Raw genomic sequence first — 52,098 nt, forward strand, 5'->3', positions numbered from 1 at the left:
TGGACATAGAGCTTTACGAGTTCACAGGTCCCATCTGGAAGATTGGCCGTTGGGAAAATACCACAACCTCCTACAATACTATTATTTCGTAATGCGACGTAGTAGAATGACTTGGGTGTTCTGAAAAGTTCAAAAAGTGCGTCTGTAGTAGGATCAAAGAATACCGTACCCGGTTTATTTGCACCAAATTCAGTCAAAGTCGCTCGAATTATTTCAGCGAGTGATTGGTTGTCTTGTGGTTCAATGGGTCGTATTATGATGACGTCCTCCATTCGAAGATCGTTTATTTTGCTGCTTTTTTTGCTGCAGGTTTTTTCTCTGCTTTCGGCGCTTTTTCAGCTTTCGGTTCTTTCTCTACTTTAGCCGCTTTTTCGACTTTAGCAGGGAACAATTCGGGAACGTGTGTAAAAAGTATCAAATACCAACTTAAAATTTTCTTGATATCGGAAGCAAAAACGCGATCGGAATCATAGTTGGGAACTACCTCAGCAATGATGGCATAAAGTTCAGCATCAGCGGCTTTTTTAGGCTCTAATGGCAATGAGCCATTAAATTTTGCATGGATTTGTAAAAACAAATCAGCTAAGGGCAGGGTGCTATCTTGATGATCAGCTAGGTAAAGCGAGATGTCTTTAAGGACAGAAATTCTTGTTTGACCTCCTACGACTGATTTTTGTTTCGCTGCGTCAAGTGTTTCCACGATTACACCTGTACGGGTAGGTTTTAACACTTTAAATAATCCGGGTTTACCAGAAATATGCGCAACTTCGTTTAATAATTCCATGTGTTTATAGCTATTGATGGCAGCAAAAGTATTAAGATTTCCCTATTTTATAAGGGGATGTTTGAATTAATTCGGTAATGTTGGCTAAAATTTCTTCCCTCCCAACGTGTTTTTCTGCCGAGGTGATAAATATTTCGGGAAGCTCATCCCACATGTCAAGTAGGAAGTTTTTATAAACCTCGACACTTTCATTCACTTGCTTTTGAGAAAGCTTATCGGCTTTAGTAAATACCATATGAAACGGAATTTCATGCTCGACCATGCGGCTCATGAATTCAATATCGACGGCCTGCGGTTTAAGTCGGATGTCAATCAGTACAAAAAGGCAGGTTAGGTTTTCCCGATTTATCAAATAATCAAAGATCATTTTTTCAAAATCACGTCTTTTTTCCTTGCTTACTTTGGCAAATCCATATCCTGGCAAATCGACTAGGTACCATTTGTCGTCAATCATGAAGTGATTGATGAGTTGTGTTTTACCTGGAGTTTGCGAAGTTTTGGCTAAACCTTTGTGAAAAGTAAGCGAGTTGATCAACGAAGATTTACCCACATTTGATCGTCCAATGAACGCAAATTCGGGGAATCGTGCCGGCGGGCAAGATTTATATTCAGTATTGCTCGTAATAAAGCGCGCGGATAGTTGGGCCATGATGGAGACAAAGGTAAGGAAAAAAGGCTGAAGTCTGGAGGGAGTTAGTCCGGAGGAGATTAGTCCGGAGGGAAAGAGTCCGAAGGAATATCAGTTTGTAGATACAATTCAAAGCAGATATATCGTTTGAGAAATAAATGTATGCGTGTTTCTAAATTTGAAGATTTACTAGTTTGGCAAAAGTCTATTGATTTGGCAATTACAGTATACAAGCTGTATGCAAAGAATCAGGATTGGGGGTTTAAAAATCAAATTCAAAGGGCATCGGTTTCCATAGCTAATAATATTGCTGAGGGATTTGATCGAAGCTCAGATAAAGAGTTTAAGCGATTTTTGTTTATTGCATTGGGTTCCGCAAGTGAAGTGCGTTCTATGAATTATTTGTCATTTAAACTTAACTATGTCTCCGCTGAGGAATTTAATAAATGCAATAATAGCTTAATTGAAATCTCAAAAATGTTAAATGGTCTATCACGATCTCTTAACCGAAACGAAGTTAAATATCTATAAGCCTTCGGACTTCGGACTATTTTCCTTCGGACTATTTTTTTTACCTTTGCACTCGATATGGAAAAACTACAAAACGACCTCATTCTTCGTGCCGCGCAAGGCTTAGCCACAGAACGTGTACCTGTTTGGGTAATGCGTCAAGCAGGCCGGATTTTACCCGAGTACCGGGAAGTTCGCGCGAAAGCAGGGTCCTTTATTGGTCTTGCGACAAATCCAGAAATGGCTGCAGAGGTGACCATTCAGCCTGTAGACCGTTTTGGAGTAGATGCCGCGATTATTTTCTCGGATATTCTTGTCGTTCCTGAGGCGATGGGATTGCCCTATTTAATGGAAGAACAAAAAGGTCCTGTGTTCCCAGAAGTTATTAGGTCAAAAGCCGATTTAGCTAAAATCCGCGATGCAAATCCAGAAGAAGATTTGAAATACGTGTTAGACGCCATTAAAATCGTCAAAAAAGAATTAGCCGGACGGGTTCCGTTAATTGGATTTGCGGGTGCGCCCTTTACCATATTTTGTTACATGGTAGAAGGAAAGGGTTCCAAAACCTTCTCCCAAGCGAAAAAGATGTTATACGCTGAGCCAGAGTTGGCACACGCTTTACTACAAAAGATAACAGACTCAACAATCGCTTATTTAAAAGCTCAAGTTGTTGCCGGGGCAAATTTGTTACAAATATTTGATTCTTGGGCGGGCATTTTATCGCCCACGCAATACAGTGCTTTCTCCACACCCTATCTGAGACAGATTTGTGATGCGATTCAAGAAGTGCCTGTTACGCTTTTTGCCAAAGGAGCTTTCTTTGCCCGCGAAGAAATGGCCCAATTAAATTGTGCAACCATTGGCTTAGATTGGAATATGGACATTGCAGAATCACGTAGATTAGTTGGCCCAAATAAAACCTTACAGGGCAATTTAGACCCGTGTGCTCTCTATGGTGATTTCAAAACCGTGGAGGCTGAAACCAAGGCGATGTTGAAGGCTTTCGGGACGCAGCGGTATATTGCTAATTTAGGTCATGGGGTTTATCCCGATATTCACCCCGATAAAGTGCAGTGTTTCGTGGACACCATTCAAAATTATCAAGCATAAAAAAAGCCAACCGTTCAAGGTTGGCTTTTGGGCTTACATCGCTGTGCAATCGTTTGCTTTAGCTTTCAATTTTCGGAGCCTTTGCTTCTTTAATACCAGCTTCGAATTGAACATCTAGTCCATGAGACACGGTTTTTGTGTCCTCATATACATCAAATTTTACGGCTTTACCCCATTTGAGGGTGATAAAATGAGCGCCATAATTCGTGTAAGACTCACCATTTAGTAATACACATGTGGCTTTCCAGCGGACAATGACTAGGGTATTATTCGGCCCACCTTTCACTTGAATGTCTGAAATTTCTATTTTCAAGTCAGGTAATACCGTGCCTAAGCGTTCAAACCATTTTTTAAGATTCACTTTATCATGTCGAACACCCCCTAAGGAATGGTCTCCGGCAAATGAATGTTCCAACGTTTCGTCGGATACCCCTTTTAAAAGTTCATCGTATTGATGTTGATTGACATAGCCAAATTGTTGTCTGACCTTACTTTTAATGATGGCATGATATGGATTTAACCCATAAGCGTTAACGACTGTACCTAAAATGGTAACTAATGTGATGGAAAGGAATAATTTGTTCATGTTTTTTATTGTTCAGTTATAGGCAAAACTACCTATCGACTCAAACATAAACCATGAACCTAAGTTAAGAAATGCGTGCGCGTATTCGGCTGAGCGCTTGAGGGGTAATACCGATATAGGACGCGATGTATTTGAGAGGGATTTGTTGCAATAAGCGAGGTTCTTCTGTAAATAAATTCAAATACCGATCTTCTGCTGATTGGTTTAAAAGTGATAATTCGCGTTTGGTCTTTTTTATGTAAAGCCCTTCACTGGCATATCTACCTAAGGTATTTCCAATCGACGTGTGCGCATAAATTTCCTGCAAATCTGCGTGGGAAATGCTCCACAAAACCGTTTCTGTAATGGCCTCGATTTGATATTCACTTGGTTGTTGGGTCAAAAAAGAACTATAGGCGCTTGTGAAATTACCTTCAAATTCAAAGCTAAAGGTTAGGTCGTCTATTTCTTTTGGAATACACATGCGAGTCATCCCTTTTTCAATAAAGGAAAGGAAGTTTTCTATTGTTCCTTGCGGGAGGATAATTGATTTTTTGGGAAATGTCCGACGAGTCAGTTTGGAAGAAAAAAATGCCCAATCGTTATCTGACATAGGTACAATACGATCGAAGTACTTTCTTATTTCAATCATGGTACAAGACCAATTTTATTAATAGTTGTATAATGCTATTAATCAATTTGTTATAATCTAATTATAGCATTGTATTTTTTTTCGCTCCTGCGTATTACTTGACCGAATAATTCGGCGCTTCTTTCGAAATACTCACATCGTGCGGATGACTTTCTTTCACCCCAGCAGATGTGATTTTAACAAATTTGGCTTGTTGCATAGCCTCGATGGATGATGCACCACAATAACCCATGCCGGCTTTTAATCCGCCAACCATTTGGTATAAAATTTCCGTTACTGAGCCTTTGAACGGAACGCGACCTACGATTCCTTCTGGGACCAACTTCTTGATATCATCTTCTGCATCTTGGAAATAACGATCTTTCGATCCATCTTCCATGGCTTCCAAAGAACCCATGCCGCGATACGATTTGAATTTACGTCCTTCTAAAATGATCATTTCACCGGGTGCCTCATCCGTTCCAGCTAATAAGGATCCAATCATGACCGTACTTGCTCCTCCTGCGATGGCTTTTGCCACATCACCTGAATAACGAATTCCTCCGTCAGCAATTACGGGAACATCATATTTTGCTAATGCTTTCGCTGCTTCATAAACAGCTGTCAACTGCGGCATGCCCACGCCCGCAATGATACGAGTGGTACAAATACTACCTGGGCCTACACCCACTTTGACGGCATCTGCTCCCGCTTTAGCTAGGGCTAGCGCCGCTTCGCCGGTAGCAATGTTTCCTACGATAACGTCTAATGTTGGAAATGCTTTCTTTACAGATTTCAACGCATCAATAACGCCTTTTGAGTGTCCATGTGCGGTATCGATGCTGATGACATCTACTCCCACGTTCACTAATGCTTGCACGCGGTCAATCAAATCAGGGGTCACGCCTACAGCAGCACCTACGCGCAAACGGCCTAGGGAATCTTTAGACGCCAAAGGGTGTGACTTGCGCTTTAGTATATCTTTATAGGTAATTAAACCAATCAATTTTCCATTTTTGTCAATGATTGGAAGTTTTTCAATTTTATATTCTTGCAAAATGCTTTCGGCTTTCTCCATGCTGATACCCTCTTTGGCCGTAATCAAATTGTCTTTGGTCATGATCTCAGCCACTGGGCGTGCTGTTTGCTTTTGGAAACGTAAATCGCGGTTGGTTAAAATTCCCACCAAATGGCCATTATCGTCAATGACTGGAATACCACCAATCTTGAATTCCTTCATGATGCGTTGTGCATCGCCTAAGGTTTGATTGTCTTTTAAGGTAACAGGATCAATGATCATCCCCGACTCAGAACGCTTTACTTTGCGCACTTGAGCTGCCTGCTGATCAATCGTCATGTTTTTATGAATGATTCCAATTCCGCCTTCTTGTGCTAGGGCAATAGCAAGGTCCGCTTCGGTAACTGTATCCATTGCAGCGGAAACAATGGGAATGTTCAATGAGATGTTGCGTGTTAAGCGGGATTGCGTACTAACTTCACGAGGTAATACTTCTGAATAGGCAGGTAATAACAATACGTCATCGTATGTTAAAGCCTCAAAAAGAAATTTGTTGGAATCGAGCATGGCAAATAATTTGAAGGAGTGTAAGAACTACGCTTATTTGCCGGACAAAATTACAGGATTTTTTTGATTTTTTGGTACACTTTTCAAAAAATACGCGATTCAAAGCTAAGGCTGATTTTTAGCTACGATTTTTTCGCATAAATTCTAAAATTTTAGATTTTATGCAGTAAATTGCGGCTTCATTTATTTAGCCTTTGTAATGAACTATCAACCTCAAGATTTTCTGCCGATATTCGTTCAGCTATTGGCAGCATTAGCCTTTATTTTCGCAACCATGTTTGCGACACATGCTTTGGGTCCCAAACGCCATTCAGCCAAGAAAGACGACACTTTCGAGTGTGGGATTGAGTCTATTGGCGATGCGCGTACACCTATTTCGGTAAAGTATTTCTTGGTAGCGATTTTGTTCGTGCTGTTTGATATAGAAATCGTTTTCATGTATCCATGGGCGGTTAATTTTCGTGCGTTATCTTGGGATGGCTTTTATGACATGCTCGTATTTATGGGTTTGTTATTGGCCGGCTTCATTTATGTCATCAAAAAAGGAATTTTAAAGTGGGAAAAATAAACATATTGGGCTAGCCTAAAGTTTATATATTCAACAGACTAAAAAGATATGAGTAATTCAACGGTTCAAGTTGCAGAAGCGCCTCCAGGAGTGGAGGGAGCTGGTTTTTTTGCGACAAGTTTAGATAATTTGGTCGGTTTAGCTCGAGCTAATTCATTGTGGCCATTGCCATTTGCAACCTCATGTTGCGGGATTGAGTTCATGTCCACGATGGCATCCCATTACGATATTGGTCGATTCGGAGCTGAACGTTTGAGCTTTTCAGCACGTCAAGCGGATGTTTTGATGGTAATGGGAACCATTTCGAAGAAAATGGCGCCGGTTGTTAAACAAGTGTATTTGCAGATGGCTGAGCCTCGTTGGGTTCTTTCGGTAGGCGCATGTGCTTGTTCAGGTGGTATTTTTGATACCTATTCGGTATTGCAAGGCATTGACCGCATCATTCCGGTTGATGTGTATGTTCCAGGATGTCCACCCCGCCCTGAACAAATCTTGGATGGCTTTATGCAAATTCAAGAATTGGCTAAAAAGGAAACAACTCGCCGTAGAAACGAGCCTGAGTATAAGGCATTGTTGGCATCTTACGGTATAGAATAACGAGCATGGAGAATCAACAAATAACGGATGCTTTAGTTGCACAATTTGGAGCGGAATCTGTCTATGGCGTGACAGAATCTCATGGTATTTTACAGTTTACGACAGGGGTAGAAAACATTGTTCCGATGTTTCATTTCTTGTATGCCCACCCTGTATTTAAATTTCAATTTTTGACGGATTTAGCAGGAATACATTTTCCGGATGCTAAAGGACAAGAGCTGGGTGTAATTTATCATTTACACAGTTTAGAAAACAATGTGCGTTTAATGATTAAAGCCTATGCGCCAATCGAAGCCCCTAATTTTCCAACGATTACGGGTTTATTCGCAACAGCCAACTGGATGGAGCGTGAGGCTTTTGATTTTTATGGAATTTTATTTGATGGGCATCCGAACTTGACGCGTATTTTGAATATGGACGAGATGGATTACCATCCAATGCGCAAGGAATATCCGTTGGAAGACGCAACGCGTCATGATAAAATTGATGAATTATTTGGACGATAAAAGCGAACAAAGCATGTCAGAAGTAGCCTTAGTAAATAATCCTAATGTAGGTTTAGATAAGACGCAAAAGGGCGGTCCTTATGTAAATGACCTTTCAACGCTAAATTTAGGTCCCACGCACCCTGCCACACATGGTATTTTCCAGAACATTTTGACAATGGATGGGGAAACCATAGTAGATGCGGAGCAGACGGTAGGATATATTCACCGTGCGTTTGAGAAAATTGCTGAGCGTCGTCCTTTCTACCAAATCACCACCTTGACGGATCGGATGAACTATTGTTCAGCACCCATTAACAACATGGGCTGGCACATGACGGTTGAGAAGTTATTGGGTATTGAAGTTCCCAAGCGTGCGCAATACATGCGGGTAATCATGATGGAACTCGCGCGTTTAACGGATCACATTGTGTGTAATTCGATTCTTGCGGTAGATACGGGAGCTTTGACTGGCTTTTTGTATGTATATCAGTGGCGTGAATTCATTTATGAGATTTATGAGGAGATGTGCGGTGCCCGTCTGACCACCAATATGGGTCGTTTTGGGGGTATGGAGCGGGATTTTACGCCCGTTGCCTTGGAGAAAATCAATAAATTGTTAAAAGAATTACCGGCTGCTTTAAAGGAATTTGAAGGCCTTGTAATGCGTAACCGTATTTTTATGGACCGTACGCAAAATGTAGGTGGAATTTCTGCTGAGCGTGCCTTAAATTATGGCTTTACGGGGCCTAATTTACGGGCTACTGGTGTTGATTACGATGTTCGTGCGATGAATCCTTATTCATCTTACGAGGATTTTGAGTTTGATGTACCTGTGGGAACAAAGGGTGATACCTATGATCGTTTTTTAGTGCGCGAAGAGGAGATGTGGCAAAGTTTGCGCATTATTCAGCAAGCCATGGACAATCTACCTGAAGGACCTTACCACGCAGATGCGCCGCATTATTATTTGCCAGATAAGCAGGATGTATATCACAATATGGAGGCATTGATCTATCACTTTAAAATTGTGATGGGCGAAATCGATGCACCGGTTGGAGAAGTTTATCACGCAGTTGAAGGCGGTAATGGTGAATTAGGTTTCTATTTGGTTTCAGATGGAGGACGGACACCCTATCGTTTGAAATTCCGCCGACCAGGCTTTATTTATTACCAAGCTTTCCCTGAGATGATTAAGGGAACCACCCTTTCAGATGCAATCGTAACGATGTCATCCATGAATGTTATTGCAGGAGAGTTAGATACTTAAGACATGAGCAACATTATTTTCCCAGCAGAAACGCTGGAATTGGTTAAAAAGATTATTGCCCGTTATCCAGAAGGGAAACACAAATCGGCCATTTTACCTATTCTTCATTTAGCACAGGCTGAGTGGAAGTGGTGTTCACCGGAAGTTATGGATTATGTAGCTTCCTTGCTTTCCATTAGTTCAATTGAGGTATATGAGGTGGCAACATTCTATACCATGTTCCATTTGGAGCCTGTGGGCGAGCATGTAATTGAATATTGTCGTACCGGTCCTTGTTGTTTGATGGGAGGGGTTGAGGTGTATGATCACTTGAAGAAGCGTTTGGGTATTCAAACAGGAGAGACGACGAAGGATGGTAAGTTTACGATCAAAGAAGTGGAGTGTTTAGCTGCTTGCGGTTGGGGTCCCGTATTCCAAATCCGTGAAAAATATTACATGCATTTGACGAATGACAAGGTGGATGAAATTATAGATGAATTGAGTAAATAAGGCCTAGGATGAAGATATTAACCGAACATATAGACGTACCTAACATCGACACGATTGACGTGTACATGAAACATGGTGGGTATTCAGCGGTCAAAAAAGCGTTAAAGAAAATGACTCCAGACGAAGTTACCGAAGAGGTAAAGAAGTCTGGTCTTCGCGGTCGTGGGGGCGCAGGTTTCCCTATGGGCATGAAGTGGTCATTCTTAGCAAAGCCCGAGGGTGTACCTCGTTACCTTGTGTGTAACGCAGACGAATCAGAGCCTGGTACGTTTAAAGATCACTATTTGATGTGGAAGACACCACATACCCTCTTAGAAGGAATGATTGTTTCAAGCTTTGCTTTGGGAGCTAATACCTCTTATATCTACGTTCGTGGTGAGTTGATGTATGTCATCAATATCCTTGAAAAAGCGATTCAAGAAGCTTATGATAAGGGATTATTAGGTAAGAATATTTTAGGATCTGGCTACGATTTAGATCTTTTTGTCCAACCCGGTGGTGGCGCATACATCTGCGGTGAAGAAACAGCATTGCTGGAATCATTGGAAGGAAAACGTGGCAATCCACGTAATAAGCCGCCATTTCCCGCGGTAAAAGGTTTGTGGCAATGTCCCACGGTAGTCAATAACGTGGAGTCCATTGCGGCAACTTCTTGGATTGTCAATAACGGCGGCGATGCTTATGCCGCGATTGGGGTTGGAAGAAGTACAGGAACTAAATTGATTTCAGCTTCTGGTCATATTAAGAAGCCAGGTGTATATGAAATTCCGTTGGGAATTACGGTGGAAGAATTTATATACTCAGATGAATATTGCGGAGGTATACGTGACGGACATAAATTAAAGGCTGTTGTGGCTGGAGGGTCCTCTGTGCCCATTTTGTCAGCTGATAATATCCTTACCACTGATGCGGGTGAGAAGCGTTTAATGACCTATGAATCTCTTTCTGATGGTGGATTTGCAACCGGAACTATGCTAGGTTCAGGCGGTTTTATCGTAATGGATGAGACTACCTGTATTGTGCATAATACCTTAACTTTTGCGCGTTTTTACCACCATGAATCTTGTGGTCAATGTTCACCGTGTCGGGAAGGTACCGGCTGGATGGATAAGGTAATCAAACGTATTGAAACGGGTAAGGGTCGTTTGGAAGACATCGATTTATTAGTTGATGTAGCCAAGAAAATCGAGGGCAATACGATTTGTCCTTTGGGTGATGCAGCGGCTTGGCCTGTTGCGGCGGCAATTCGTCATTTTAGAGATGAGTTTGAGTGGCATGTTACACATCCGGAAGAGGCAACAAAACCAGGTGCCGTATACATGCGTCCAGGAGCTAGTTGGTCAAAATAAATGGTAGAAAGCAAGAAACTGTTTGTTGGCCATGACGCAAATCGTGCGGGTGCGCAGTTGGTTCTTTTACATTGGTTAAAAGAGCGCAAGGCGCAAGGCTACACGAATTATTTGTTGCTTGTGGATGGCGGAAGTTTATTGGAGGAATATAAAAAAGTGGCTAAGGTGTGGGTTTGGAAAACCGATCGTCCACTTTGGTTTAAGATTAAGCAACGTTTACCAGGGCTCCGACAAGCGGAAGAATGGGATAAGACGCCAAGTCAACGTAAAATGTCTCAAATATTGTCTTCGCTCAGCGAGGAGGCGTTTGATTGCATTATTGGAAATACGGTTTCGTCCCTTTCCTTGTTACGTGAATTAGTAACCTTGCATGTGCCTTTTGAGGTTTATGTGCATGAGTTGAGTTATTCGATTTCAAATTTTACTTCTGAAGAAGATCGGAAGTTTATGGCCAATCAAGTGAGTCGCGTGTATGCTGTTTCGGCTTTAGTTAAAACAGTACTCGAGAAAGAGGTAGGAGTTAAGGCTGAAATTATTGATTTATTGCCTCCAATTATTGAGTTACCGGAGGCGACTAAAAATACAAATGACCCGGTGCGAGCGGCGTTAAGAATACCGGCCAACTCGCCTATTGTGTTTAGTTGCGGATTAGCTGAATGGAGAAAGGGACCGGATGTGTTTTTGGAAGTTGCAAAAAAGTTGATTGATAAAATGCCAACGGTGCATTTTATCTGGTTAGGCTTATTGGATAATGATTATTCGAACGAATTGCTTGCAAGCAAGACGGTTTGGGATAAAAACCAGCAGGTACATTTGTTGCCGGTATGTTCAGATAGCCGACCATATTTTGAAGCGATGAATTTATTTTTTCTTTCATCACGGGAGGATCCGTTTCCTTTAGTGATGTTAGAAGCTGCTCACGTAGGAAAACCCATTGTAGGTGTGCGAGCTAGTGGAGGTGTAAATGATTTTCTGAAAGGATTGGATGAATTGTTGGTTGATAGCTGGGATGTCCATGTGTTTGTGGATAAAATAGCCTCCTTACTACAATTAAGTCCTACGGCGTTAGCGGCGTACCAGCAAGATTTAAAAAAGCGCGCTGTGCAGTATTCTGCGTCTTTATTTATGGACCGATGGTCCCAATTACATAGCAAATAACCGGGAATTACCCGCTAGATGATAGATTATGAAAGTTACGATTGACAACATCACCCTGGAAGTAGAACCGGGAACCACCATCATGCAGGCCGCTCGAATGATCGGTCCTGAGGTGGCACCTCCTGCGATGTGTTATTATGAGCCTTTGCAAGGATCTGGCGGAAAATGCCGGGCTTGCTTGGTGAAGGTTACGGCAGGTTCAGAAAAGGATCCACGTCCGATGCCTAAATTAGTTCCTGCCTGTATCACGGCTGTTCAAGACGGTATGATCGTTGAGAATACAGTCAATGAGCAGGTTTTGGAAACGCGCAAAGGTATTGTGGAGTTTTTGTTGTTGAATCATCCACTGGATTGTCCGGTTTGTGATCAGGCTGGCGAATGCCACCTACAAGATTTTTCTTTTGAGCATGGGGTTTCAAGTACGCGTACCGTGGAGGAACGTAATACATTTGAACCAGTTGATTTAGGGGAAAATATCAAGTTGAATATGAACCGTTGCATTTTGTGTTATCGTTGTGTTTACACTGCCGATCAAATCACAGATGGCCGTGTTCATGGTGTGATGCATCGCGGAGATCACGCTGAAATCAGTACCTATATAGAGAAAGCGATTGATAATGATTTCTCGGGAAATGTGATTGATGTTTGTCCTGTGGGCGCATTGACTGATAAAACCTATCGATTTAAGAGCCGTGTTTGGTTCTCAAAACCGATGGAAGCGCACTGCTCATGTGATAAATGTTCTGGAAATGTGACTTTGTGGTACCGCGGTGATGAGGTAATTCGTGTAACGGGTCGCAAGAATGAGTGGGGTGAATTGAAAGAATTTATTTGCAATACGTGTCGTTTCGATCGCAAGAAAACGAGCGATTGGGTGATAGAAGGACCTACCAATGTTTCGCGTCATTCAGTGATTTCAGCTAATAAATATGGCGCTGGATTAATCCGTCCTGCTTTTCCAATTGCCCAAGCAGCACGCGATTACAAACTAATCGATGACGATCGCGATCGTAGTTTTTTAACGAATCAAGCTAGTTTACCTGCAAAGAAATAGGATATGGAATTATTTAATGATGTTTTTACCGCCAAGGCCATTTTTATCGGAATCGTATTTGCGATTACGCTGGGTGTAGCGGCTTATTCAACGTATTTTGAGCGGAAGATTGCTGCCTTTATGCAAGATCGAATCGGTCCAGATCGTGCGGGTCCTTTTGGTATTTTACAACCATTAGCTGATGCGGTCAAAATGTTCATGAAGGAAGATTTCATTCCGGCAAATTCCAACAAATGGTTGTTTATCGCCGGTCCGTGTTTATCTATGTTAACTGCTCTGATGACTTCTGCGGTAGTTCCTTTTGGGGATACAGTAACCATCAGTGGAGTAACATTTGATTTACAAGGTATCGATGTAAACATCGGTATTTTATGGGTTTTTGGAATTGTTTCTTTAGGGGTATATGGGATTTTAGTGGGCGGATGGGCTTCCAATAACAAGTATTCGTTATTGGGTGCAATACGTGCCGCATCACAAAACATCTCCTATGAATTAGCGATGGGTATGTCCATCATTGCGATTTTGATGCTATCGGGCTCTTTGTCGACCAAGGCAATTGTAGAAGCCCAGCAAGCGGGTCATTGGAATATCTTGCAACAGCCGATTGGTTTTGTAATTTTCTTGATTTGTGCATTTGCGGAATGTAATCGTACGCCTTTCGACTTACCGGAGTGTGAAACTGAGTTGATCGGTGGATATCATACGGAATACTCTTCAATGAAGTTGGGCTTTTATTTATTCGCAGAATACATCAATATGTTTATTTCGGGCGCAGTAATGGCAACTTTGTTTTTTGGAGGCTACGATTATCCAGGGTATTCGTATATCGCAGCTCAGTTAGGCTCAAATGCCGCCGCCTTCATTGGTGTTGGGGCTTTGATTGGAAAAGCACTATTCTTTGTCTTTGTATTTATGTGGGTACGTTGGACGCTACCACGTTTTCGTTATGACCAACTGATGGGCTTAGGGTGGACCGGGTTGATTCCTTTGGCTATGTTCAATGTGGTGGTGACGGGATTTGGTATATTGATCGATCAGCCCATTCTTGCAGGAGTAGGCGGGATTGTTATTTTATTTGTGGGCTTATTTGTAAATGATGCCCTTTCAAGAAAGAAAAAAATAGCTTAGGCATATGAAATTAAGTAATAAAACAAAGGTGTTGGAACAAGGCGAAATGACTTTGGCTGAGCGCATGTACCTTCCTGCAATTGTAGGCGGTATGGCTACGACCCTGAAGCACTTTTTCTCTAAACCCGTAACGATACGTTATCCGGAGCAAAAACGTTACCTAGGACCTATTTACCGTGGACAGCATATCTTGAAGAAGGATGAGCAGGGCGCTGAGCGTTGTACTGCATGCGGACTTTGTGCCGTAGCGTGTCCGGCTGAAGCTATTTCGATGGTTGCAGAAGAGCGAAAGAAAGGAGAGGAAAAACTGTATCGTGAAGAGAAGTATGCCAAAGTTTATGAAATAAATATGTTGCGTTGCATTTTCTGTGGATTATGCGAGGAGGCTTGTCCAAAAGAAGCCATCTTCTTGCGTCATGATACCATGGTTCCCGTATTCAGTACGCGCGATGAAGTTATTTATGGGAAAGATAAGTTAGTAGAAAACATGGACCAGCGCTATTTACGCGACGGTTGGAAATAAGCATATTATGGAGATTACAAATATTTGGTATTTTCTGTCAGCCTTGACACTTTTAAGTGCACTGATGGTCGTTTTTGCAAAAAACCCGATTCACAGTGTTTTGTACTTGGTGTTTACATTCTTTTGTATTTCGGGACATTATGTGTTGTTAAATGCCCAGTTTTTGATGGCCGTTAATATCATTGTTTATGCGGGTGCCATCATGGTTTTGTTCCTCTTTGTTATCATGATGTTGGATTTACGTAAAAACATGCCTGAATCGAAATCCTCATTGGCTAAAATGGCTGGATCGGTGGTCGCTGGTACCTTATTGGTTATTCTTGTTGCAGCATTTCACAAGAATAATTTACCTGCTCCTACGGCAGAAAATACGGCTAATTTTACCTCCCAAACCGGTATGGTTGAAAATTTAGGTAAAGTTCTGTATTCGGAGTATTTATTGCCTTTTGAATTAGTCTCCATTCTTTTCTTTGTGGCGATGGTTGGTGCTGTATTGTTAGGAAAACGCGAAGCTGGAGAACGAAATTTTTAATTCAGATGATTGCATAGTAAATGAGGCTGCTCTATTTGGGCAGCCTTTTTTTGTTTGCTTTTTTATGAAATTCGATGCGTAAACTGATTGAGTTGACGATACCCTGGGGGATGAAAATCGGCGTAATTGGGGTGAAAGTCGACAAGATTGTTCGGCTTGTCCTTAGTATTTATTATTTCAGCCTGAATGCCTAGCTTTGTATTGCAAAAACAGTGATTATGTGGCGAGCTTGGAATCTTCCCAAAACCAAATTAACCTTCAAGGTATTATTTAATCTGATTCTTTGGGGATTGTGGATTGGTCTACCTTTGCTTAGTCCTGTACATCAAACGCATGAAAATGAACACCCACATGCGCACGTCAATCCGGAATTTTCTGAACATATATGGCTGGAGCTTTTAACCGTAGTTCCGCTATTTTATATCATCACGCTAATTCTAGTTCCACATGTTTTCAAACGCTTTGGTGTTTTTGTATTTTTCGTAAGTCTATTTGGCGTTATAGCGCTGTTTTTTGGGATTCAGGCTTTCTACCATCTGTATTTTTTACCATTTGATGATCATAAAGGCTTTTTTGACCCACAAGGCATCTTTCCTTTAATCATGATTTCAGGCATAGCATCAACCTATGGTTTATTACTTGAATTTATCAATTTTGAGGCAGAAAAAGAGGAGCGCAGTAATGAACAATTGAAGTCAGAACTATCATTTTTACGATCGCAAATTAGTCCCCATTTTATATTCAATATCTTAAATAGCATTGTCTATTTGATTCGAACAAAGGCCGACAAACAGGCTGAGGATGTTACGATTCGTTTATCTTCCTTAATGCGGTATATGTTATATGACTCTGATCAAAGCATGGTTCCATTGGATCGTGAATTGGAATACCTCCGAAATTATGTAGACCTTCAACGCATGCGGTTTGAAGGGGATGTCGCCATTGAATTTGAAATGATGGGTACGGTTCGCGGTTGTAAGATTGAGCCTATGTTATTGATTCCTTTTGTAGAGAATGCGGTTAAACATGGTGTCTCATTTGTGAAAGATCCTTTCATTGCAATTAAATTCTCGATAGATCAAGGCCAACTGATTTTTCATGTCAAAAATAAAAAAGGGAAAATCAAGGATGATTTTAAAGATGATAGTTCGGGTATTGGATTGAAAAATGTCTTACGCAGATTAGAACTTTTGTATCCCGATCAGCATAAAATTACAATTCGTGATACCGATGATGAATTTGAGGTTGATTTACAAATGACCCTACACCAAAATTAGATTTATGGAAAAGATGAACTGCATTGTCGTGGACGATGAAAATATGGGTCGGAAGTTGTTGGAAGAAAATGTCCGTCAGATTCCATTTTTAAATTTAGTTGCGTCGTGTAAAAACGCTTTTGACGCGATGGAGCAAATTCAATCAAATAAGATTGATTTGATTTTTCTGGATATACAAATGCCCGGCATGTTAGGTACTCAATTCGTACAGACTATGACCCATAAACCCTTGATTATTTTTGTGACAGCCTATGATAATTACGCCGTAGAGAGTTACCAATTGGACGCGGTTGATTACCTGATGAAGCCGGTCAGTTTGGAACGATTTTCATTAGCAGCCAATAAAGCATTTCAGGTTTTCAACCAACAAAGCCCAGTATCAAATTTGAAGCAGGTGGCGGGGGAGCCATTGGAGGATTTCTTTTTTGTGAATGTAGAATATTCACTCGTGCGAATTTCAATTCCTCAAATTTCGCATATCGAAGGATTAAAGGATTATGTGAAAATATTTTTGGATGGGGAGCGTAGACCTGTCCTAACAAAATCTACCATGAAATCATTGGAATCGAAGGTCCTTCCGCACGGTTTCATGCGCGTTCACAAATCTTTTATTGTGAACTTGCGCAAAATTGAATCCATTAAGCAGCAACGAATTAAGATAGCGACCTTTGATATTCCAGTGAGTGATTCACATGCGGCTGAACTTATGGAAAAATTGAATTTTACCCGACCTAATTCAGTTTAATTTTCAGCCCTGTCTGGAAGTATCTACCGGGAGCGGCATTGAAATATCGACTTCCTATGGCATTCAAGTCGGGCCCTGAAACGTATATTTCATTGAACAAGTTCTCTGCAGCCAAGTAAATTTCCCAGTACTTCCGTTGATATTGAATTCTCGAATTCCAAACTCGCGAGGAAGGTAGCACATCGGTATTGGCATCATTTAAATACATGTAATCTGTAAATAAAAATTGGCCAGTCCATGTTAATGTAGGAAGCAATTCCCATTGAATAAGACTGGCATGCTGAAACGGACTCGTTCCCGTAATTCGATTCCCTGAGTAGTCTTTTGTCCCCGATTTATACTGATTAAATCGGAAATTTTGAAAGCTTTCGGAATTGCGTAACGTGAGTTTTTTGCCCAAGTTGATTTGATAACCTATTTCGATACCTTGTTGGGTTGTACTGCCTGTATTGTCAAAATAGTCGGAGCCATCTGCCGCCCTACGAATTACGATGGTTTCGTCTAAGTCAAATTGATAGGCGTTTATGTCCCATTCAATGTTGGCATAGTGTCCTCGCCAACTGATTTCTTTATTCCAGCCTTTTTCAGCTCGTAGCTTTGTATTGATGATGCCTGTAGAGGGACGCATTTCAGCGATACTCGGAGGAGAATATCCGGATGCAATTTTGAAAACAAGCCGCTGGCGATTCCCTAATTTTCGCACGATGGCAAGCCTGGGAGTTACAATTTGTTCATTGCCTATGTATTGAGTCCAATACCCATTGGCACTGAGCGAAACCGTTGAATTCCAATTTGGATTGATTTGGTAATCCCATTGAACAAAAAGATTCCCACTTTGAATGTTGGTATTTTGTGAAGTCTGCAAGGTATCCTTGATTCCTTTTCGATTACCGAAAGTTTGGCTATCAAATTGGCCTATTTGGAATTCATAACCAAAGTCGATGGACGATTTATTTTTCTGATAATGGATAACACCCCTGCTGCTGACATTGGGCTCATGCCGTATTTCGTAGTTTCGGATGGTCGGGTTTTCAACCTTATTTACTTGTATGGAATTGGCAAGGCTGTATCCCCAATTGCCATTCCACGAATTCGTAAGGTGGATGCCCGTACCAAATGATTTTAATTTGAAAGTGGCTTGTTGAGCTGCTGCGCTTAAAAAAATACCTGCAGCTGGTCGCGCTTGAAAGGGGTTTGCCGTAAATTGTGTTCGGGTTAATCCACCGGGAGTTTGATAGGCGAGGTCTGCGTAGTATGATGTGATTTGTAGTGAACCATTAATTCCAAAATTCTTTTGATATTCATGGGTTATGACTTGTTTTTTCATGGCCGACCAATCCCTTGCACCGGGTTGTTGCCAAAACGATGCATAAACGCGATGTCCTGAATGCTGAATATCCCAAGTCTGCCTATAACCACCCAATGAGTTGACGATTTCTTGATGTTCCAGTTTTTTTTGTCCCAAATTGGGTCCCTGAAAAAGCATACTGCCCCCAGTTCCGGCTCCATATAGTCCGCCTGATGGTCCTTTTAAGATGATCAATTGATCCATCATATCAGGCTCTAAAATAGCAAGGTACGAATTGTTTCCTGCGTCTGTAAATGGGATTTGATTCCAATAGATTTTCACATTTCGTACGCCAAATGGTGCTCGAAGCGAACTTCCTCGAATGGCTACGCGATAACTTCCCGGGCTTCTTTCTTCGAGCCGAACCCCAGCTTGTGCATTTAAAGCTGTCGCAAAACTATTGCTGTGAATCGGCTGAATGTCTTTCGATTTCAATAAGTTAAATGCGTCTGGACTAGAAAGTCGTGTGCGATTTTGTTCAAGTACACGAACTTCTACGTTGGCTAATTCGCGGGTACTATCTGGTGCAACAAAAAGCCAAGTTGAAAAAAGTAAACTAAGTAGCATGGCTTAAAAATAAAATGTGAGTAAAGAAGATAGTATATCGGCGTGCGAAGATTTGATTGAATTCAAACTTTGACCTTGGGGGCTACCGAAATTTACAATTTCATAGGACAGCGTGAGTCCCACTCGCTTGTATCGAAGGTGCAAAGCTGTTTGATAGCTTGGGGAATTGCTTGCGGTCATGATTGATTTAGGTATACCAACCAATTCTCCATACAAGGTTATGCGCTGGTAGAGGGGAACAAAGATTTGCCCATTTAATTCGACGGAAGTTTCTTTCCACTGGGCTTTATATGCTAAGCCAGCATTGACCCCATGCAGGGCATATTTTTCTTCTTCGAGATATGCCGACTGGTTGGTGGTCAGTTTTCTTGCCATCGATTTACTAGACAAAGCTAGGCTAGGAGAAAATCCGGATGAGGCATTCCAACGAATTCCAGTTTCTGCTTGGCCACCTCGATAGGAAGCTTGGACTGGTTGATTCGTTGTGTTATCTACATGAAGAAGCAAGTTGGGATTAGCGGGGCTATCATATAGGTTGCCCAAAGCTTTTAATTTCGCAAAAATTTGATATTTTTTCGTAGGTAATTGAAACGTTAATTGGCCACCTAAATCCAGCGTCATTTGGTTTTCATGCCAAAGGATATAACTCGTACCGATACTGGTTCCTAATTTGAATTTTTGACTATATCCCTGTAGGCTGAGCAGTGTAAAGAAAATGATACATAGGGTAATTCTCATAAGCAATCAATTTACTGAAATTACCAATATTTGCCCCCTTTTTTGATTGCGAATTGAATCCCTCGGCTAATTATCTTGACATGCGCGATAAGGGTTTGCCAGAAGCCAAAGTGATTGTTCAGGACTTGATATCGTTCTTGCCATGAACGCTTTAGGTTTTGCACGGACGCTCCACCTGTTAAATAACGACAAATAGGTATGTCCAACTGTATGGTTTTATGACTCAGTTTTAAACAATTAATTTCCCAATCTATATCTGAACTTAAGCGGTAGGTTACATCAAATAATGGCGCCATCGTTCGCTTCATAATAAATGATTGATGGCAGATGACCATACCATATTGGAAGGATTCCCAAGTTAATTTCTCCGGGATTCTGTGTGGTGTTACTTCGCTGCGTAAACCGATGGTTTTTCCTTCCATGTCTACAAAGAGGGCATCGCCAACAATCACATCAGGTTGGTGGTGCATCGATTCTATGATTTGCTTTATGGTGTTGTTATCCGCGAAAGAATCACCGGCATTCATGAAGATCAGGTAGTCGCCTGTTGCTTTTTGTATGCCTTTGTTCATGGCATCGTAAATTCCACAGTCGGGCTCTGAGATGAAGACATCAATGTGCTCCCGGTATTGATTGATTAGCGATAAGGTTCCGTCTTTTGATGCACCGTCGATTACGACATATTCAATTTCCGAACGCATCCCTTGCTCCAAAACACTTTTGATGGTGCGTTCCAGGTATTTTTCCGCCTGGTATGTGATGGTGATGATGCTGAGTTTAGCCGACATGCGCATAGTAGTTTACATGTTTTGCTGAAATGATTTCTTCCGAATAGAATGTCGTGGCTTTATTTCGAGCTGCTGCTGCTGGGGCATTTGCCAAGGTCCACATTAATCCAGTTGTAAGGTCTTCAGCTGATTTATAGTTGGCCACGTAACCATTAACCTGATGCTCGATCATTTCCGGGATGCCGCCTATGTTGAACCCTACACAGGGTGTTCCACAAGCTAAAGCTTCCATGATGGTGTTGGGCAGATTTTCTTCCAAAGATGGCGTAACAAAAACATCAGCTGCTTGGTAGATTTGAATCATTTTTTCAGTGGAACGGATATGACCTAAATGGTGTGCGTTCAGATGTAGTTCAGGTAAGTCCTGCGCATTGCCCACCACGATTAATTCGTGTGTCGACTTATCTAAAGCTTTTAGTGCTTGTTCTAAATAGCTAAACCCTTTTTTGGGTGCATTGACGCGCATAGCTACAAAAAGGATGTGTTTTTTTTCAGGGTCTAGGCCTAAGGATTTTTTCGCGTCCTCCTTTTTTGCAGGTTTGAAAAGCTCGATATTGATCGCGTTTGGGATGCTTTCAATGGTTTGGTTTTTCAAAATGTTGCTGGATGAAGCACGTTCTTTTAGCCAATCTGAACAGGTGATGATGTGGAGGTTGGGTTGTTGGAATGCTTGGACTTTTTCTTTCCAAACTTGGTGGCTCAAGTCATTTTTTGCTGGATTCTTAAGAAATTCCTGACAATTGCCACAGGCTACCTGAAAATTTAAGCAGTCCCCGCTGTGATGACATCCGCCGGTAAATGCCCACATGTCATGCAGCGTCCAATACACGGGTTTGCCTATATTCAATAATTGCTTGATGTTTTGAATGGAAAGCATACCAAAATTCACCCAATGCAGATGAATGATATCGGCCTCTTGAATCAAAGGATGTTGGCTTAAATCTTGCCCAAATTTACCTGGATTGAAAAGGAATCGGACGTCTTTGTTTTTTTCGTAGGGTAGGTATGCGAGTCGCTCAAGGATGAATCTTAACCAACTTATTGCCTTCCTCCATGGATTGGTATTTAATGCTATTGACGTATCGTTTCCCGTTTTTTCTTGGACGATGTAGCTAACCTGGTGTCCGGCTTTTGTTAATGCATCGCGCAATCGGCCACAGGCAATCCCGGCACCACCATTTTGGTTGTGATAGGAGATTAGGGCTATTTTGAGCGGTTTAAGCATGTTTATGCGAAAAGTTCGTTGATTTTAGCAGCGATGCGCTCGGCGGCTTTGCCATCCCAAAGTGGAGGTATTTCCCCTTTTTTCGTTTCGCCTTTCAAAATCTGCGTTAATGCCTCGTAGGTTTTGTCGGGATCTAAGTCGGCCAATAACTGATTCGTTCCCATCGTCACCGTAATAGGTCTTTCGGTTGAATCGCGGAAGGTCAAACAAGGCACACCCAGGTAGGTAGTCTCCTCCTGAATCCCGCCTGAATCGGTCAAGATCGCTTGGGCGTGGCTCATCAATTGGATGAATTCCAAATAGCCCAAAGGTTCTGTTAAGATTAAATTTGGATTATTTTCGATCGCGTTTAGCAATCCAAATTTCTCCATGTGCGCACGGGTCCGTGGGTGTATAGGGAAAACGATTTTGGTTTGTGTTGTGCTTAGTTCGATTAAACGTAAAATGGATGTTAGGCCCTGTTCCGTGTCGACGTTGGCAGGGCGATGCATGGTCATAACAATATAAGACGCTGGACGCTGGACGTTAGACATTAGTCCGAGGTCTTTTAAAATTGTACTACTTTTTGCTTTTTCTTGGTAGCGTACCAGGGAGTCGATCATAACGTTTCCGGTAAAGAAAATTTTATCATCGGATACACCTTCGCGCTTCAAGTGGTCGATGCCGCTTTGCTCGGTTACGAATAAAAAATTAGCTACAGAGTCTGTCAAGATTCGATTAACTTCTTCCGGCATATTTCGATCGCCGGAGCGTAAACCTGCCTCCACATGTGCTAAAGGAATACCTAATTTAATGGCTACTAGGGTACATGCGAGGGTGGACGTTACGTCACCTACCACGATGACAAGATCAGGTTTTTCCTCGAGTAATATTGGTTCGAATGCCAACATGATTTTTGCTGTCACTTCGGATTGCGTTCCTCCACCGATGCCTAAAAAGAAATCGGGTTTGGGTAATTCGAGTTGGGTAAAGAACACGTCGCTCATTTTGGCATCAAAATGTTGACCGGTGTGTACGATTTTGGAGGTCCAGCCGGGAAGATTTTGAATGGCACGATGTAGCGGGGCTACTTTCATGAAATTGGGGCGCGCGCCTACGACTTGAATTACTTTCATTCGGGAATCTTTGTAAGGATAATTAGGGACAAAGATAGGGAAAATGCGGGATTGTAGAGACGCGATACTTCGCGTCTTTTGGTGTTATATAAATTCCCAACCAATCACTTAATAATCAAAAAAATTAGTATGCCATAAATGATTATTGGTAACGAAACACAAATCCAAACGGATGATTTGATGTAATTGCTTCCATATTTATTGAAATAGTTTAAAAATGAAACTGATTTTTCAAACAACCAGTTTGCGTATTCTTTGAAATTTCTGCAACCGAAAATGAAACCTATTGTAAAAATTACAAAAGCTAATTTTAAGTAATGTGTATTCAAAATTATGTCAATGAGGAGAAACCAAGAAAATGGTATGGCAAAGTAATAAACGATTATATTGATTTCATTGTATGAAAGCCTAGTCTTCTTTCCAAGAAATACGAGTCCGTTTACTATTAAGTTAAATACAACTCTATTCATTAGTCGTTCTAAGACGAAAGGGGTTCGGCAAAGTAAAATTCAAAGATATAGATGTAATACCTTTATCGTTACATATTTTAATGAAGTCAGCAATTAATATTATTTCTGTGGAAATATAGCGTCCCACGTAACTTCTCATTATTTCAAAGTCAGTAAATGCACCTATTTCGCCATTTTTTATTTTTCTGAAATTTATTGAATTTGAAATGCTAAACGTACCATCATCTTTGGGATCTTTATTGTCAATAAAGGTCAGAATTATATATGATTGATTTAGGGATAAAATGTCCAAAATTTTGGCTTTTAACTCTTCTGATGGTTTATTCGAAAATTCTAATAAATATAAATTCAAAATTTTGTTTGCTTCTCTTATTGTATTTTCTTGAGTATTTTCATAGAAACTATTGAACCCACTAATTTTTTGTTTAACAAACCAATTAATGAGAAAATATCCCGCTAGTATAAACAATGTAATTTCGAATATTACTTCCATTGACAATGAATTAGTATCCCGTTTGGGCAGTTGATAATTATAATTTCTTGGTTAGGTAAGAAAGTTACTCAAAAGATTAACTTAGTTCTCATGATAAGGCATTCACCTCACCCTCTTTAGCAAACTAATGAGGATTGCCAAAGGAAGAATATCTACTGTTTGTTATTGCGAAGCGTTCGCAAATCTCAACGCCTTTTGACTTACAGTATCATACCGATTTACAAGGTAGTCAATCAAGTTTCTTAATACCGTTCAAGGTTAAAAATAGTAATCTAAATAAAAACGCTAAAATTCAGTAGTTATTTCTCTGTATTGTTATTGTTAAATGTGTAGTTTATACTAGTGAAGATCGAATGAAGTTGAATAAAGTTGTATCGAATGTTCCCGTTTGATCCCCCTTCTAGCAGTCTATAGCCCATATTTCCTTGCAGGTTTTTCGAGAAACGATATCTTCCGGACAATGATAAATCAATTGCTCTACCTTTGCTTGCCGCTATAAATTCGCCAAAAAAATCAATACCTGCTTTTTGAGAGATATCCCAATTGGCTATTAGGTTGATAAGTGGAGCGAATCCAAATCCAAAATTTTCACTTAAAAGCTCTCTATTCTTCAACGATACTCCAGCATCTCTAATTTTTGCGGATAAGCCAAGGCCAAATTTAAAATTGTCTTTGCTAATTATTCTTCGATTATATGTAAAACGATAAGAATTAAACTTGTAAATAGCTGCTATTGGTATGTTAGCTTTAAAGTTTTTTCCATCAAAAAGTATATCATTTTCCAATGTTCCAGTTTCTGTAATTTTTAAGGGGGCATAGAGTACTGAAAAATGATCTTTTCCATTTAATATGTGGCCAACACGAATCCTCAAAAATGGAATTACTGGAGTTTGAAAATCATTTTTGAGAGAAAACGTTGTTCCATTATTGCCGTTACGTATATCATTGATATTGGTAAAGAGTGCCCCTGATTCAAGATTAAAGAAAGACTGAGCATTCGTAGAAAAGTTGGAATTCAAACAAATGCATAGAACCCAATATTTTGAATGGGAAACAAGCTTAGAAATCAAGTGCTCCATATTGAGTTTCTATTTCTTTCAATTATCAATTTAAAATCAAAAATGAATTTAAAATCTTTTCTCCAGTAGCTTTGTAGATGGGAAATTTATTCCTTTCACAGGTTAGGGTAAGTATGTATGCCTTTTCATTAATTACCCAACAATATTGTTCGAATTTTAACTTAAACATGCCTTGATCTCCTAAATAGACCAGTTTGTGATATTCAGAATCTGCTTTATTTATTCTCTTGCTCTCCACCAGCGTGGAATTACTTATCATTGTTTTAACTTGTTCCAATGTGAGTTCAACAAAATCATCTAAATCTAGATTATAAGCACTAAGGTCTTGTATGATAAGATTTACATTTTCTTTGAATTGGTCTTTGGAGTGCTCGATTGGAGAAAACAAGATTAAACTTGTTCCCATTTGTTCGCTATCGTCTAACTCCCAATTGGATGGGTATCTAATCGAATAATCTGACCCATTAAATGTTTCCCATTCTTGAATGGCACTGTTGCCTCTATTGGGATTTGCTTTGCGATTACTATTTTGTCCACTTGCTATAAATGATAATAGCAGAAGAAATGGTAGGATTTTTGTCATAATGAGCTTTATAAATTGGGTGTATAGTAATATTTTAAATGATTTCTTAACAGGGCAATTTTCCAATGTTTACGGAACCATGTTAAGTTTACTTCAATTTGATGTGAACCAAAATGGATTTTATTGATTTAGCATTCATCAAAAATTGCGATTTAATTTTAAACCATCAAATCGACTTATTTAATGGTTGTGTAATAGATAGCAATCATTTTCCATTGAATTGCCTATTATCTTCTCCAGACTCAATTTCGGGAGAAACCAAGGTAAAATACAGAGGAGAGGAATGAATGAATCGACGCGAAATGCGTCTCAAACTTTGGCAAACCTGGGAGGATTGCCAAAGGGACACGGACTGACCACTGGTGACTAGCGACTAACGACTGTTCGCGATTACAAATCGAAATGCCTCCAAATAATTACTTAAAAAAACCCGATGGATGTTGATTTCATGAAGAATAAGCTCGTTAAAAATCTATACATGAAATAAGCACTAATTTTTCTACTAAGCACTGAACATCCAAATTACTTGTAGGTGCGGTTTGCTACAAGCGATTATGTATAACTAGTTGTCTATGAGCTCATTATTGGTCGGTGATTTAGTAGTCCCTTTTCTGAATAGATCAAAGTATAAACCAAGTACAAGAAAATCTCGTCCCGTTTCGTCATTAATTTTATAGTCAAATTGATGTAAATACCCGATCTGTATCGTGGATGATTTAGAAGGTTTATAATTGAGGGCAAACAGTAATCTGTTTCGTTCAAAATAAGGTTCGTTATCGGTGAAAAATATTTCATCACTTACACTTAGTTGAAATGGTTTGTATCCATTTTTTTCTTTGCCCAAAGGATAGGATGCCCCAAGTCTATATCGATACCTATTTCGATAGCCATTACTTGTGAATCTAAGCTCTGTTCGATAGCGTTGTTCAATCTTTAACTTTCCTATTGATTGAAATAATACTAGTTGGGGCCAAAGCCTAAATTCATCATTGTTTTTTGGTAAAATAAAATTACCTCCCTCCTTGTAGGTTTGATAACTACCAGCACCTAAAGTCAACTTAACATTTTTGTAAACTTGGTAGTCAATACCGCCCTTATATTCGTAATAATGAAAGTTGTTGTAAAATTTTAACGAACGGAGTTGTGCTTCGCCAAAAAAGCTGAGCTTGTCAGAATGGTTATACTTTAAATTGAGGATGTTCCAACTGCCCAAATCAGAGGTCTGTGCCTCACCTGTGTTTGTACAAAGAATGATAAGAGTTACCACTAAGAAGACTTGTTTCATTCAACCTTTGATTTTGAAGGGTAATTTATTTCAAAACAATTGCCAAAGGGATACGGACTCACCACTTGCGACTGAAGACTAGTGACTAGCGACTGTTTGCTATCGCTTCGCGATCGCAAACCGAAACGCCTCCATGTAATTTCCCAATACCGTATGGATATTGATTTCGTTTTGGATGATTTCTTGGGAACGTTTACCCATGACCGCAATTTGATCAGGATTCGCGAAAAGTTTTTCGATCACCGAAACCAAGCTAGACACCGAACCAGACTCAAAAAAATGACCATTATATCCTTCGCGCACCAAACGCTTTTCCGTACCATCTGCGACTGAGCAAACCACCGGTTTGGCAAAACACATGGCCTCGTTGATGGATAAACCACCCATGCCGGCTAAGACGTAAATCCCTGCCTCGCAGGTAATTTGGCCTAAAACTTTCGGGTCATAAATGCCTCCAAGAAAGTGTATAAAATCGTATCCGGCCGCTTGCGTTTTTAAGGCCTCCAATTCCGGTCCGTCACCCACGATACTAAGTTCGGTTTGAGGGTATTTCTCATGCAAAGCAATCGTTGCTTCAATTAATACATCCACCTGCTTCCACTTAACTAATCGGCCGATGTGTAACAAACGATAGGGATTAGCTTGGACGTCTTTAAGCTCGTTGGACGTGGCTAATAAAGCATCTGTATCCGGTGAATTTGCTGTAACAAAAACCTTCTCAGCCGGTACGCCATAGGACGCATGCATCGCCACTGCCTCATCCAAATAATTAATATGCGCATCCACCAAATTGCTGAATAAGCGTCGGGTCTCTCGCACAATCATGAATTTGATTCGCGCCAAAATCGATTTATTTTGTTGGTGCGCTTGATTATTCTCCGTCACACCGCCCCCATTCAAATAATAGGATATCGCTTGATCATAATGAGGAACCTGAAAAGGAATCTCTTTGGAAACTAAGGCTACCTTATTCCGACGTAGAAAATTATACCAACCTGGATAAAAAACAAAGGCCGCTTGATAAGGCCAATTGACCATCAAAACATCAGGCTTCTCCTGTAATATTAACTCCTTTAAGCCTTTGAAAAACTTCTTGCCGTAATACGTCGTATATTCTTCTTGATAGAAAACCTTGAACTCAATGCCGTCTTTGCTCTCAAAAACACCTGCTCCTAAGGTGGCACCTTTGGCAGATGGAACAACCACACAAACCTCAACCCCCATTTCCTTTTGGAGCTTGTTTAATACCAAATTGTAATAGTGCGGCAAACCTCCCGCCAATGACATCAACTTCATTTCTTTAATTTATTTTCGATCATTAGGCGTATGTCGGGGGATAAATTGAAGGCCCAACAAGCCCCAAAGAACAATAGCGCAATCGCAGTGGAACGTAAACCCACATTGACAAACCAATTTTCGCCAATCACCGGAATCGCCAAAACAATGTAGCCAATTAGGATGCTAGACAGGATAATTCCGAGCGTTTTCATATCAAAGGGCTGCATGCCCATTTTGTTCCAAAGGAAAAAATATTTGATGGCATTGTATCCACCAAGCGCGATTAAGGATGCTAATGCAGCTCCGTTATAGGAATACAGCGGGATGAAAATCAAATTGCCCACCACGATTCCGATGGCTAATATCAAGTAAAAAAACAGGTCGTACCGGTAGTATTTGGAATTAATTAAGATTTCTGAATTCAAACCCGTTCCCATATCGATCACCTTGCTGATTCCCACCATCAAAACTACCCATTTACCGGCCTCATAGACCTCATGATTCGGGATGATTTGGTAGATGAAATCGAGGTTGCACCAAATGCCGAGGAAGAGAAAACAGCCAACCAATAATAAGTTAGCAGAAGATTTTTTATAGATATCAGCGATTTGTGCATGGTCGTCTCGCTTCCAGGCTTGTGCCAAAATAGGGGTACTAATCGCCGCAATCACATTACGTGGAATGGCAATCATCAAGCCCATCCGAGAATTGATGTCGAAAACGGCCGTGGTGCCTAATCCGCCTGCGTAGGCAGGTAACATGATTTTCTCAACGTGTTGGATCAAGGTAAAACTCGCGCCAGCTAAAATAACCCAACCGCCATATTGCAACATTTCATTGAATACCGGCTTCCGAAGAAATGAAAAATCGAGCCGCGTATAAAAGCGTTTGAGCTGTTTGATGTAGATCAATAAACCAATGACCGCGAAGATATACGAAAGCGTGATGCCTAAAACCAGTTGGTCTAAATTCAAATAACCTAGTCCAAAACTTAAGATGAGTGCCGAGTTAGATAAGCGTAATAACAACTCACGAATGATGGCCGGAACCACGATGCGTAAATGAACCCGCGCATAAGCTTCCAATATCGCCATGTACAAAAAACTGGCTGTCAGCGGAATGATGTAATAAAAATAGCGGGGCAACAAAGGAGATGTGTCGGCGTATAGGCTGTTAAAGGTCTCTTTTAAACTCAAATATCCCAAGGTAAAAAGACTCAATCCAAACAGCGGTGCAATCAATAAGAAGGTAAAAAAGCCGTTATGGCCATTTTCCGGATCATCGAAATGCGGGAAAAATCGAACGGCTAATTGGGGAATTCCCAATTGGGTGAACGAAGCAAAAATCAATGGAATGCTGACCAAGGCGCCGGCGATTAGGCCAACTTCATTCTGATTTAAGAATTGATTGTAAAGGAAGATGACATTGAACGTCCCGATCGCCGTCCCCATATAGGTGACGATGGAGGCTTTAAGACTTTGCCGTATGACGATTCCCATGCATTATTCGAATAAGGAACAAAAATACACTTATTTTAAAATACTTTTGATTTTTTGACTGAGCTTCACCACATCGTATTGTTCGGATACATGTTTGCGTGCCGCAATACCCATTTTTAAAGCTTCTGAAGGATTTTGGGCTAATAAAATACAAGCTGTAGCCATGGCCTCAATATCATGTTCATCGGTCAAGATTCCCGTTTCCCCTTCAATCACGGCATCAGGAATACCCGCATGGCGCGTGGAAACGGTAGGTAAGCCACAGGCTGCCGCTTCTAAAATCGCCACAGGAGTTCCTTCGGAATCCCCTGCTGCGGTGATGATGGAATGTTGGATGAATACATGTGCCGACTGCAATAAGGGCAAGTATTCATCTTGGGTTTTAGCGCCTAAAAAGTCCACGTGATTTTCCAAGTGGTTATCAGCGACAAAAGCTTTTGCCTCATCCCACATGGGGCCATCGCCTACCATGAGAAGTCTAGCAGAAGGAATTTCTTTGAATACTTTTGTAAAGGCTCTTAAGCTATGAATAGGTCCTTTTTTCTCGGCAAAACGCGCCACGGAAATGAAGGTGAATTGCTCTGATTTTTCGCCAAAAGGTTTGAATTTGGACGTATCTACCCCGCAAGGAATGAAGTACAGATTGCTCAAAGGACCCGCAATCGCCTCCAGGTTTTCCCGCATCGATTGCGCCACCACGATGACAGATTTTGCCCGAGGTAACATTGCCTGGTATGCTGCCTGGTATTGCGTCAAGGTTTTTTTCTCGTTGGCATCAAAACCTAAAAACACAATCGAATAAGGAATATTCGCCGCTAAACATGCTTCGTATATATTCGCTCCGAGAGGTCCATAATTCGCTAATAAAGCATCGATTCCATTGTTACGGATAAATTTTACTAAGAAATACTGGTATATTTTTCGGAAGAGCGAAGGGAAAAGATTTCGTAACGTTCCGCGAACAATCAGGAGCGTGAGCGGAAAGGGGTATATGGATTTTCCGCTGTAGGTTCTGCTTGGCAACCAGCCCTCATATAGAACCTCGGTAGGAGCTAATTGCTTAATTTGTTCGTCGATAAACGTCTCAGAATAAGAATAGAAATTCGATCGAGCAATAAGCAAATTCATGAGTGCGGTATATTTTATACGAATTTACCCTATTTTTGTTTCACATTAAAAGCACATGGATAAAATTCTCGTTGTTGGCGGTGCCGGATTTTTAGGCTATAATCTCCTGGATTATGTGCAGCAGCACCTTCAAAATGATGCCTTAGAATTGGTTGTTTTATCCCAAGATATTCCTGAATCTTCGATATATTTTCCAGATGTGCTTTTTGTAGAAGGGGATTATTCAGATGTAGAGCTGCTTACGCATTTATTCGAAAATCACCAGTTTACGCACGTTTTTCATTTCGCGAGTTCGATAATTCCTGCGCTTTCGACGCATAATATCCAACGAGATGTGGAAACGAATTTGCTTCCTACCATCGGTTTGATGGAAGTGATGAAGGCCTTTGCTTGTAAGAATTTAGTGTATTTATCATCGGGCGGTGCTGTTTATGGGAATGAATTGCCAACGCATAAAAAGGAGTCGCAGGCTTGCCAACCGATTAGTTCCTATGGTATTATAAAGCTTGCAGTTGAGCATTACATTCGTTTGTATGCGAATCTATATCAGATTGATTATTTGATTTTACGTTTATCGAATCCTTTTGGGTTGCATCATCGCTCTTCGACACAGGGGGTAATAAATATTGCCATTCGTAAGGCCCTGCGAGGGGAAACTTTAGTGGTTTGGGGAGATGGGACGCAAGCGAAAGATTATTTGTTTGCCTCGGATATTTCACGTGCGATCATGGATTTGTTTAAGGCGCAAGTGAAAAATCAGACCTTGAATATAGGTTCTGGTCAAACGATATCGGTATTGGAAATTATTGCTTTGGTAAAATCCAAAGTTCCTCATTTTCAAGTGGAGTTTATGGAGGCAATGCCTACGGATGTCCAACAAGTTAGCTTGGATATTTCACAATTGCGGAAACATATTCCATTTGAATTGACACCTTTAGCGGGGGCTTTTGAAAAGACATTTATTTATGAGCAGGTGGTGCTTGCTAATGAAGTTTAAGTAATCTTTTTTGTTCTGCGATTGAGTTTTTGTATTCCACGAAATCTGCCGCTTTTCTCGCAAATTCAGTTGCTTTAGATTTGTTTCCTTTCCGGTGTTCGAGTCTTGAAATACCCAACAGTGCTAATCCTCGTATGTCTTTTGTAAACCTTTCTTCCCAAGGATAGCCCAGGCTTTTTGCATAAAAAGCTTCAGCTAATGAATATTTTTTGGTGAAAAATTCTTCTCGCATACCTCTGAAAACTTGAGCAGCACCTTTGAAATAGGGTGAATTGATTTTTTCTAATTGGTCCAAAAACGGCCCTGCTGCATCATATTGGCCCGATAAAGTCAGTAATTCAGCTCTTTGTAAAATGTACCAGTGGTTGTTAGGGAACTGTTGGATTAATTGGGTGTTATAGGGTAGTCCTCTATGTGGAGTTCCTTCGTATTTGTTGAAAACGTAACTATAATAGAATAAGGATTCATTCCGAACAAAAATGGTTTTGCGTGTACCAGCCTCAAGCATGGATAAACCTGTTCGTTTATTGCCATCTTCAAAAAAGAACATGAGGGGTTTTATTACGGGGTGAAGATCTGGATAGGCAACGCGGTAGTAATTGTAAATACCCGAGGAATACAGAAACTCGGGTTGGCGATCGGTATTTTTAATACCAATTTTCATAAACGCGTATGCTTTGCGCGCATGAGAAACCGATTTCATAAAATTTTGGTTATCTGCTTCATAAGCGGCCAAAAACCCCAAGGAAGCGGTACAGAAAAAAGATGCTTCTAAATCATTCGGGTTTTTTTCATAGGTTTCTTGTGCCAAATTATAGGCTATTTCCAAAAAAGCTAGATAAGCTTTACTTTGGGCTGGATGGTCTTTTAATGGGAAATATTGTTGCTCATACTGCATTGCCGTTAATAAATATGCGGCAGGATGTTTTGGGTGAGCGGATTTAAGGGCTTTAAAATCTTCCGAGGCTTCTTTGAAATTATATTGGTATAAGTGATTGAGTCCTTGTGTGATTAGGCTACGTGCTTGTGCATCTTGTAAGAGTTGCGCGGGACTTATCAAGGAAACGCAGGAAAATAAACAAAGAAATAAAATTCGCATCTTCAAATTTTGGTTTGTAAAAATAGCTAAGACCTGTGGTTTTTAGGCCTAATTTTTTACTTTTGTTTCTATTTTATATTTCGCCCACACCGCATGATTTCATACGAACAATTCACATTATCCAATGGCCTACGCGTGATTGTGCATGAGGATTCTAGCACGACACTTGCCGTAATGGATGTAATTTATGACGTGGGCTCTCGCGATGAAGATTCGGAACGGACAGGATTCGCCCATTTGTTTGAACATTTGATGTTTGGCGGGTCGGTGAATATCCCCAATTATGATGCTCCCTTGCAATCTGTAGGTGGCGAAAATAATGCCTTTACTACCCCTGATTTAACGAATTATTATATTTCCTTGCCTTACCAAAACTTGGAAACCGCCTTTTGGTTAGAGTCTGACCGAATGCTATCGTTGGCATTTAATCCACAGTCGTTGGAAGTCCAGCGGAAAGTCGTGATTGAGGAATTTAAGCAACGGTATTTAAATCAACCGTATGGTGATGTTTGGTTGAAATTTCGTCCATTAATTTATCAGCAACATCCTTATCGCTGGGCGACGATTGGAAAGGAAATAGCGCATATTGAAGAAGCAACATTAGATGATGTGAAAGCCTTTTTTCAAAAGCATTATGTACCCAGTAATGCTATTTTGGTTGTTGCTGGTCGGGTGAAATTTGAAGAAGTAAAGGCATTAGCAGAAAAATGGTTTGGGCCTATTCCTGCCGGGATTAAACCGGAACGTAATTTACCGAAGGAACCCCAGCAAGCTGAGGATCGGCGCTTGGAAATACAAGCGGATGTTCCTTCGAATCGGATTTACATCGCTTGCCCGGTGGTAGGGCGTTATGATTCAGGCTATCATGCGATTGATTTATTGTCCGACTTACTGGGACGCAATGAGTCATCGTTTTTATATATTGAATTGGTACAAAATCAACGTATTTTTGATTCTTTACAGGCGTCATTGACAGGATCTGTAGATCCGGGATTGTTGGTTATTTCTGGTCAGGTTTGTGATGGAGTGGATGTTGCGGAGGCTGAAAAAAGCTTGCTTGATGCGCTAGCGCATTTTGTTCAAAAAGGTATTGATGCCGACGGTTTACAGCGCGTGAAAAATCAAGCGGAGGCTTCATTGGTTTTTGGTGAGGTGGAAGTGTTAAATCGGGCGATGAATTTAGCGATGGCGGCAAATGCAGGGAACGTCGATTTTGTTAATACGGAGGCTGCGCATATTGCTGCTGTAACGTTGAGTGAAGTACAAGAATGGGCAAATAGGCTGTTTGTTCAAGGGAAAAAGAATACATTGCTTTATCTTAAACAAGGATAATCATGAAAATACGCGTAGGACAAGGGTATGATGTACATCGCTGGGTAGAGGGCCGGCCATTTATTTTGGGTGGTGTTGAAATTCCAAGTGATTTTGGCCCAATGGGCCATTCGGATGCAGATTTAGTATGTCATGCTTTGTGCGATGCTTTATTGGGAGCTGCCAACATGCGTAATATAGGATACCATTTTTCAGATAAGGATCCGATGTGGAAAGGAGTAGCGTCCACATTGCTATTGAAAAAAGTATTGGAAATGATTCGTGAAAAAGGTTGGGAAGTGGGTAATGTAGATGTGACGGTGGTGTTAGACCAACCGAAATTAAACCCCCATATACCTTCTATAAAGGAGAATCTAGCTAGCGTTATGGACTTGGATGTGGATCAAATTTCTGTCAAGGCAACCACTTCAGAAGGATTGGGTTTTGTGGGTAGAAAAGAGGGAATTTCAGCGATGGCAGTGGCCTTAATACAAGCGAAATAGCGTGATGAAAATAGATTTAGAAGCCGAGAGACTGGAAATACTAAAGCGTTATCGCAAGCTTTTGCGTACGGCAAAACCGTATTTGAAAGATGATGATGCGAAGGAGATCAAGAAGGCATTTTTACTATCTGTGGAGGCGCATAAAGAAATGCGTCGTAAATCGGGTGAGCCTTACATCTATCACCCATTGGCTGTTGCGCAGATCTGTGTGGAGGAAATCGGATTGGGTACGACATCCATCATTGCCGCTTTGTTGCATGATGTGGTCGAAGATACCGATATGACTTTACAGGAAATCGAAAAGATGTTCAATCCCAAAATTGCTCAAATTATCGATGGGTTGACCAAGATTGCCGGGACATTTGAGTATGGGACATCCCAACAAGCCGAAAACTTCCGCAAGATGTTGTTAACACTTTCGGATGATATTCGGGTGATTTTAATCAAACTTGCGGACCGATTGCATAACATGCGAACTTTGGAGAGCATGGCGAAGGAAAAGCAGTTGAAGATTGCTTCTGAGACCATTTACTTGTATGCTCCTTTAGCTCACCGACTAGGATTGAATGCGATCAAGACGGAGTTGGAAGATTTAGGATTGAAGTTTACAGAGACGGAAGCTTATAAGGACATCGCACATAAGTTGATGGAAAATAAGCAAAACCGCGAGAGTTTTGTGGAGCAATTCATTCGACCAATCAAGAAGTCATTGGATGAGCGCGGAATGAAGTATACGATTAAAGGCCGACCAAAATCCATTTATTCCATTTATAATAAAATTAAAAAGGCCGATACTCCTTTTGAAAAAATCTATGATTTATTCGCGATTCGGGTGGTATTGGATGTGCCATTGGAGCGTGAAAAAGGAGAATGTTGGGAGGTATATAGTATCGTTACGGATCATTATCGTCCTAATCCTAGCCGTTTAAAGGACTGGGTATCTACTCCTAAATCGAATGGTTACGAATCACTACATACTACGGTGATGAGTATGCCATTTGGCAATGACAAAGAAGGCCGCTGGGTTGAGGTGCAGATTCGTACCAAACGTATGGATGAGATTGCGGAGAAAGGGGTTGCTGCCCACTTTAAGTATAAAGGAACCGACACAAGAACTTCACAAGCATTTGAATCTTGGTTAAGCCAAGTACGTGAAGCTTTGGAAATGAATGATAAAAGCCAGTCGGCCGTTGAATTAGTAGACGACATCAAAAACTCTTTATACCATGAGGAAGTTTTTGTTTTCACTCCTAAAGGGAAATTGGTTGTACTTCAAGCGGGTGCAACGGCCTTGGATTTTGCGTTTGAGATACATTCTGAGGTAGGTTCGCACTGCATTGGTGCAAAAGTGGGCGGAAAACTAGTACCCCTTTCGCATAAATTAAGCAATGGTGATCAGTTGGAAATTTTAACCTCCTCGAAGCAAAAACCTTCCGAGGATTGGTTGCGCATCGTTACTACTACCAAGGCCAAGGCGCGCATCAAGGATTGCATCAAAGAGGATAATAAAGGGTATTTAATTCAAGGCCGCGATGTTGTGGAGGCGCGATTGAAGCATTTGGGTTATCCGAATTTGACTTTGGAATTAACAAATCAATTGAGGGCTTATTTCAATGCAAAGGATGCGAATGATTTATTCTACCGTTTTGGGAAGGCTTATATTTCTGTGGATCAGTTGAAACACTGGAAGGCCGACAAAGAAATGCATGAGCGGAAACAGGCGGAGAAAGCTATTAAGGCGCCTATTGTGGATAGTAAATCCTTTAAGAAGGGAATGCAACAGGTGGAGGAAGGTCGAAAGGAGTCGGATATTTTGTTAATAGGTGAAGACATGGACAAGGTAGATTATACCTTGGCGAAGTGTTGTAACCCGATTTCGGGAGATGAGGTATTTGGATTTGTGACGATTAATGAGGGGATTAAAATACATCGGACTACCTGTCCGAATTCGCCAGAGTTATTATCTCGGCATGGGGATCGGGTTATCAAAGCCCAATGGACGAGTCAAATTCAGATGTCATTTGTGGTGGAGTTGACCATTCGTGGAATAGACCGCGTGGGTTTAGTCAATGATGTGACGCGGGTGATCTCTGATGAGTTAAAGGTAAATATTACGGCCTTGGCGATTGGGGTGAAAGATGGCTTATTTGAAGGCAAGATTTCATTGATGATTCATGATACATCACACTTGGAAAGTTTGGCGGCGGAGTTGGAAATGGTCGCTGGCGTAATCGAAGTTGCACGTGAAGATTAAGTAGCATTTTTCCGTTTTTTTTGCTTATTTTACATTGTTTTTTTTCAAGAATGTCCGCAGCAATAGAGAAGTTTGATTCGGTTAAAAAGATTTTCACAGCTTACTTAGAAAATAAGGGTCTGCGGAAAACGCCGGAGCGTTTTGCCATATTGGAAGAAATTTATTTGCGGGATGATCATTTTGATGTGGAGGAGTTATATATCTCCATGAAAAATAAGAAATATCAAGTTTCGCGTGCAACGGTTTACAATACCTTAGATGTTTTAGTGGAGTGCGATTTGGTGGTTAAACACCAGTTTGGTCGCAATCAAGCGCAGTTTGAAAAGTCCTATGGACGTCGGCAGCATGATCATTTAATTTGTACAGATTGTCACAAGGTGACCGAGTTTTGTGATCCACGTGTTCAAACGATTCAGAGTTTGGTGGGTGAAATGTTGGAATTCAATGTGATGCACCATTCTTTGATATTTTATGGTTCTTGCACCAAGAAAAATTGTGAGTCTCGAGATCAATACCAGGCTCAATCACCGGAGTAATTATTTATCATTTATATTCATATTATGGCAGTTGACGTATTATTAGGCTTACAGTGGGGCGATGAGGGAAAAGGAAAGATCGTGGATGTTTTAGCACCTCGTTACCAGGTAGTTGCACGTTTTCAAGGGGGTCCTAATGCGGGACATACGCTTGAATTTGATGGATTTAAGCACGTATTGCATCAAATTCCGTCAGGAATTTTTCGTCAAGAGGTTCAGAATATTATTGGAAATGGGGTGGTTTTAGATCCGATTATCTTTAAAAAAGAGATTGATGGATTGGCGCATTTCAACTTAGACTTACGTAAGAATTTAGAGATTTCAAAAAAGGCATCGATCATTTTGCCTACGCACCGTTTGTTGGATGCTGCGTATGAAAAAGCCAAAGGGGATGCGAAGATTGGGTCAACCTTGAAGGGAATCGGGCCTACCTATACGGACAAAATTTCTCGTCAGGGATTACGTGTGGGTGATATGATTGCGCCTGACTTTTCGGCCAAATACAATGCATTGGTAGATCGCCACAAAGCGATTTTGGATGTTTATAAATTTGAATATGATTTAGCTGCAGCTGAGAAAGAGTTTTTTGAGGCGGTTGCTTTCATGAAGGAGTTTCATCTAGTGGATTCGGAATATTCGGTGAATCATGCGATTCAAGCGGGCAGGACGATTTTAGCTGAGGGTGCGCAAGGTTCATTATTAGATGTTGATTTTGGTTCTTATCCTTTTGTGACATCATCAAATACGATTACGGCTGGTGCTTGTACCGGTTTAGGTGTTGCTCCCAAGAACATTGGTGAGGTATTTGGGATTTTTAAGGCTTACGCAACCCGTGTGGGTTCTGGGCCATTCCCAACGGAATTAGAGGATGAAGTAGGTGAGCGTATGCGTCAAGAGGGTCGTGAGTTTGGTTCAACGACTGGTCGGCCACGTCGTTGTGGTTGGATTGATTTGCCAGCCTTGAAATATGCCATGATGATTAATGGGGTGACTCAGTTGATCATGATGAAGGCGGATGTTTTGAATATTTTTGATGAGATACAGGTTTGTACCGCCTATGAAATGCCTGATGGAACGATTACCGATCAAATTCCCTTTGAAATTACGGATATCAAAGTGAAGCCGGTGTATGAAACCTTGAAAGGATGGAGTTGTTCTTTGGAAGGCATGCGTCGTTTTGAGGAGTTGCCTGCAGCGCTTTCGACCTATATTAAGTTTTTAGAAAAGCATTTAGATTTACCGATCAACTTTATTTCAACAGGCCCGGATCGTGAGGCTTGTGTGTTGCGTGGTTCATTAGCATAAGATGTCAGAAGAAATTGATTTAGCTGCTTTATATGAGAATGAGGTGATCTACTGGGTCACGTCAGAGCGTCCATTGGAGCAGCTTAATCAAGCGGCCATTCCTGAAGCGGAGGTTGTTGAGGTGGGTGTTCCTACTATCGCGAGCCCTTGGTTGGTTATTGGAGCCATCAACGAGGCAGAAAAATCGCGATTGCAATTGATTTTTTCTGCACCGCCGTTGACTTTACCTCAGGGGGATTGGTCCATTATTGATGCGGATCAAATTCAGGTTTCTTTGGAGGAATTTGTGAGCAAGACGAAGCCAACACGCTTTATCTTTTTGGGCGATCAGGCGCTCGCTGGTTTGCAGGCGAATCAGATTGTATCGATTGGGGATAAGCGTGTTTATTATTTCCCTCGTTTAATTTCGACATTAACCGATGCAGAAAAGGCCTTGAAGATGGAGTTCTGGAATGCCCTGAAGGCGTTGGTGTAGAGACGCGATACCTCGCGTCTATTATATGAACAACCGGGACTAATCGCGTTCGTACTTCATTAACCTTTGATTGGATTGTCATAGATATATTGAATAATATTTTCCAGCTCATTTTCATCTCGTATGATTCGATCATGAAATCTTGCTTGCCATGAAAAATCAGCATCTAATTTTCTTGCTTCAACTGTCACTGATGATTTAAATCCTCGAATAATTGAGGCTAAGTTGTTGGATTGAGACCCAAATTTTGCTTGATTATTTTCAGATTTACTGAATGATTTATCAATAAGAATGATGCCGTGTAAATGGTTAAGCATGATGATGTATGGCCCCAAATGAACATAAGGAAAATATTTAGTGATTTTCTGCCAATTGGTATCTGCGATTTTTCCTATTGTCGATAGAATGACCTTTTCGTTTTCAAGTCTCCCAAAACTGGGTTTCATGAGTTTAGTGCAAATTGTTACGAAGTACAAGCCACTTGCTGAATAATCCCACCAATCTGCGCGAGTTGATTTAATTTGAAATCTGTTTTGGTCTTTGGGACTGATTGTATTTTTCATACTGAAATTTTCAACATGAAAAATTGATTTCCTATTCGAAGATGTGAATTATCAGGATGTTGATTAAATAGACGCGAGGTATCGCGTCTCTACAAATTCGTGAAATTAAAGAGAATACCGCGCCAACGGCGTCACATCCTGATCCGTAAATTCACCGGCTTCATATTTAAATTGCCCAGCCATGGCGATCATGCCGGCGTTATCCGTGCAATATTGGAATGCGGGAATAAAGACATCCCAATTTTCCTTTTCGCCTAATGCTTTCAGTCGACTGCGTAAACCTGAGTTGGCAGATACCCCTCCAGCGATCGCAATTTGCTTACAATTTTTCTCCCGCATGGCTTTTTTGACTTTACGCAGGAGCATATCGATGAGACTTTTCTGTACCGACGCACAAATATCGGCCTTATTTTCTTCAATGAATTGTGGATTTTTCTGGGTTTCCTTTTGAAGGAAATAGAGGATCTGGGTCTTAATTCCGGAGAAGGAGAAATTTAGTCCGGGCATTTCACCTAAGGAAAAGGGGAATCGTTCCGGGTTTCCGACTTGCGCTAATTTATCAATTAAAGGACCACCTGGATAGGGAAGGCCGATGAGTTTTGCAGTCTTATCGAAGGCCTCACCTACGGCATCATCTTGGGTTTCACCGATGACCTCCATGTGAAGTGCATCTTCGACCCAAACAAGTTGTGTATGTCCGCCGCTCACCGTTAAACACAGAAAGGGAAATTGAGGTTTGGGCTCTTCAATGAAATGCGCCAATACATGCGCTTGCATATGATTTACCTCAATCAATGGAATGTTTAAAGCGAGTGCCAGTGACTTCGCAAATGAGGTTCCGACTAGCAATGCTCCCAATAAACCGGGCCCTCTTGTGAAGGCAATGGCATTCAGGTCATTTTTGTTTATATTTGCTTTTTGTAGAGCTTCCTGTACAACAGGTATGATCGCTTTTTGATGTTCTCTACTAGCCAACTCGGGAACTACTCCACCCCATTCTGTATGGATTAGTTGGGTTGAAATAACGTTTGATTGTAGAACTCCATCCACCATCACGGCGGCAGAGGTTTCATCACACGAAGATTCGATGGCTAGTAAGTTCATTTTATGAGTTATTTGCAAAAATAAGGCAAAAAAAGTAAACATGGTAAAATACCTAAAGATCCTAGCCAAATCAGTCCTTTACGGGTTGTTAGGAATCTTTTTGCTCATTTTCACCTTCATTTTGTTACTTCGTGCACCGTCCAATCAGATGTTATTGGCCAATTATTTTAAACCAATCATTCAGCGCGAATTAGGTTATCCTGTTGAAATAAAAGGTATTCAAGTTAAGTTCTTTGATGAATTGAGTGTTTCTGGACTTCGTATTCACGATCCATGGGGCAAGGAGATGATTTACATTGAAAACCTCGATGTGAATTTTAGCATCAGTGATTTATTCCTCGGTGGTAATGAGCCCACATTAGATTATGCGCGATTATTGCGGCCAAGCGTGCATTTGGTTTTAGAAAAAAAACAAGGCCAAGTGAATTTGAATCACTTTATTGATCGAATTATTGCGTGGGTATATCGAGTTTCACCCACTCCTTCGAAAGCATCTAGCACCTTCGTAATTCGCGAAGCTGAGGTTGTTGATGGCCAGTTTTTATTGGATGATGAGCGGGAGCCTAACCTAGGAACACCTACTCATTTTGATTTATCGCACTTTAAGATAAGCCATATTAACTCCAAGGTAAAACGTTTTTACACCAAAGGGGACACCATCGGTTTGCAAACGATTGGGTTTAAAGCACTTCATAAAGACACGCGTTTACAAGTTAAACGCTTGAATACGCAGTTTATGATTTGCGATCGTCAAATGCGCTTTGACCAACTGGATTTACTTGTGAATGATTCATATATAGCGGACCAATTTTTAGTGAATTATAAGCATGTGGAGGATATGACCGAATGGTTCACAAAGGCAGATATGCGAGCAAATCTAGTAAAAACGCGTTTATCTTCCGTTGATGTCGGTCGCTTTGTCGAATCGATGTATCCATACAAAGGTGTCTACACCTTGGAGGGGAAGTTGGCCGGAACCGTAAAAGCGTTGGCCTTAAAAAATTTCCAATTGGGTTTCGGCACGAAGTCTGTTTTAAGAGGTGATTTTGCGTTCAAGGGCTTGCCTGAAATTCCCAAAACCCAGATGGATTTTGTGATGGAAAATTCGCTTTTTATACCACAGGATTTAGCTGTATTCATATCCAAACCTGCTGCGGATAAGATGTTTATTTTAGGACCCGTTGCCTTCTCGGGAAAGTTCAATGGGACGAATACCGTCTTCAGAACTTCAGGTAAACTGAATACAGGACTAGGTTATATGGAAGGGGATGTTTCCATGCGAATTAAGGATTCAATGTCACTTTCAAGCTATGAGGGTCAAGTAGCACTTAAGAAATTTAAGTTGGGTAAGTTATTAGTACTTGAGGACTACTTGGGCACCATCGATTTAGCTGCAAAAATCAAGGGGAATGGTTTTTCAAATCAATCAGCGAATGTTGATTTCGATGGCTTGATTTCTGAAATCAATTTTAACCGCTATGCGTATAAACGCGTTAGCTTGAAAGGGAATTTGCAAAAGCAATTGTTTAAGGGGACTGTTGCGGTGAAAGATTCACACTTGTTGGCAAACATGTCAGGTGAAATTAATTTGCGTCAAGCGAAACCAACCTACCAGTTGGAAGGCAGTGTAGACCGGGCGGACATGGCTCAGCTTCATTTTTCCAACGAGCCTATTCGATTAAAAACTAACTTTACCATTGATTTTGCTTTAAATACCTGGGATGATTTAACAGGTCGAGGGTTCTTTCAAGAGGTCTATATTCAGAAGCCTCAAATGGAAGATTTGGCCATGGATATGGTGACATTTAATTCGGAGGTTCGAGCTGAATCTAAACGTCATTATGTTTTAAATTCTCCATTCGTAAGCGTGGAGATTAATGGGGATTTTGTACCAAGCAATATGCAGTCGGAGCTCGTTCAGTTATGGCAAGAATACCTCTTGTATTTTCAGAAAAATGAGCAAGATCGAAAATCCTACTATGCGCAAAAAAATCATGCGACGGATAATAAATATGGTGCTGAATTTACCATTGTTTGTCACGATGCAGGTCCTTTATTGAAGCGCTTTTACCCATCTTTAGGGGTAGCGAAAAATACGGTTTTTTCTGGCAATATCGCCAAGGGGCGTAGTTTTCAACTCAGTTTAGAGGCGTACCCAGACACCTTGGTGATGGGCGGTTATACCTTTTACCAATCCGTTTTTTCCTTTCAGAGTTCCAAATATTTGGGTGGCCCTGAGGTTTCATCAAGTTTGATTTTTCAATCAAGAAAACAGCAGTTGAACTTTTTAACACCGACAGAAAATTTCAAATTGGATGCGCTTTGGGATCAGGATCGCATTAATTTTGGGTTGGATTTTAAGCAACAGGGCGAGGAGAATATGGCTCATTTGGGGGGATTGTGGAAGTTTGAAAAAGATGGATTATCCTTGAGGTTTAAGGATTCGTATGTTCGAATTTTAGGACAAGACTGGTCGATTGATCCAGAGAATCGCGTCCGAATTCAAGGGCAGGATTTACGAGCTGAACACGTATTGATTTCGAATAAAAAACAGTCGATTGCATTACAGGGAAACATCTCCTTGGATTCAACGGAAACCTTAAAATTAAAAGTCAACAAGTTTCAATTAGGCACCTTGGCACCTTTGTTTGCAACGAATATTCAAGGCGAAATGAATGCCGAATTCAGTCTACAAAACTGGTACCAAAACACGCGGTTGGATTCTTGGCTTTTGCTGGATTCCTTGCGTTTGGACAAGTTTTATATTGGTGATTTTCAAGGCGTAGGCACCTATGATGCAGCATCACAATTTATGGATTTAAACTATCATTTAAACCGATTAGGCGAATCCGTTTTGTCGGTAAGTGGAACCTACAAGCCCAACGAAGAGTTTGATAAATTGAATATTCGCGCTGAATTAAACAAAACCAATCTGCAGATTTTAGAACCCTTTGCGAAAGGTATTTTTTCAAACTTGAGTGGGGATGCCTCAGGGGAATTGCGTATCAGGGGGCAATTACAAGAGCCTTTGTTTGATGGCAAGATTATTGTGCGAAATGGTAGAACGACCTTTGATTACTTGAATACTCGGATACTTTTTGCTGATACTGTTTTGTTTAAATCAAGGCAGATATTAGGTCAAAATTGGCTTTTGAAAGATCCCGAAGGGAATACAGCTCGGTTGAATGCGCGATTGGCATTCCCAAAGGGAAGTCCATTTGAGATTGATCTGAAAGCAGATTTGAATCATTATAAGTTGTTAAATACGACCCGTACGGCGAAGTCAATTTACTACGGTACCGGTTTTGCTACGGGCCCCTTCGCTCTTCGTGGGACATTGGATCAATTGGTGATTTCAGCTGATTTAAAGAGCGATCGTGGCACTCGATTATTTATTCCCTTGGACCGTGAATATGAGCAAACGGAGCAGGGGGATTATTCATTTTACAGCCATACCTTGGCGGCAGCAGCTGAATTGAATCAGAAGCCTTTGGCAAGTCAGTTAAAGCAGGACGGAATTACGATGGATTTGAATTTGGCGCTTACGCCTGAGGCCTACGGTGAGGTACAATTTGATCAAAAGAAGGGTGATATCATGCGGGTGTATGGGATGGGAAATATCAAAATGACCTTGGATAAAAAGGGTGATTTTAAGATGAATGGCGACTATGCCATTGACCAAGGGGATTATACCTTTACCTTACAAAATTTGATAAATAAGAAATTTGCGATTCAGCGCGGTTCAAAGATTTCATGGAAAGGTGATCCTTTAGAGGCTAATGTGGATATTAAAGCGGTATATACCCAGTATGCGTCCTTATTTCCAATCCTTTTGGACACCACGAATAAGAGTAATATGCCAGAATTTAAACGTCGTTACCCCGTTGATGTGACGATTAATTTGCAGAATCGTTTATTATCACCGAACATCACATTTGATATAGGTGTACGCGATTATCCGAAAGATGTACATTTGAATGGAGCAGTAACGGCATTTGCAAATCGTATTAAGACAGATGAGCAGGAGTTGACACGTCAAGTGAGTAATGTGTTGTTGTTTGGTCAATTGGTTTCTCCGTTTGGAGGTTCGGGAATTGCCATTAGTAATTTAATGGGGAATTTTACGGAAATGCTCTCGAATCAGTTGAGTAATTTAGCTTCCAAAATCAACAAGGATTTGAACGTCGATGTTTTCTTGGGGGGAGGAACTTTGAACCAAGATATCTTATCTAATCTCCAGTTACGTGCGTCCTATAATGTCAATGACCGACTCCGTATTACGCGCAGTGGAGGCTTTACCGATGCCCGAAATCAGACAAGTCCACAATTGTTGTTGGGTGATTGGGCCTTAGAGTGGTTTGTAAATCGGGAAGGTTCTTTGCGTTTGAAAACGTATAATCGGAACGTTCAAACCTCGCTGGCAGGGTCTTTGAACTCCTACCAAATTAACCAGACAGTCGGATCGAGTCTATTGTTTACGAAGAGCTTTTCGAAGTGGTGGTGGGAAAAGTAGACAGTAGAAGTTTGACACTGGACGTTGGACTTTAGGCCGTAGAGACGCGATACATCGCGTCTATTTTTTTTATACAAATCGACTGTATTCTATTCGTCATTTGTTTAGACGCGAAGTATAGCATCTCTTCAATCAGCATTCCAACGACCAACGTCCAGCGTCTAATGTCCAGCGTCTAATGTCCAACGTCCAACGTCCAACATCCAGCGTCCAACGTCCAACGTCCAAAATCCAACGTCCAACGTCCAGCGTCTAATGTCCAACGTCCAGTGTCCAACGTCTAAAAAAAAGACCCCGAGATAACTCCCGAGGTCTTCAATATTTTATTTTTGACTAGCGACTATTTTACTTCAAACGTCCCTGCGCCTACTGTAAATCCTTCAGAAATTAACTCCACTTTGTATTTACCTGGTTTGTAAGACACACCACCGCGAGGATAAACAACACTGACCTCTTGGTTATCGTTTGTGTAGTTAACGACTTGTTTCGTTGTGTAGATTACTTCTTTGCCATTTACGTTCAATTTGCCTGAACCGATTGCTTCATCAGAAAGTGTTGCGCCTTCACCATCAATGACACGCATGTAGATGGTTTTGTTTTCCAATTTCGTGATGGGGTTATTGGCTAAGTTGAAAACAACTTTCAGTTTTTCAATTTTCTTACCATTCAATTTCGAGCGTTCCGTCTCTTTACCTTTTGAGTTCACTGCCAAAACACGCAGGTTTTGAGCCTTTAAAGCAGCCGCAATGCTAACCTTACGAGCTAATTCTTTGTTCTTAGCAGCTGTTTCAGATAATGTATCCGATAAAGATTTGTTCTGTGTTTTTAATCCCGTATTCTCGTTGTTTAGGTTGGTATTTTGTGCAGTCAGTTCTTGATTGTTTTCAGTCAAAATACCATTTTGCTTCTTCAACTCCACGATTTCGCCATCCTTTTGTGTTAATACCAAATTGTATTCTTTGATTTTAGCTTCATAAGAAGCAATGGTAGCGTGATTTGATTTTTTTAATGAAGCCTTATCTTGTTCTAATTGAACTTTTAATGCTTCTAAATCAGCAACTTGACCACCTAGTGACTTGATTTCAGTGATTTTGGCGTCTAATTGCGTTGAGATAGAATCCAACGATGTGCGGGTGTTGGCTAATTCAGTTGCTTTTTCTTCGATCGTTGTAGCTTGTTCGTTGTTTAATTGATTCGAACGGAAATAAAGTACGCCTAGAACTGCTGTTAAGATCGCTAATACAATCAGCGCAATTTTAGAAGTATTGTTGGATGTTTCCATGTGGTAAGGATGATTTTAAGGGTTTAAATTTTTTCAAGCGCAAAAGTACAATAAATAATCTAATTTTCATTTCCAATGCGCTTTTTGGTTAATTTGCAGGAAAATCGAAGACAGGATGCCGACGTATGATTTTATAGTGATTGGTTCAGGGATAGCAGGTTTATCTTATACGGTGAAGGTCGCTCAACATTTTGAGAAACGCAATATTCCAGTTAGGATTGCCTTGATTACCAAGACCGTTGCTGAGGAAACCAATACTAAATATGCTCAGGGTGGCATCGCTGCCGTTTGGGATACCGATGACTCTTTTGAGAAACATATAGAAGATACGATGGTGGCGGGTGATTTCATCAGTGACCGGGAAGTTGTCGAGATGGTCGTACGCGAAGCACCGGAGAGACTTCGTGAGCTTATTGCCTATGGAACGGATTTTGACAGAAAATCAGATGGATCCTTTGATTTAGTCAAAGAAGGCGGGCATTCCGATAAGCGTATTTTACATTACAAAGATTCTACAGGGAACGAGATTGAACGAGCGCTTTTAGCGAAAGTCAAGTCATTTAAATCCGTTGACTTTTTTACCCATTATTTTGCTGTTGATTTGATTACCCAACATCATTTAGGGGAAAAAGTAACCAAAGACACACCTGGCAAACAATGTTATGGGGTATATGTATTGAATAAAAAAACGGAGAAAGTTGAGACCTTTTTAGCTAAAACAACGCTGTTGGCCACTGGCGGAATTGGGCAAGTTTATCAATCAACAACCAATCCGACCATCGCTACCGGAGATGGTATAGCGATGGCCTACCGTGCCAAAGGATTTGTTCAAGGCATGGAGTTTATTCAATTTCATCCAACTGCCTTGTTCAATCCCGGGAAGAAACCTTCTTTTTTGATTTCGGAGGCCGTTCGTGGGCATGGCGGAATTTTGAAGAACCAAGACGGGTCTACCTTCATGGAAAAATATGATGCCCGCTTGTCACTCGCACCGCGTGATGTTGTCGCTCGGGCGATCGATTCGGAAATGAAAAAGCACGGGGTTGATCACGTTTATTTGGATACGCGTCATATTTCCAAAGAGGAAATATTACAACACTTCCCCATGATTTATGCGCATTGTCTGAAGGAGTTAGGATTGGATATGTCTACCGACATGATTCCCGTAGTTCCTGCCCAACATTATTTATGTGGTGGAATCATCGTGGATCATTTTGGTCAAACCAATATCGAAAATTTATATGCCGCAGGTGAATGTTCTCAAACGGGTTTACACGGGGCAAATCGTTTAGCTTCTAATTCTTTATTGGAAGCCATTGTTTATGCTCATAATGCTTTTGAGAAGTCGGTCAGCCAGTTTGGAACCCAAGCCTTACCAACTAATATTCCCGACTGGGATGATGCTGGAACACGTAATCCCGAAGAATTAGTGTTAGTAACCGAAATGGCCAAAGAGTTGGAATCCATCATGTCGAATTACGTGGGTATCGTTCGTACGGATCGCCGACTGAAACGGGCGTATGATCGTTTGGAGTTAATCTATTTGGAACATGAGGAATTATACAAGCAATCACGGATTACAGTTCCTTTGTGTGAATTACGCAATATGATTAATGTGGCGTATTTGATTATTAAGCATGCCCGAGCGCAACGCGAGAATAAGGGTTTACACTTTAATACTGACTTAGGGTAGCTGCTTCCCCTGTCAAGTTGATTTCGCCAATGCCATACGATTCGTATGGTTTTGTAATCTATTCGTTGATAATTTTTCCCCCTTTTTTGCTTAAAACTTGCTGAATATCCCTATCTTAGAGGTAAATGTGTTAAAATTATTCCGGTTTTAACATAATCCAAGTTCTGATAGATGAAATATTACACAGCTTTGACGAAGCACCTATGTGGTGTTTGGTTAATTTTTCTTTGCGTTAGTATTACGCCTTTCTTCGCGCATGCTCAATCTTGGAAATGGTCCTTAGGGTCAGCAATTACCCATTATCAATTTGAAAACTCAAAGGGGGCACAGATCGATTGGATGAAACCATCCTCGGGTTTGTATGTAGAGTTAGCGCAAGAACGTGTATTGATTGATACCGTGCGCTTGATATCAAAATTCTCTAAATCAGCGATTTATTTCAGCAATCGTCCCAAAATCGCGAAAGCATTAAGTTACCTCCATTATGCACTTGGCGTAAACTATCATCAATTGAATGCCATCGGTGACGTTCAAAAAATCGCCTTTGCTTATCAAACGGATTTTATTGGCTTTTCGGCAGCTTTCGGTCCGAAATTTGCCCTATACAGAGGTTGGAATGTGGGTTTAGCGGGAGTTGTTATGGGCCAACAGCTCATCGCGGGGAATCAATTATTATCATCTCAATATTATGATTTGACTCAAGATAAACAGTTTAATTCATTCAAGATTTTTGCTGGATATCAAGTTGAGTTATCAAAAGTTGTAAGCCCGAATGTGCGCGCTTTTGCTCAGGTTCGTCGGACGGCAAGTTTGTTTTCCCCACAAACGCTTACGGGTAAATTGGATTTATTGCCTATGACAATCTCCATGGGAATTAGCTTGAATCGATAATCTGAAGATCAAATGAAGCATTTATACCTCTGGTTGCTGTTTATTTCGCTAGGTGCTTTGGGCCAACAAAAAGGCTTGAATTACCAAGCTGTTATTCTGGATCCGAATACCATTGAAATTCCAGGTCAAGTAATTGTAGGCCAGCCATTGGCTAAAGGAAAGGTTTGGGTACGTTTTACGTTGATTTCGGGTGCGGGAATTGATTATGAAGAGATTCAGCAAACAACCACGGATGAATTTGGCTTAGTTAACTTAACGATAGGCTCCGGAAATTCTACTATGAATTTGGGTCCGAATGCCTCATCGGGATTGGCTAAGTATTCGCAGTTTGATTCGATTCTTTGGGATGAAACATTGAAGCGTTTAAAGGTTTCTGTGAATTTTACTGGCTCTGGCAGTTACACGGAAGTGAGTAATCAGCTTTTGACTTTTACGCCCTATGCTTTGTATGCGGAGTCAGTAAATTATAAAAATGTGCGCGATGCACCGAAGAATCTTAGTCAATTCAATAATGACGTGGGGTATTTAGTTCCCAAAGATTTGGAACCCTTGAAGAAGGATTTGGGCGGGGCGATCGTTGGGATTCAAGAAAATGCTACCAAAATTGAGGCAAATCAGGTAGCGAATAACTTACGTTTTATCGTAATAGACCAAACGGTCACAAAACTTTCGGATCAAGTTGACAAGAATACGACAGCGATAACTCAAGTTAAAAACAACATGTTAACTATCAGTAATACCTTGTCTGATCATGAGGTTCGTCTCCAACAAAATGTTAGTCAAATTCAAAATACCTCGTCCAGTATTTTAGGCCAAATAGGCTCATTACAAAGCCAAATTTCGTCTACACAAAATGCTTTATCTTCCATCACGAGTGTGTATGAATTAGCCGCGAATAAATCATCGGCTTTGGATTTAGGGAATTCCCAACCTAGCAATTCTTTGTATCCGACGCAGTTGGCCGTTAAGTCCTATGTAGATAATGCCATGACGAATGTGGTAACGGTGGGAACACCTGATGCAACCACCTTAGCAACAGGGAAAATTCAACTAGCAGGTGACTTATCAGGAACTGCCACATCGCCAACGGTGCCTGGATTGACTTTGAAGGAATCACTTGCGAATAAATCGACGGATGTAGCTGCGGATGCGGCATCAAACACCAAATATCCTTCTGTTAAGGCAGTTAAAGACTATGTCGATGTAGCTACTACAGGAATTGCTTTTCAGGCCGCATTGAATGCGAAGGCTGATATTAACTCCCCCACATTTACAGGGAACCCGTCTTTACCATCCGGTTCTACGGGGGTTACTCAATCACCCGGAAATAATTCGACTTCTTTGGCAACGACCTCTTTTGTGCAAACAGCCATGGCTAATGCGACGGTAGCAGATGCCGATGCAACAACGAAAGGAAAGATTCAATTAGCGGGTGATTTAGGGGGGACGGCCGCTGCTCCGACTATTGCGAAATTACAAGGAGCCACTTTGAGTTCTTCATCACCCACTTCTGGTCAGGTGTTAAAATACAATGGAACGGCTTGGGTGCCAGATGCGGTGGTTTTGGCGGAGGCCCAAACATTATCATTATCGGGGACCACGGTTACCTTATCTGGGACCAACAGTTCTGTGACCCTTCCTGCCGTGGGGGATGCAACTTCAACCGCTACGGGTAAAGTACAATTAGCCGGAGATTTAGGCGGTGTTGCCACGGCACCGTCTGTTGTTCGGATTCAAGGCGTTCCGGTATCCTCCACTACGCCTACTACAGGTCAGGTCTTAAAGTTCGATGGAACTTCTTATGTCCCCAACAGCTCCATTTTGGCTGAAACGCAGGTCTTAAGTTTAGCTGGAAGCACGTTGAGTATTTCAGGAACGAGTAGTTCCGTGGTCTTACCAAACGCAACGAGTTCGACTTCTGGTATGGTCCAATTAGCCGGTGATTTAGGCGGTGTAGCTACCGCACCTTCTGTGGTTCGGATTCAAGGCGTTCCAGTATCTGCTACCCCGCCGACGACTGGTCAGGTTTTAAAATTTGATGGTACTTCTTATGTCCCTAATAATTCTGTTCTAACAGAAACACAAACCTTGGGATTGTCGGGATCTACCTTGACCATTTCGGGTACGGGTAGTTCAGTGGTGTTACCTGTTGCGGTAGATGCCACGACGTCAACGAATGGGGTTGTTCGGTTAGCGGGGGATTTAGGTGGAACGGCGGCAGCTCCTTTGGTATCCAAATTACAAGGGAGAACGCTGAGTTCGACGGCCCCTACTACGGGCCAGGTATTGAAATATGATGGAACGCAATGGGTACCGTCAACGGGTGTTTTGACAGAAACTCAAACACTTTCACTTGCGGGTTCCACGTTAACCATCTCGGGTACGAGTAGTTCAGTAGTATTACCGGTAGCATCCGATGCGACAACAAGCACCAATGGATCGGTGCGTTTGGCAGGTGATTTGGGTGGAACAGGTACGACTGCGGCCGCACCAGTGATTACAGACAATGCCATAACAGCGTCAAAAATCGCTACAGGAGCCGTTACAGACGCCAAGTTTTCAGGTGTACTTTCTATTGCCAAAGGTGGTACAGGCTCTGCCACACAGAATTTTGTGGATTTGACTTCGGCTCAAACGGTGGCTGGAGCGAAAACAATGTCGGGTGATTTTGCTGTAGGTGCATCAAAATTTAGCGTCGCTTCCTCTACCGGAAATACGGTTATTGCGGGGACATTAACTGCAGGGGGGATTCAATATCCCAATACCAACGGGACTTCAGGATTTGTGTTGACCTCCAACGGGAGTGGCTTAGCAACTTGGGCCTCGGTTCCTACTTCCGCATTGTCAGGTACTCTTTCGGTCGCGAATGGGGGAACCGGTTCGACCACGAAGAATTTTGTAGACTTAACGACAAACCAACTTATTGCCGGGGATAAATCATTTACCGGAACTACGGCTACCAATGACTTAAATGGAACGAATGGTTTT

The 52,098-nt window shown here is 41.2% G+C and carries 48 protein-coding genes (1 of these 48 running past the window's edge); 26 read left to right on the forward strand and 22 right to left on the reverse strand.

Annotated features, from left to right (window positions below):
- The 3 genes in view from ACIQZ2_RS00760 to yihA are tightly spaced (at most 31 nt apart) and all read right to left on the reverse strand, a layout consistent with a single transcriptional unit that may run on beyond the window.
- Positions 1-272, reverse strand: the 5' portion of a protein-coding gene (locus ACIQZ2_RS00760; RefSeq protein ID WP_395766917.1) for a GNAT family N-acetyltransferase. The gene continues 217 nt to the left of window position 1, outside the view; 272 of the gene's 489 nt are visible here — the first part of the coding sequence; the start codon lies at positions 270-272; the stop codon falls past the left edge of the window.
- Between the two features lie 11 nt (positions 273-283).
- Positions 284-784, reverse strand: coding sequence for a DUF5606 domain-containing protein (locus ACIQZ2_RS00765; RefSeq protein WP_395766918.1), 501 nt, complete (start codon positions 782-784; stop codon positions 284-286).
- A 31-nt stretch (positions 785-815) separates the two neighbouring features.
- Positions 816-1,433 carry a ribosome biogenesis GTP-binding protein YihA/YsxC gene (gene yihA, locus ACIQZ2_RS00770; protein WP_395766919.1) on the reverse strand — a complete coding sequence of 206 codons (618 nt, stop codon included), beginning with the start codon at positions 1,431-1,433 and terminating at the stop codon, positions 816-818.
- Between the two features lie 141 nt (positions 1,434-1,574).
- On the opposite strand from yihA, the gene ACIQZ2_RS00775 reads away from it, so the two are divergent.
- Together ACIQZ2_RS00775 and hemE are read left to right on the forward strand one after the other, a co-directional pair.
- A complete protein-coding gene (locus ACIQZ2_RS00775) occupies positions 1,575-1,943 on the forward strand; it encodes a four helix bundle protein (RefSeq protein ID WP_395766920.1) in 369 nt (122 codons plus the stop codon).
- 57 nt (positions 1,944-2,000) lie between these two features.
- Complete coding sequence (gene hemE / locus ACIQZ2_RS00780; RefSeq protein ID WP_395766921.1) at positions 2,001-3,032, forward strand: uroporphyrinogen decarboxylase; 1,032 nt, start codon at positions 2,001-2,003, stop codon at positions 3,030-3,032.
- A gap of 58 nt (positions 3,033-3,090) precedes the next feature.
- On the opposite strand, the gene ACIQZ2_RS00785 is transcribed toward hemE, so the two are convergent.
- The 3 genes from ACIQZ2_RS00785 to guaB form a co-directional block, all read right to left on the reverse strand.
- Positions 3,091-3,618 (reverse strand): nuclear transport factor 2 family protein, encoded by a 528-nt coding sequence (locus ACIQZ2_RS00785; RefSeq protein WP_395766922.1) that lies wholly within the window; start codon positions 3,616-3,618, stop codon positions 3,091-3,093.
- Between the two features lie 64 nt (positions 3,619-3,682).
- Entirely contained in the window at positions 3,683-4,249 is a 567-nt protein-coding gene (locus tag ACIQZ2_RS00790; protein WP_395766923.1) for a Crp/Fnr family transcriptional regulator, read from the reverse strand.
- A 94-nt stretch (positions 4,250-4,343) separates the two neighbouring features.
- Positions 4,344-5,813, reverse strand: coding sequence for an IMP dehydrogenase (gene guaB / locus ACIQZ2_RS00795; protein ID WP_395766924.1), 1,470 nt, complete (start codon positions 5,811-5,813; stop codon positions 4,344-4,346).
- Positions 5,814-6,012: 199 nt separating this feature from the next.
- Here guaB and ACIQZ2_RS00800 point away from each other — a divergent pair, with 199 nt between their 5' ends.
- From ACIQZ2_RS00800 to ACIQZ2_RS00860, 13 genes are all read left to right on the forward strand, one after another.
- Positions 6,013-6,381: an NADH-quinone oxidoreductase subunit A gene (locus ACIQZ2_RS00800; protein ID WP_395766925.1), complete on the forward strand. Its 369-nt coding sequence runs from the start codon at positions 6,013-6,015 to the stop codon at positions 6,379-6,381.
- 48 nt (positions 6,382-6,429) lie between these two features.
- Positions 6,430-6,978 (forward strand): NADH-quinone oxidoreductase subunit B, encoded by a 549-nt coding sequence (locus ACIQZ2_RS00805; protein ID WP_395766926.1) that lies wholly within the window; start codon positions 6,430-6,432, stop codon positions 6,976-6,978.
- A gap of 5 nt (positions 6,979-6,983) precedes the next feature.
- Positions 6,984-7,484, forward strand: coding sequence for an NADH-quinone oxidoreductase subunit C (locus tag ACIQZ2_RS00810; RefSeq protein WP_395766927.1), 501 nt, complete (start codon positions 6,984-6,986; stop codon positions 7,482-7,484).
- A gap of 13 nt (positions 7,485-7,497) precedes the next feature.
- Positions 7,498-8,733 carry an NADH dehydrogenase (quinone) subunit D gene (gene nuoD, locus ACIQZ2_RS00815; RefSeq protein ID WP_395766928.1) on the forward strand — a complete coding sequence of 412 codons (1,236 nt, stop codon included), beginning with the start codon at positions 7,498-7,500 and terminating at the stop codon, positions 8,731-8,733.
- Between the two features lie 3 nt (positions 8,734-8,736).
- Positions 8,737-9,222, forward strand: coding sequence for an NADH-quinone oxidoreductase subunit NuoE (gene nuoE / locus ACIQZ2_RS00820; protein ID WP_395766929.1), 486 nt, complete (start codon positions 8,737-8,739; stop codon positions 9,220-9,222).
- 8 nt (positions 9,223-9,230) lie between these two features.
- Positions 9,231-10,571, forward strand: coding sequence for an NADH-quinone oxidoreductase subunit NuoF (nuoF, locus tag ACIQZ2_RS00825; RefSeq protein ID WP_395766930.1), 1,341 nt, complete (start codon positions 9,231-9,233; stop codon positions 10,569-10,571).
- Positions 10,572-11,729, forward strand: coding sequence for a glycosyltransferase (locus tag ACIQZ2_RS00830; protein ID WP_395766931.1), 1,158 nt, complete (start codon positions 10,572-10,574; stop codon positions 11,727-11,729).
- A gap of 28 nt (positions 11,730-11,757) precedes the next feature.
- A complete protein-coding gene (locus tag ACIQZ2_RS00835; protein ID WP_395766932.1) occupies positions 11,758-12,783 on the forward strand; it encodes a 2Fe-2S iron-sulfur cluster-binding protein in 1,026 nt (341 codons plus the stop codon).
- 3 nt (positions 12,784-12,786) lie between these two features.
- A complete protein-coding gene (gene nuoH / locus ACIQZ2_RS00840) occupies positions 12,787-13,911 on the forward strand; it encodes an NADH-quinone oxidoreductase subunit NuoH (RefSeq protein WP_395766933.1) in 1,125 nt (374 codons plus the stop codon).
- Positions 13,912-13,915: 4 nt separating this feature from the next.
- Complete coding sequence (locus tag ACIQZ2_RS00845) at positions 13,916-14,434, forward strand: NuoI/complex I 23 kDa subunit family protein (protein ID WP_395766934.1); 519 nt, start codon at positions 13,916-13,918, stop codon at positions 14,432-14,434.
- 7 nt (positions 14,435-14,441) lie between these two features.
- Entirely contained in the window at positions 14,442-14,966 is a 525-nt protein-coding gene (locus ACIQZ2_RS00850; RefSeq protein ID WP_395766935.1) for an NADH-quinone oxidoreductase subunit J, read from the forward strand.
- 218 nt (positions 14,967-15,184) lie between these two features.
- Positions 15,185-16,243 (forward strand): sensor histidine kinase, encoded by a 1,059-nt coding sequence (locus ACIQZ2_RS00855; RefSeq protein ID WP_395766966.1) that lies wholly within the window; start codon positions 15,185-15,187, stop codon positions 16,241-16,243.
- A 4-nt stretch (positions 16,244-16,247) separates the two neighbouring features.
- Positions 16,248-16,988 carry a LytR/AlgR family response regulator transcription factor gene (locus ACIQZ2_RS00860; protein WP_395766936.1) on the forward strand — a complete coding sequence of 247 codons (741 nt, stop codon included), beginning with the start codon at positions 16,248-16,250 and terminating at the stop codon, positions 16,986-16,988.
- Here the strand turns inward: ACIQZ2_RS00860 and ACIQZ2_RS00865 are convergent.
- From ACIQZ2_RS00865 to ACIQZ2_RS00920, 12 genes are all read right to left on the reverse strand, one after another.
- On the reverse strand, positions 16,975-18,903 hold the full coding sequence (locus ACIQZ2_RS00865) for a TonB-dependent receptor (protein WP_395766937.1): 1,929 nt from the start codon (positions 18,901-18,903) through the stop codon (positions 16,975-16,977). The genes ACIQZ2_RS00860 and ACIQZ2_RS00865 overlap by 14 nt on opposite strands.
- A 3-nt stretch (positions 18,904-18,906) precedes the next feature.
- Entirely contained in the window at positions 18,907-19,641 is a 735-nt protein-coding gene (locus ACIQZ2_RS00870) for a hypothetical protein (RefSeq protein ID WP_395766938.1), read from the reverse strand.
- Between the two features lie 20 nt (positions 19,642-19,661).
- On the reverse strand, positions 19,662-20,429 hold the full coding sequence (locus ACIQZ2_RS00875) for a glycosyltransferase family 2 protein (RefSeq protein ID WP_395766939.1): 768 nt from the start codon (positions 20,427-20,429) through the stop codon (positions 19,662-19,664).
- On the reverse strand, positions 20,419-21,654 hold the full coding sequence (locus ACIQZ2_RS00880; RefSeq protein ID WP_395766940.1) for a glycosyltransferase: 1,236 nt from the start codon (positions 21,652-21,654) through the stop codon (positions 20,419-20,421). Before ACIQZ2_RS00880 ends, ACIQZ2_RS00875 begins: the two co-directional genes overlap by 11 nt.
- Before the next feature lie 2 nt (positions 21,655-21,656).
- Entirely contained in the window at positions 21,657-22,769 is a 1,113-nt protein-coding gene (gene wecB, locus ACIQZ2_RS00885; RefSeq protein WP_395766941.1) for a non-hydrolyzing UDP-N-acetylglucosamine 2-epimerase, read from the reverse strand.
- Between the two features lie 462 nt (positions 22,770-23,231).
- Positions 23,232-23,732 carry a hypothetical protein gene (locus ACIQZ2_RS00890; RefSeq protein WP_395766942.1) on the reverse strand — a complete coding sequence of 167 codons (501 nt, stop codon included), beginning with the start codon at positions 23,730-23,732 and terminating at the stop codon, positions 23,232-23,234.
- A 299-nt stretch (positions 23,733-24,031) separates the two neighbouring features.
- Positions 24,032-24,811: a hypothetical protein gene (locus tag ACIQZ2_RS00895; protein ID WP_395766943.1), complete on the reverse strand. Its 780-nt coding sequence runs from the start codon at positions 24,809-24,811 to the stop codon at positions 24,032-24,034.
- 25 nt (positions 24,812-24,836) lie between these two features.
- Positions 24,837-25,394: a hypothetical protein gene (locus ACIQZ2_RS00900; RefSeq protein WP_395766944.1), complete on the reverse strand. Its 558-nt coding sequence runs from the start codon at positions 25,392-25,394 to the stop codon at positions 24,837-24,839.
- Between the two features lie 562 nt (positions 25,395-25,956).
- Positions 25,957-26,679 (reverse strand): DUF2490 domain-containing protein, encoded by a 723-nt coding sequence (locus ACIQZ2_RS00905; RefSeq protein ID WP_395766945.1) that lies wholly within the window; start codon positions 26,677-26,679, stop codon positions 25,957-25,959.
- Between the two features lie 99 nt (positions 26,680-26,778).
- Positions 26,779-27,975 (reverse strand): glycosyltransferase family 4 protein, encoded by a 1,197-nt coding sequence (locus ACIQZ2_RS00910; RefSeq protein ID WP_395766946.1) that lies wholly within the window; start codon positions 27,973-27,975, stop codon positions 26,779-26,781.
- Positions 27,972-29,456: a polysaccharide biosynthesis C-terminal domain-containing protein gene (locus tag ACIQZ2_RS00915; RefSeq protein ID WP_395766947.1), complete on the reverse strand. Its 1,485-nt coding sequence runs from the start codon at positions 29,454-29,456 to the stop codon at positions 27,972-27,974. The genes ACIQZ2_RS00910 and ACIQZ2_RS00915 overlap by 4 nt, the downstream gene beginning before the upstream one ends.
- Positions 29,457-29,486: 30 nt before the next feature.
- Positions 29,487-30,584: a glycosyltransferase gene (locus ACIQZ2_RS00920; RefSeq protein ID WP_395766948.1), complete on the reverse strand. Its 1,098-nt coding sequence runs from the start codon at positions 30,582-30,584 to the stop codon at positions 29,487-29,489.
- A 55-nt stretch (positions 30,585-30,639) separates the two neighbouring features.
- Here ACIQZ2_RS00920 and ACIQZ2_RS00925 point away from each other — a divergent pair, with 55 nt between their 5' ends.
- Entirely contained in the window at positions 30,640-31,581 is a 942-nt protein-coding gene (locus ACIQZ2_RS00925; protein WP_395766949.1) for an NAD-dependent epimerase/dehydratase family protein, read from the forward strand.
- Here the strand turns inward: ACIQZ2_RS00925 and ACIQZ2_RS00930 are convergent.
- On the reverse strand, positions 31,568-32,680 hold the full coding sequence (locus tag ACIQZ2_RS00930) for a hypothetical protein (RefSeq protein WP_395766950.1): 1,113 nt from the start codon (positions 32,678-32,680) through the stop codon (positions 31,568-31,570). The two genes, ACIQZ2_RS00925 and ACIQZ2_RS00930, sit on opposite strands and share 14 nt — an antisense overlap.
- 93 nt (positions 32,681-32,773) lie before the next feature.
- On the opposite strand from ACIQZ2_RS00930, the gene ACIQZ2_RS00935 reads away from it, so the two are divergent.
- The 6 genes from ACIQZ2_RS00935 to ACIQZ2_RS00960 are packed head-to-tail and all read left to right on the forward strand — an operon-like array spanning position 32,774 to position 39,064.
- Positions 32,774-34,012, forward strand: a complete 1,239-nt coding sequence (locus ACIQZ2_RS00935) for a M16 family metallopeptidase (protein WP_395766951.1) — start codon at positions 32,774-32,776, stop codon at positions 34,010-34,012.
- A gap of 2 nt (positions 34,013-34,014) precedes the next feature.
- Positions 34,015-34,494, forward strand: coding sequence for a 2-C-methyl-D-erythritol 2,4-cyclodiphosphate synthase (ispF, locus tag ACIQZ2_RS00940; RefSeq protein ID WP_395766952.1), 480 nt, complete (start codon positions 34,015-34,017; stop codon positions 34,492-34,494).
- A gap of 4 nt (positions 34,495-34,498) precedes the next feature.
- Positions 34,499-36,748, forward strand: a complete 2,250-nt coding sequence (locus ACIQZ2_RS00945) for a RelA/SpoT family protein (protein WP_395766953.1) — start codon at positions 34,499-34,501, stop codon at positions 36,746-36,748.
- A gap of 50 nt (positions 36,749-36,798) precedes the next feature.
- A complete protein-coding gene (locus ACIQZ2_RS00950; protein WP_395766954.1) occupies positions 36,799-37,284 on the forward strand; it encodes a Fur family transcriptional regulator in 486 nt (161 codons plus the stop codon).
- Positions 37,285-37,308: 24 nt separating this feature from the next.
- Positions 37,309-38,589 (forward strand): adenylosuccinate synthase, encoded by a 1,281-nt coding sequence (locus ACIQZ2_RS00955; protein WP_395766955.1) that lies wholly within the window; start codon positions 37,309-37,311, stop codon positions 38,587-38,589.
- A gap of 1 nt (position 38,590) precedes the next feature.
- Positions 38,591-39,064: a hypothetical protein gene (locus tag ACIQZ2_RS00960; protein WP_395766956.1), complete on the forward strand. Its 474-nt coding sequence runs from the start codon at positions 38,591-38,593 to the stop codon at positions 39,062-39,064.
- A 59-nt stretch (positions 39,065-39,123) separates the two neighbouring features.
- Here the strand turns inward: ACIQZ2_RS00960 and ACIQZ2_RS00965 are convergent, their stop codons facing one another.
- Both ACIQZ2_RS00965 and tsaD read right to left on the reverse strand, forming a co-directional pair.
- Complete coding sequence (locus ACIQZ2_RS00965) at positions 39,124-39,627, reverse strand: transposase (protein WP_395766957.1); 504 nt, start codon at positions 39,625-39,627, stop codon at positions 39,124-39,126.
- A 105-nt stretch (positions 39,628-39,732) separates the two neighbouring features.
- On the reverse strand, positions 39,733-40,731 hold the full coding sequence (gene tsaD, locus ACIQZ2_RS00970) for a tRNA (adenosine(37)-N6)-threonylcarbamoyltransferase complex transferase subunit TsaD (protein WP_395766958.1): 999 nt from the start codon (positions 40,729-40,731) through the stop codon (positions 39,733-39,735).
- 40 nt (positions 40,732-40,771) lie between these two features.
- On the opposite strand from tsaD, the gene ACIQZ2_RS00975 reads away from it, so the two are divergent.
- Complete coding sequence (locus tag ACIQZ2_RS00975; RefSeq protein WP_395766959.1) at positions 40,772-45,244, forward strand: translocation/assembly module TamB domain-containing protein; 4,473 nt, start codon at positions 40,772-40,774, stop codon at positions 45,242-45,244.
- Between the two features lie 340 nt (positions 45,245-45,584).
- Here ACIQZ2_RS00975 and ACIQZ2_RS00980 read toward each other — a convergent pair whose 3' ends face one another.
- On the reverse strand, positions 45,585-46,526 hold the full coding sequence (locus ACIQZ2_RS00980) for a hypothetical protein (protein WP_395766960.1): 942 nt from the start codon (positions 46,524-46,526) through the stop codon (positions 45,585-45,587).
- A 115-nt stretch (positions 46,527-46,641) separates the two neighbouring features.
- Here ACIQZ2_RS00980 and nadB point away from each other — a divergent pair, with 115 nt between their 5' ends.
- From nadB to ACIQZ2_RS00995, 3 genes are all read left to right on the forward strand, one after another.
- The gene (gene nadB, locus ACIQZ2_RS00985) at positions 46,642-48,219 is read left to right on the forward strand and encodes an L-aspartate oxidase (RefSeq protein WP_395766961.1); all 1,578 of its coding nucleotides are present in this window, start codon (positions 46,642-46,644) and stop codon (positions 48,217-48,219) included.
- Positions 48,220-48,390: 171 nt separating this feature from the next.
- Positions 48,391-49,110 (forward strand): hypothetical protein, encoded by a 720-nt coding sequence (locus tag ACIQZ2_RS00990; protein ID WP_395766962.1) that lies wholly within the window; start codon positions 48,391-48,393, stop codon positions 49,108-49,110.
- A gap of 12 nt (positions 49,111-49,122) precedes the next feature.
- Positions 49,123-52,098: hypothetical protein (locus tag ACIQZ2_RS00995; protein ID WP_395766963.1), on the forward strand; the 2,976-nt coding region annotated here is incomplete at its 3' end.

Origin of the sequence: Aquirufa sp. (assembly GCF_044342065.1) — a bacterium.
Classification (GTDB): domain Bacteria; phylum Bacteroidota; class Bacteroidia; order Cytophagales; family Spirosomataceae; genus Aquirufa.

Bases quoted from the DNA above. Each gene is read 5' to 3' on its own strand.
- ACIQZ2_RS00765 (WP_395766918.1), bottom strand. From the start codon at position 784: ATGGAATTATTAAACGAAGTTGCGCATATTTCTGGTAAACCCGGATTA.
- yihA (WP_395766919.1), bottom strand. From the start codon at position 1,433: ATGGCCCAACTATCCGCGCGCTTTATTACGAGCAATACTGAATATAAA.
- ACIQZ2_RS00775 (WP_395766920.1), top strand. From the start codon at position 1,575: ATGCGTGTTTCTAAATTTGAAGATTTACTAGTTTGGCAAAAGTCTATT.
- hemE (WP_395766921.1), top strand. From the start codon at position 2,001: ATGGAAAAACTACAAAACGACCTCATTCTTCGTGCCGCGCAAGGCTTA.
- ACIQZ2_RS00785 (WP_395766922.1), bottom strand. From the start codon at position 3,618: ATGAACAAATTATTCCTTTCCATCACATTAGTTACCATTTTAGGTACA.
- ACIQZ2_RS00790 (WP_395766923.1), bottom strand. From the start codon at position 4,249: ATGATTGAAATAAGAAAGTACTTCGATCGTATTGTACCTATGTCAGAT.
- guaB (WP_395766924.1), bottom strand. From the start codon at position 5,813: ATGCTCGATTCCAACAAATTTCTTTTTGAGGCTTTAACATACGATGAC.
- ACIQZ2_RS00800 (WP_395766925.1), top strand. From the start codon at position 6,013: ATGAACTATCAACCTCAAGATTTTCTGCCGATATTCGTTCAGCTATTG.
- ACIQZ2_RS00805 (WP_395766926.1), top strand. From the start codon at position 6,430: ATGAGTAATTCAACGGTTCAAGTTGCAGAAGCGCCTCCAGGAGTGGAG.
- ACIQZ2_RS00810 (WP_395766927.1), top strand. From the start codon at position 6,984: ATGGAGAATCAACAAATAACGGATGCTTTAGTTGCACAATTTGGAGCG.
- nuoD (WP_395766928.1), top strand. From the start codon at position 7,498: ATGTCAGAAGTAGCCTTAGTAAATAATCCTAATGTAGGTTTAGATAAG.
- nuoE (WP_395766929.1), top strand. From the start codon at position 8,737: ATGAGCAACATTATTTTCCCAGCAGAAACGCTGGAATTGGTTAAAAAG.
- nuoF (WP_395766930.1), top strand. From the start codon at position 9,231: ATGAAGATATTAACCGAACATATAGACGTACCTAACATCGACACGATT.
- ACIQZ2_RS00830 (WP_395766931.1), top strand. From the start codon at position 10,572: ATGGTAGAAAGCAAGAAACTGTTTGTTGGCCATGACGCAAATCGTGCG.
- ACIQZ2_RS00835 (WP_395766932.1), top strand. From the start codon at position 11,758: ATGAAAGTTACGATTGACAACATCACCCTGGAAGTAGAACCGGGAACC.
- nuoH (WP_395766933.1), top strand. From the start codon at position 12,787: ATGGAATTATTTAATGATGTTTTTACCGCCAAGGCCATTTTTATCGGA.
- ACIQZ2_RS00845 (WP_395766934.1), top strand. From the start codon at position 13,916: ATGAAATTAAGTAATAAAACAAAGGTGTTGGAACAAGGCGAAATGACT.
- ACIQZ2_RS00850 (WP_395766935.1), top strand. From the start codon at position 14,442: ATGGAGATTACAAATATTTGGTATTTTCTGTCAGCCTTGACACTTTTA.
- ACIQZ2_RS00855 (WP_395766966.1), top strand. From the start codon at position 15,185: ATGTGGCGAGCTTGGAATCTTCCCAAAACCAAATTAACCTTCAAGGTA.
- ACIQZ2_RS00860 (WP_395766936.1), top strand. From the start codon at position 16,248: ATGGAAAAGATGAACTGCATTGTCGTGGACGATGAAAATATGGGTCGG.
- ACIQZ2_RS00865 (WP_395766937.1), bottom strand. From the start codon at position 18,903: ATGCTACTTAGTTTACTTTTTTCAACTTGGCTTTTTGTTGCACCAGAT.
- ACIQZ2_RS00870 (WP_395766938.1), bottom strand. From the start codon at position 19,641: ATGAGAATTACCCTATGTATCATTTTCTTTACACTGCTCAGCCTACAG.
- ACIQZ2_RS00875 (WP_395766939.1), bottom strand. From the start codon at position 20,429: ATGTCGGCTAAACTCAGCATCATCACCATCACATACCAGGCGGAAAAA.
- ACIQZ2_RS00880 (WP_395766940.1), bottom strand. From the start codon at position 21,654: ATGCTTAAACCGCTCAAAATAGCCCTAATCTCCTATCACAACCAAAAT.
- wecB (WP_395766941.1), bottom strand. From the start codon at position 22,769: ATGAAAGTAATTCAAGTCGTAGGCGCGCGCCCCAATTTCATGAAAGTA.
- ACIQZ2_RS00890 (WP_395766942.1), bottom strand. From the start codon at position 23,732: ATGGAAGTAATATTCGAAATTACATTGTTTATACTAGCGGGATATTTT.
- ACIQZ2_RS00895 (WP_395766943.1), bottom strand. From the start codon at position 24,811: ATGGAGCACTTGATTTCTAAGCTTGTTTCCCATTCAAAATATTGGGTT.
- ACIQZ2_RS00900 (WP_395766944.1), bottom strand. From the start codon at position 25,394: ATGACAAAAATCCTACCATTTCTTCTGCTATTATCATTTATAGCAAGT.
- ACIQZ2_RS00905 (WP_395766945.1), bottom strand. From the start codon at position 26,679: ATGAAACAAGTCTTCTTAGTGGTAACTCTTATCATTCTTTGTACAAAC.
- ACIQZ2_RS00910 (WP_395766946.1), bottom strand. From the start codon at position 27,975: ATGAAGTTGATGTCATTGGCGGGAGGTTTGCCGCACTATTACAATTTG.
- ACIQZ2_RS00915 (WP_395766947.1), bottom strand. From the start codon at position 29,456: ATGGGAATCGTCATACGGCAAAGTCTTAAAGCCTCCATCGTCACCTAT.
- ACIQZ2_RS00920 (WP_395766948.1), bottom strand. From the start codon at position 30,584: ATGAATTTGCTTATTGCTCGATCGAATTTCTATTCTTATTCTGAGACG.
- ACIQZ2_RS00925 (WP_395766949.1), top strand. From the start codon at position 30,640: ATGGATAAAATTCTCGTTGTTGGCGGTGCCGGATTTTTAGGCTATAAT.
- ACIQZ2_RS00930 (WP_395766950.1), bottom strand. From the start codon at position 32,680: ATGCGAATTTTATTTCTTTGTTTATTTTCCTGCGTTTCCTTGATAAGT.
- ACIQZ2_RS00935 (WP_395766951.1), top strand. From the start codon at position 32,774: ATGATTTCATACGAACAATTCACATTATCCAATGGCCTACGCGTGATT.
- ispF (WP_395766952.1), top strand. From the start codon at position 34,015: ATGAAAATACGCGTAGGACAAGGGTATGATGTACATCGCTGGGTAGAG.
- ACIQZ2_RS00945 (WP_395766953.1), top strand. From the start codon at position 34,499: ATGAAAATAGATTTAGAAGCCGAGAGACTGGAAATACTAAAGCGTTAT.
- ACIQZ2_RS00950 (WP_395766954.1), top strand. From the start codon at position 36,799: ATGTCCGCAGCAATAGAGAAGTTTGATTCGGTTAAAAAGATTTTCACA.
- ACIQZ2_RS00955 (WP_395766955.1), top strand. From the start codon at position 37,309: ATGGCAGTTGACGTATTATTAGGCTTACAGTGGGGCGATGAGGGAAAA.
- ACIQZ2_RS00960 (WP_395766956.1), top strand. From the start codon at position 38,591: ATGTCAGAAGAAATTGATTTAGCTGCTTTATATGAGAATGAGGTGATC.
- ACIQZ2_RS00965 (WP_395766957.1), bottom strand. From the start codon at position 39,627: ATGAAAAATACAATCAGTCCCAAAGACCAAAACAGATTTCAAATTAAA.
- tsaD (WP_395766958.1), bottom strand. From the start codon at position 40,731: ATGAACTTACTAGCCATCGAATCTTCGTGTGATGAAACCTCTGCCGCC.
- ACIQZ2_RS00975 (WP_395766959.1), top strand. From the start codon at position 40,772: ATGGTAAAATACCTAAAGATCCTAGCCAAATCAGTCCTTTACGGGTTG.
- ACIQZ2_RS00980 (WP_395766960.1), bottom strand. From the start codon at position 46,526: ATGGAAACATCCAACAATACTTCTAAAATTGCGCTGATTGTATTAGCG.
- nadB (WP_395766961.1), top strand. From the start codon at position 46,642: ATGCCGACGTATGATTTTATAGTGATTGGTTCAGGGATAGCAGGTTTA.
- ACIQZ2_RS00990 (WP_395766962.1), top strand. From the start codon at position 48,391: ATGAAATATTACACAGCTTTGACGAAGCACCTATGTGGTGTTTGGTTA.